Source organism: Flavobacterium sp. AK-301 (assembly GCF_058310215.1).
In genome coordinates, this window is sequence record NZ_JBZEES010000015.1 from 1 (window position 1) to 57671 (window position 57671).

General features: G+C 33.7%; 42 protein-coding genes and 1 riboswitch. Of the genes, 11 read left to right on the forward strand and 31 right to left on the reverse strand.

Features of this window, described 5'->3' with window-relative positions:
- Positions 1 to 259: 259 nt before the first annotated feature.
- The 7 genes from AC4FQX_RS14100 to AC4FQX_RS14130 all read right to left on the reverse strand — a co-directional run bounded on the left by AC4FQX_RS14100 (position 260) and on the right by AC4FQX_RS14130 (position 10493).
- A complete protein-coding gene (locus tag AC4FQX_RS14100; protein ID WP_491168359.1) occupies positions 260 to 1201 on the reverse strand; it encodes an NAD(P)H-dependent flavin oxidoreductase in 942 nt (313 codons plus the stop codon).
- Positions 1202 to 1569: 368 nt separating this feature from the next.
- Positions 1570 to 4218 carry an RCC1 domain-containing protein gene (locus AC4FQX_RS14105; protein WP_491168360.1) on the reverse strand — a complete coding sequence of 883 codons (2649 nt, stop codon included), beginning with the start codon at positions 4216 to 4218 and terminating at the stop codon, positions 1570 to 1572.
- Positions 4219 to 4248: 30 nt separating this feature from the next.
- Positions 4249 to 6195 (reverse strand): hypothetical protein, encoded by a 1947-nt coding sequence (locus tag AC4FQX_RS14110; RefSeq protein ID WP_491168361.1) that lies wholly within the window; start codon positions 6193 to 6195, stop codon positions 4249 to 4251.
- Positions 6196 to 6226: 31 nt separating this feature from the next.
- Positions 6227 to 6862: a phage tail-like protein gene (locus AC4FQX_RS14115; protein WP_491168362.1), complete on the reverse strand. Its 636-nt coding sequence runs from the start codon at positions 6860 to 6862 to the stop codon at positions 6227 to 6229.
- Positions 6863 to 7457: 595 nt separating this feature from the next.
- A complete protein-coding gene (locus AC4FQX_RS14120; protein ID WP_491168363.1) occupies positions 7458 to 7913 on the reverse strand; it encodes a helix-turn-helix transcriptional regulator in 456 nt (151 codons plus the stop codon).
- A 273-nt stretch (positions 7914 to 8186) separates the two neighbouring features.
- Positions 8187 to 8945, reverse strand: coding sequence for a hypothetical protein (locus AC4FQX_RS14125; protein ID WP_491168364.1), 759 nt, complete (start codon positions 8943 to 8945; stop codon positions 8187 to 8189).
- Positions 8946 to 9011: 66 nt separating this feature from the next.
- Positions 9012 to 10493: a tetratricopeptide repeat protein gene (locus AC4FQX_RS14130; protein ID WP_491168365.1), complete on the reverse strand. Its 1482-nt coding sequence runs from the start codon at positions 10491 to 10493 to the stop codon at positions 9012 to 9014.
- Positions 10494 to 10943: 450 nt separating this feature from the next.
- On the opposite strand from AC4FQX_RS14130, the gene AC4FQX_RS14135 reads away from it, so the two are divergent.
- The 3 genes from AC4FQX_RS14135 (at position 10944) to AC4FQX_RS14145 (ending at position 14765) form a co-directional block, all read left to right on the forward strand.
- Positions 10944 to 11813, forward strand: a complete 870-nt coding sequence (locus tag AC4FQX_RS14135; RefSeq protein WP_491168366.1) for an EamA family transporter — start codon at positions 10944 to 10946, stop codon at positions 11811 to 11813.
- A gap of 146 nt (positions 11814 to 11959) precedes the next feature.
- A riboswitch (SAM riboswitch) is annotated at positions 11960 to 12072 on the forward strand.
- Positions 12073 to 12216: 144 nt separating this feature from the next.
- Complete coding sequence (locus tag AC4FQX_RS14140; protein WP_491168367.1) at positions 12217 to 13395, forward strand: trans-sulfuration enzyme family protein; 1179 nt, start codon at positions 12217 to 12219, stop codon at positions 13393 to 13395.
- Positions 13396 to 13568: 173 nt separating this feature from the next.
- On the forward strand, positions 13569 to 14765 hold the full coding sequence (locus AC4FQX_RS14145; protein WP_491168368.1) for a homoserine dehydrogenase: 1197 nt from the start codon (positions 13569 to 13571) through the stop codon (positions 14763 to 14765).
- A gap of 258 nt (positions 14766 to 15023) precedes the next feature.
- Here AC4FQX_RS14145 and mnmA read toward each other — a convergent pair whose 3' ends face one another.
- The 8 genes from mnmA to guaA form a co-directional block, all read right to left on the reverse strand.
- On the reverse strand, positions 15024 to 16211 hold the full coding sequence (gene mnmA / locus AC4FQX_RS14150; RefSeq protein WP_491168369.1) for a tRNA 2-thiouridine(34) synthase MnmA: 1188 nt from the start codon (positions 16209 to 16211) through the stop codon (positions 15024 to 15026).
- Between the two features lie 88 nt (positions 16212 to 16299).
- Entirely contained in the window at positions 16300 to 17010 is a 711-nt protein-coding gene (locus tag AC4FQX_RS14155; RefSeq protein ID WP_491168370.1) for a toxin-antitoxin system YwqK family antitoxin, read from the reverse strand.
- 115 nt (positions 17011 to 17125) lie between these two features.
- Entirely contained in the window at positions 17126 to 19006 is a 1881-nt protein-coding gene (gene yidC / locus AC4FQX_RS14160) for a membrane protein insertase YidC (RefSeq protein WP_491168371.1), read from the reverse strand.
- 32 nt (positions 19007 to 19038) lie between these two features.
- Positions 19039 to 20661, reverse strand: coding sequence for a CTP synthase (gene pyrG / locus AC4FQX_RS14165; protein WP_491168372.1), 1623 nt, complete (start codon positions 20659 to 20661; stop codon positions 19039 to 19041).
- A gap of 417 nt (positions 20662 to 21078) precedes the next feature.
- Positions 21079 to 21306 (reverse strand): DUF3820 family protein, encoded by a 228-nt coding sequence (locus tag AC4FQX_RS14170; protein WP_491168373.1) that lies wholly within the window; start codon positions 21304 to 21306, stop codon positions 21079 to 21081.
- Positions 21307 to 21331: 25 nt separating this feature from the next.
- Entirely contained in the window at positions 21332 to 21733 is a 402-nt protein-coding gene (locus tag AC4FQX_RS14175; RefSeq protein ID WP_491168374.1) for an OsmC family protein, read from the reverse strand.
- Entirely contained in the window at positions 21733 to 23694 is a 1962-nt protein-coding gene (locus AC4FQX_RS14180; RefSeq protein WP_491168375.1) for a PBP1 and LysM peptidoglycan-binding domain-containing protein, read from the reverse strand. Before AC4FQX_RS14180 ends, AC4FQX_RS14175 begins: the two co-directional genes overlap by 1 nt.
- A gap of 73 nt (positions 23695 to 23767) precedes the next feature.
- Positions 23768 to 25297: a glutamine-hydrolyzing GMP synthase gene (gene guaA / locus AC4FQX_RS14185; RefSeq protein WP_491168376.1), complete on the reverse strand. Its 1530-nt coding sequence runs from the start codon at positions 25295 to 25297 to the stop codon at positions 23768 to 23770.
- 408 nt (positions 25298 to 25705) lie between these two features.
- Between guaA and AC4FQX_RS14190 the strand changes: the two genes are divergently transcribed.
- The 4 genes from AC4FQX_RS14190 (at position 25706) to AC4FQX_RS14205 (ending at position 29774) form a co-directional block, all read left to right on the forward strand.
- A complete protein-coding gene (locus tag AC4FQX_RS14190) occupies positions 25706 to 26986 on the forward strand; it encodes a voltage-gated chloride channel family protein (protein ID WP_491168377.1) in 1281 nt (426 codons plus the stop codon).
- 101 nt (positions 26987 to 27087) lie between these two features.
- Positions 27088 to 28095, forward strand: a complete 1008-nt coding sequence (locus tag AC4FQX_RS14195; RefSeq protein ID WP_491168378.1) for a DHH family phosphoesterase — start codon at positions 27088 to 27090, stop codon at positions 28093 to 28095.
- Complete coding sequence (gene gldI, locus AC4FQX_RS14200; RefSeq protein WP_491168379.1) at positions 28095 to 28664, forward strand: gliding motility-associated peptidyl-prolyl isomerase GldI; 570 nt, start codon at positions 28095 to 28097, stop codon at positions 28662 to 28664. The genes AC4FQX_RS14195 and gldI overlap by 1 nt, the downstream gene beginning before the upstream one ends.
- 27 nt (positions 28665 to 28691) lie before the next feature.
- The gene (locus tag AC4FQX_RS14205) at positions 28692 to 29774 is read left to right on the forward strand and encodes a peptidylprolyl isomerase (RefSeq protein WP_491168380.1); all 1083 of its coding nucleotides are present in this window, start codon (positions 28692 to 28694) and stop codon (positions 29772 to 29774) included.
- Between the two features lie 91 nt (positions 29775 to 29865).
- Here AC4FQX_RS14205 and AC4FQX_RS14210 read toward each other — a convergent pair whose 3' ends face one another.
- From AC4FQX_RS14210 to AC4FQX_RS14240, 7 genes are all read right to left on the reverse strand, one after another.
- A complete protein-coding gene (locus AC4FQX_RS14210; RefSeq protein WP_491168381.1) occupies positions 29866 to 30306 on the reverse strand; it encodes a hypothetical protein in 441 nt (146 codons plus the stop codon).
- A gap of 21 nt (positions 30307 to 30327) precedes the next feature.
- Positions 30328 to 30873, reverse strand: a complete 546-nt coding sequence (locus AC4FQX_RS14215) for an HPP family protein (RefSeq protein ID WP_491168382.1) — start codon at positions 30871 to 30873, stop codon at positions 30328 to 30330.
- Between the two features lie 91 nt (positions 30874 to 30964).
- Entirely contained in the window at positions 30965 to 32956 is a 1992-nt protein-coding gene (locus tag AC4FQX_RS14220) for a S9 family peptidase (RefSeq protein ID WP_491168383.1), read from the reverse strand.
- Positions 32957 to 33237: 281 nt separating this feature from the next.
- The gene (locus AC4FQX_RS14225; protein ID WP_491168384.1) at positions 33238 to 34416 is read right to left on the reverse strand and encodes an AIR synthase related protein; all 1179 of its coding nucleotides are present in this window, start codon (positions 34414 to 34416) and stop codon (positions 33238 to 33240) included.
- Between the two features lie 276 nt (positions 34417 to 34692).
- Positions 34693 to 36879: a glutamine synthetase III family protein gene (locus AC4FQX_RS14230; RefSeq protein ID WP_491168385.1), complete on the reverse strand. Its 2187-nt coding sequence runs from the start codon at positions 36877 to 36879 to the stop codon at positions 34693 to 34695.
- A 369-nt stretch (positions 36880 to 37248) separates the two neighbouring features.
- Entirely contained in the window at positions 37249 to 37800 is a 552-nt protein-coding gene (locus AC4FQX_RS14235; protein WP_491168386.1) for a hypothetical protein, read from the reverse strand.
- Between the two features lie 314 nt (positions 37801 to 38114).
- On the reverse strand, positions 38115 to 39890 hold the full coding sequence (locus AC4FQX_RS14240) for a T9SS type A sorting domain-containing protein (protein WP_491168387.1): 1776 nt from the start codon (positions 39888 to 39890) through the stop codon (positions 38115 to 38117).
- A gap of 234 nt (positions 39891 to 40124) precedes the next feature.
- On the opposite strand from AC4FQX_RS14240, the gene AC4FQX_RS14245 reads away from it, so the two are divergent.
- Both AC4FQX_RS14245 and AC4FQX_RS14250 read left to right on the forward strand, forming a co-directional pair.
- Positions 40125 to 40847, forward strand: a complete 723-nt coding sequence (locus tag AC4FQX_RS14245; RefSeq protein ID WP_491168388.1) for a DUF4377 domain-containing protein — start codon at positions 40125 to 40127, stop codon at positions 40845 to 40847.
- 227 nt (positions 40848 to 41074) lie between these two features.
- Complete coding sequence (locus tag AC4FQX_RS14250; protein WP_491168389.1) at positions 41075 to 41821, forward strand: DUF4377 domain-containing protein; 747 nt, start codon at positions 41075 to 41077, stop codon at positions 41819 to 41821.
- A 160-nt stretch (positions 41822 to 41981) separates the two neighbouring features.
- Here the strand turns inward: AC4FQX_RS14250 and AC4FQX_RS14255 are convergent, their stop codons facing one another.
- Positions 41982 to 45413 (reverse strand): methylmalonyl-CoA mutase family protein, encoded by a 3432-nt coding sequence (locus AC4FQX_RS14255; RefSeq protein ID WP_491168390.1) that lies wholly within the window; start codon positions 45411 to 45413, stop codon positions 41982 to 41984.
- A 471-nt stretch (positions 45414 to 45884) separates the two neighbouring features.
- A complete protein-coding gene (locus AC4FQX_RS14260) occupies positions 45885 to 47363 on the reverse strand; it encodes a catalase (RefSeq protein ID WP_491168391.1) in 1479 nt (492 codons plus the stop codon).
- A 209-nt stretch (positions 47364 to 47572) separates the two neighbouring features.
- Here AC4FQX_RS14260 and AC4FQX_RS14265 point away from each other — a divergent pair, with 209 nt between their 5' ends.
- Positions 47573 to 48415, forward strand: coding sequence for a DUF4197 domain-containing protein (locus AC4FQX_RS14265; protein WP_491168392.1), 843 nt, complete (start codon positions 47573 to 47575; stop codon positions 48413 to 48415).
- Between the two features lie 191 nt (positions 48416 to 48606).
- Here the strand turns inward: AC4FQX_RS14265 and AC4FQX_RS14270 are convergent, their stop codons facing one another.
- Positions 48607 to 49413 carry an ABC transporter substrate-binding protein gene (locus AC4FQX_RS14270; protein ID WP_491168393.1) on the reverse strand — a complete coding sequence of 269 codons (807 nt, stop codon included), beginning with the start codon at positions 49411 to 49413 and terminating at the stop codon, positions 48607 to 48609.
- Positions 49414 to 49754: 341 nt separating this feature from the next.
- Here AC4FQX_RS14270 and AC4FQX_RS14275 point away from each other — a divergent pair, with 341 nt between their 5' ends.
- On the forward strand, positions 49755 to 50387 hold the full coding sequence (locus AC4FQX_RS14275) for an NAD(P)H-dependent oxidoreductase (protein WP_491168394.1): 633 nt from the start codon (positions 49755 to 49757) through the stop codon (positions 50385 to 50387).
- A 157-nt stretch (positions 50388 to 50544) separates the two neighbouring features.
- On the opposite strand, the gene pyrF is transcribed toward AC4FQX_RS14275, so the two are convergent.
- From pyrF to AC4FQX_RS14305, 6 genes are all read right to left on the reverse strand, one after another.
- A complete protein-coding gene (gene pyrF / locus AC4FQX_RS14280; protein ID WP_491168395.1) occupies positions 50545 to 51354 on the reverse strand; it encodes an orotidine-5'-phosphate decarboxylase in 810 nt (269 codons plus the stop codon).
- A 339-nt stretch (positions 51355 to 51693) separates the two neighbouring features.
- The gene (gene prfA / locus AC4FQX_RS14285; protein WP_491168396.1) at positions 51694 to 52770 is read right to left on the reverse strand and encodes a peptide chain release factor 1; all 1077 of its coding nucleotides are present in this window, start codon (positions 52768 to 52770) and stop codon (positions 51694 to 51696) included.
- Between the two features lie 253 nt (positions 52771 to 53023).
- The gene (locus AC4FQX_RS14290) at positions 53024 to 53623 is read right to left on the reverse strand and encodes a YceI family protein (protein WP_491168397.1); all 600 of its coding nucleotides are present in this window, start codon (positions 53621 to 53623) and stop codon (positions 53024 to 53026) included.
- Positions 53624 to 53787: 164 nt separating this feature from the next.
- Positions 53788 to 54657 (reverse strand): glycine betaine ABC transporter substrate-binding protein, encoded by an 870-nt coding sequence (locus AC4FQX_RS14295; protein ID WP_491168398.1) that lies wholly within the window; start codon positions 54655 to 54657, stop codon positions 53788 to 53790.
- Between the two features lie 2 nt (positions 54658 to 54659).
- Positions 54660 to 55532: an ABC transporter permease gene (locus tag AC4FQX_RS14300; protein ID WP_491168399.1), complete on the reverse strand. Its 873-nt coding sequence runs from the start codon at positions 55530 to 55532 to the stop codon at positions 54660 to 54662.
- A gap of 84 nt (positions 55533 to 55616) precedes the next feature.
- Positions 55617 to 56837, reverse strand: coding sequence for a quaternary amine ABC transporter ATP-binding protein (locus tag AC4FQX_RS14305; protein WP_491168400.1), 1221 nt, complete (start codon positions 56835 to 56837; stop codon positions 55617 to 55619).
- Positions 56838 to 57671: the final 834 nt, after the last annotated feature.

Genomic DNA, 57671 nt, shown 5'->3' on the forward strand with positions numbered 1-57671 from the left:
GTTGGTTGTTGGTTGTTGGTTGTTGGTTGTTGGTTGTTGGTTGTTGGTTGTTGGTTGTTGGTTGTTGGTTGTTGGTTTAGGATACTGGATATTTACAGATTTTGTTTAAGGTTTAAAGTTAGCGAAGGGGAGTATTCAGTTGTCAGTATCCGTTTACAGTATTCAAAAAACCTTTGCGAACCTTGCGTAAGTCTTTGCGCCCATTGCGGTTAAACCCTACAGCTACTAATAACATTTTACATCTCACAAAAACTATCAACTATAAAAGGCTTTGTGTTTCTACAGTAGCCTTTTCAAATTCCGTAATAATCTCTTTTATAATTTCTTCAACCGGTTGTATTGTTTTTATCAATCCGGATATCTGCCCTATTTCCAGTTCACCTTCGGTCAGATCACCTTCAAACATACCTCGTTTTGATCTTCCTCTACCCAATAATCGTTTTAAATCTTCGGGAGTAGGATCTTTTGTATACAGATCCTGTATATCCTGAAAGAATTTATTTTTAATTAAACGTACCGGAGCCAGTTCCTTTAAAGTTAAATGCGTCCCTCCTTCCGGAGTATCAACGATGAGTTGTTTAAAATTATCATGTGCTGATGATTCTGTTGAAGCTGCAAAACGAGAACCCATTTGTACTCCGTCTGCTCCTAATACCATGGTTGCAAGCATTCCTCTTCCGGTAGCAATTCCACCTGCAGCAATCAGAGGGATCTGAAGCTGTTCTTTTACCATTGGAATCAGCGTTAAAGTAGTTGACTCTTCTCTTCCGTTATGTCCCCCTGCCTCAAAACCTTCTGCTACAACAGCATCAACACCTGCTTCCTGTGCTTTTAAAGCGAACTTTACACTGCTGACTACATGTACCACTGTGATTCCTTTTTCTTTTAGAAATGAAGTCCATGTTTTAGGATTTCCGGCAGATGTAAAAACAATCTTCACTCCTTCTTCAACAATAATAGTAATGATTTCTTCTATATTGGGATATAACATTGGAACATTTACTCCAAATGGTTTATCTGTCGCTTTTTTACATTTCTGAATATGTTCCCGTAATACATCCGGATACATCGAACCGGCTCCTATCAACCCCAGTCCTCCTGCATTACTTACAGCACTTGCCAGTTTATAACCGCTATTCCAGATCATTCCTCCCTGAATAATCGGATATTTAATATTAAAAAGTTTTGTAATTCTATTCATTAGTATATGAAATTCTTAGATTGGTTATTGGATTTTCCGATGGTTAGAACATCTGATATAAAAAAACAATCTCAATAAAGTTAATAAAACCAAATCTACAAAATAATTTTGTTTAGAGACTTGATTATTTGATTTTCAAACAACCCAAATTTTCAGATAAACTGAACTATTGTTCATTTTATACTATCAGTCAGAGACAAATTAATTTCACTACAAGATTAAAAATTTTAAGAAACTCCTGGATAATCAATATTGCCGCTTGTTATAAAAACAGACTGATAAACAAAAACAGGCTGCCTAAAATCACTTTTAAACAACCTGTTTTACTAAAAAAACGTATTTACTTTTTATTGTTTTTTCAATCCAACTTAATCCTTTTTTTGTATAAGGGTAGGAATGATATTCATCGGATTAACCGTAACACGCATTTTTTTGCGACCACCGATTACAATATTACAAAAATCGACTACAGGAGTATTTTCAAAATCGTATCTATTTATTGTACCTTCTCCCGGTATTCCCATACTTCCCGAAGTCATATGTCCTACATATCCGAATTTCCCCAATCGTTTATCAATAATAGGAGTAACATGCCCTCCCATTTCAACTGCAATAATATTATGAAATCCCGGTATTATTCCATCTGGTACCCTTGGTAAAAGTACAATACCTCCGGAAGCTCCTAAACGTGCACTACTATTTTCTCCCCAAAAATAAGGCACACCATCCTCATCAATCGCTCCGGCTGCACCATCAGAATCATCATGGAGAGTGGCTGTAATGAACTTAATGTTTTCCAGATAGCCGGTACCTGATCCTACTCCTGATACTGGGCTTTTTACTGTCTGCCAAGTAGTCGAAGATAGTATCGAATTAATACCTAAAAGCCCAAAATTTCCTTCTCCTAAAGAATACACTCTTTTATTCTCTCCTAAAACAAAATAAGTAGCGCTTTCTTTGTTGTTAGTCAGAGCCGTCATTTTAACCTTGCTTATTGCTGAAGGAAGTGTCATTTGAGTTGGAACAGATAAAATTTGAGATGCTGAACCATCTCCTAAATAAACATTAGTCCCCCAGGTATATAATCCTCCTGAATTAGTTACTGCCAATGCCTGACCAGAACTGTTGATTTTAATAGAAACTACCTGCCTAATTGCTGCTTTATGCCATGCATTATCTATAACAGTACTTCCATCTCCATAAATAGCAGGATAAACAGTACTATAATCTCCAGCTACAATATACACCTCTCCTAATTTGGTTAACAACACTAGATTACCATAACTCGCACTCATATTCTTTATATTTTCAGGAGCAATACCAGCTGGCAGCTGAATCTTTGAAAACCCAGTACTAGTAGTCCATCCTGTAGGAATAGACATGTTTTTCCAAGGTCCCCAGGTATACAATCCTTCTGTTGACAGTATAAAATACTGACTTGGATCACCTCCACCAGTTTCCCCTCCTAATGTTGCCAATCTGATTTTTCCTTCATAAGTAAATCCATTTTCCGGAATCATAGGAGTAGGCGTTTCCAGATCACCTGAGTCAGTAGGATTAGTTGCCTGTCCGAATATGGAAAAACCGTCTTTAGTCGTTACTATAGTAGAATGGAAAATAGATTGTGCTAAATTGGTATCGCTGCTGAGATTTTCTAAATCAGAACAATGTGAATCTTCCTCCAAAAGAATTCCTTCTCCTGTACAGACATTTTTAGTAATATCCAGCCAATACATATTATTTGGAAGAGTATATCCCTGTGCTGAAACAACCATTCCATACTGATTTACTGTAACCGGACTGTTTCCTAATATTCCATCTTTATCATCATCTAAGAAACCAACCTCCAAAACATCATTACAACTATCGCCATCTGCATTCAAATCCTTATGATTCGGGATTCCGTCTCCATCTAAATCTTCTCCTTCACATGCTGCTTTCGGATATAAAGACGGCATATAATGCCCCACTACTCCGGTAATTTCTCTAAGAGTTCGGATATAAGAAGTAGTTCCTGCTGTACCCAACAAACGATAATAGCGGTACATCCCCTGATTTTTAGTAACCAAAATAGGAACTGGATTAGAAGTTCCCAACTGTTTATTCTCTGTTAAATCCGTCCAGCTCAGACCATCACTTGATCCCTGCAAAATCCCTTTGGATCCGGTGCTGAAAATAGAGCTACTAAAAGTTAATACAAAAGAAGAATATTCAATATTCAAAGCCAACCTGGTGCTTAACCTGAAAATCTCTTTGCCTTGTAAAGGAGTCGAATCAGGAATAGTAATTCCTCCTGCATCAGTTACTCCATCTACCAGTTCTGTCAACATTCCGCCAGTATAAGGTAAAGTAGTACTAACCTCAAGCACTTCTCTTTTATCTCCGGTTTCAAAAACATTTTTAAGAGTAAAACATCCAGGTGATTCAATATGATCATAAATACCATCATTATCATCATCTACATCAAATAGATCCCAGACACCATCTCCATCGGCATCTTCTGTAATCTTAATCTCTTTCAGTTTATAATATAACAACGGACCAGCATAGCTATGATCCTGAACTGCTCCATGTGAATCTACCGTAACCGGACTATTTCCTAAAACACCATCCGCATCAGGATCAGAATAACCAGCTTCCAGTACATCAAAAACACCATCACCATCCGCATCTAAATCCTGATGATTTGGGATTCCGTCTCCATCTATATCCTCTCCTTCACATTTTACTTTTGGATAGAAAGAAGGTATATAATTACCAACCGTTCCGGTAATTTCTCTAAGAGTTTGGATACTACCAATAGTAGTTCCTGCTGTACCCCACAAACGATAATATCGGTACATTCCTTGATTTTTAGTAACCAAAATAGGAACCGGATTAGAAGTTCCCAGCTGCTTATCCTCCGTTAAATCCGTCCAGTTCAAACCATCGTTTGATCCCTGAAAAATCCCTTTGGATCCTGTTCTGAAAATAGAGCTACTAAAAGTTAATACAATAGAAGAATATTCAATACCCATCGCTAATTTTGTGGTCAGTCTAAAAATTTCCTAATTTTGTAAAGAAGTGTTAACTGGAATCATAATTCCATATGTAAAGGTTACCACCCCATCTACTAACTGTTCCAAAGTTCCGTTAGTATAGGGTAAAGTAGTACTAACTCCTAATTGTTCTCTTCGATCTCCAGTTTCATACACTTTTTTCTCAAACTCAAAACAAGCTGGTGATTCGATATGATCATAAATACCGTCATTATCATCATCAATATCGAATACATCCCAGACACCATCACCATCCGTATCTTTTGTTGCATCAATTGCTACGATTTTATAATATTCATAGGGTACATTATAACTATGACCGAGAACTGCCCCATATCGATCTACTGTAACAGGTTTACTCCCTACTATTCCATCCCCATCAGGATCTGAAAACCCGGCTTCCAATACATCAGATGCACCATCCCCATCAGCATCTGAATCCTGATGATTCAGTTGACCATCACCATCTAAATCTTCGTCTTCACATTTTTCTTTCAGATAGAAAGACGGTATATAATTCCCAACCGTTCCGGTAATTTCTATAAGAATTCGGTTACCGGCAATAGTAGATCCTGCTGTACCCAACAAACGATAATAGCGGTACATCCCCTGATTTTTAGTAACCAAAATAGGAACCGGATTAGAAGTTCCCAATTGCTTATTCTCTGTTAAATCCGTCCAGCTCAGACCATCACTTGATCCCTGCAAAATCCCTTTGGATCCGGTGCTGAAAATAGAGCTACTAAAAGTTAATACAATAGAAGAATATTCAATACCAATCGCTAATTTTGTGGTCAGTCTAAAAATTTCCTGATTTTGTAAAGAAGTGCTAGCTGGAATCGTAACGCCCCCTACATTGATTATTCCATCTACTAACTCTCGTGGAGTTCCACCACGATAGGGTAAAGTAGTACTAACCTCCAATTGTGCAGTTTGATCTCCGGTTTCATAGACTTTTTTATCCAATTCAAAACAACCCGGTGATTCAATATGGTCATAAATACCATCATTATCATCATCAATATCGAATACATCCTGAACACCATCTCCATCAGTATCTTTAGTAGCATCAATGGTTGCAATTTTATAATATTCATAGGGTACATTATAGCTATGACCAAGAACCGCTCCATTTGAATCAACCATAATACCTGCCATCCCGTTAGTATTACCTGAAAATCCAGCTTCAAGTACATCAAAAGCACCATCACCATCCGCATCTAAATCCTGATGATTCAGTTGACCATCACCATCCAAATCCTCCCCTTCACATTTTGCTTTTGGATAGAAAGAAGGTATATAATTCTCAACTGTTCCAGTAATTTCTATAAGATCCCGACTATATACTACCGTCTTACCTACCGTACCCAATAAGCGATAATAGCGATACATTCCCTGATTTTTAGTAACCAAAATAGGAACCGGATTAGAAGTTCCCAGCTGTTTATCCTCCGTTAAATCCGTCCAGCTCAGACCATCATTTGATCCCTGCAAAATCCCTTTAGGCCCAGTATTAAAAATAAAACTACTAAGGGTTAATGTAATAGAAGAATACGCTATCCCAGAAGCCAGCTTCGTTGTTAGTCTGAAAATCTCAAGATTCTCTATAGGGATCGAAGCAGGAATTTTAATTCCTCCTGCATTAGTTACTCCATCTACCAGTTCTGCCAACCTTCCACCAGTATAGGGTAAAGTAGTACTAACATCAAACAACTCTGTTCGATCTCCACTTTCATAAATTGCTTTATTCAGGTAAAAACAACCCGGTGATTCAATATGGTCATAAATACCATCATTATCATCATCAATATCTAAAGCATCAATAATTCCGTCACAATCAAAATCATTTGGACAGCCCGTTTGCTGCCCATAGATAACAGAGGTAAAATTCAATAAAGAAAGGAAAAGAAAAAAAGAAAAGATTTTTCTTCCTCTATACTTTTTAGTATGTATCATAAAAAAATTAATCTGATTCATTGTTTCTGTATTATTTAACAACAAGAATAATATTCATAAAATCACTACTGTCACTATTACTCTGGGCATCTACCTTTACTTTGTAAGTTAAAACACCTTCCGTACTTACTTTTACATCTTCAAAAACAACTTTACTATAGGCCGTTACATAATAATATAAATCTTCTGCTGAACCAAAAAAAGGAATTTGTGCAGGTGCACCTTCACTCGCTACTACCGGCATAGAAAATTGTTTTTTATACAACTCAAACAAATTATATGAACCTGATGAAGAACTAATATCTAATGCTATTGAGGGCATATAAAAGAATTTTACTATATTTCCGCTAATACAGATCCAGTCCGGTGCCTCCGGGGTACCAATATTTTGACTTAAACATTGCTTGTCTTTATTATAAACCAATAAACCGTTAGCCGGATTTTTAATAGACGACGTGCTATTATTATTTGTCAAACCGGAAACTCTGGGAATCAATACTCCGGTAGTATCACTTTTTACTTCTAAAGAGGAACTGGAATCCGGAGTTAAAGTTCCTATACCGGAACCTCTATGATATTTTTTATCTGTAGTTTGTGCAGATAACGAAAAGGAAATAAAAAGGAACATCAATATAGTTAGTTGAAATAAGAAATTGGTATTTTTCATTATGGTATTATTTATTATTTATTATTTTCAGTGCTATCTTCTCCATACAATCATGTATAAGAACTTTTTTTAAAGCTTATCAAAAATTCACAATGATCTGTTAGAACCCGGAGCGCATAGTTCTTTTTTTATTGATAATCATGCCCTCTATCTATTCCTTATTTTCCGAATAGTCTTCTGTTTAAATACAAACGTGCAAATAAACAACAATAAAAAAAAAACTAAAAAAAAAGAGGTAGTCATTAGTAGTCATTACACGTTAAACGTTGAAAATAAACAATTTAAACACCTTTATTTACTATCCAACAAAAACAACTTTCTTATAATAAATAAAAGATTTATTTTTAAGCTTAATACCATCTAACCTTCATCTGTCTTGAAATAACGACACACAAAAATTCATGTTTTTTTGTTTGGGCATAAACTAAAACACATCTACAGAACTAAATAAAAACTTATAAAATAAAAAATAGTAGTAAACATACGCTTACTACTATTTTAAAAATTATACTTTTATCGGTATTAATCTTGTATCTTTTTTTTTCAGAATCAGATCAGTTTTGTTTATTATTAAAAATATTTCAATCCCCTGTTACTAAATATTCATAATCCACATGGTAAAATCTTCATTTGAAAATAAAAGATTAAGCTTCTTTTTTACCCTGTATTTTCTGCTTTCAATAGATTCTACTGTAGTATTTAAATTTTGTGCAATTTCTTTTGTTATAAACCCAAGTTTTATCATTGCACAAAGTATCAGCTCATTAGGAATAAGCATTACCCCTCCTGATTTTTCAGATATTTTTCCTACAAAATCAGGATATAATTCCTGAAATTTAATAAAAAAGGAAGCATCTCTGTTTTTTGCCAGTCGGAATACTTCTTCAAATGTAACAGCGTTGGATGTTATTAATTGCTGTAATTCTTTTTCCTTATTTTTCAGTAATTCGGTGTTATTTTTTCTTTTTAATCGTTCTGATTTTAATCTTTTATAAAATAAAAATAATATAACTGCAATTATTATATTGATTCCTATTAAATAAAATTTCACCTTCTGCAATCTGAAAGTATCATTTTTGTAACGCTTCTCTTTTTCTTTAATAACATATTCTACAGACTCATTTACTGTTTTTTTATTTAATATAGCAAGACTGTCTGTTAACTGAATATAAGAATTAATTGATTCCTTAGCTCCCTCATCATTACCCGTAGTTTTATATACTTTTGATAATCCGAAATAACAATCTTTTAAAAGAAATCCCCATTGAAGTTTTTTTGCCTTAGCAATCGCTTCATTATAATAAATAATAGATTGATTGTATTCTTATTTTATATAATACAACTCTCCTAAAAATTTAAGTGTTTTAGTCTGTCCATATTTATAATCTATTTTATCAGCAAAAAACAGACTCTTTTTCAAATAATACTCTGCAGAACCATTCTTTTTTAATGAAATAAAGTCAACACCCAATTCTAAAGCAGCAGCAGATAATCCTTCATTTTTCAAAAAGGTCTCTTTTTTCATCTGCAAAAATTCATCATAACTTTTCTTACTATAATATAATAACGAATCATTTAGTATATCATGTTGGGCAACAAAAATACTCACTATTACCCTATAAATAAACCCTCTCTTCCTGTGCTGTTCATCCTGATCTTTAATCATATCAGTAATAGCGAATCCTTTATTCAGTTCTTTTCTGGCAACAGTATAAAGACCCATATGAGTAAAACACATTGCTTTTAATCTAGAAATATCAGATAATAATATAGCATCCTGAATGGTATTTGCTTCTGTTTCTGCTTTGGAAATATAAATTAAAGCTTCTTTAAATTGATATAGATTATAATATCCTTTACCAATATAGATATAAGCAGATGCAAGTCCTTTAGTATATTTTATTTTTTTTGAAGCAGACACAATTTCCAGACTTAACGGAATTGCTTTATCCGGAACATTTCCCATATAACTGTAAACAATATTCAATAAACTATCTATCTGTTTCTCATTATAAACTTGAGCAGAAACAGTAGTATTAAAAAACAGAAAATATAATACTGAAAATAATAAACAGTCTTTCATAAAACATATACTTAAACATAACAAAAATAGTCATAAAATAATTTATGACTATTTTAATAAATAAAATTAAATATTCATTATCCAGACGGTGAAATCTTCATTTGAAAACAACATATTGAATTTCTTTTTTAATCTGTATCTCCTACTCTCTACAGCTTCTACTGTTGTGTTTAAATTTTGTGCAATCTCTTTTGTAGTAAAGCCCATTTTTATCATGGCACACATTATCAGTTCAGAAGAAATTAATATTGAATTTACTGTCTTAGAAGAAATTTTTTCAATAAAATCAGGATATAATTCCTGAAACCGGATAAAAAAAGAAGTATCCTTATTCCTTGCCAGATCTGCTACTTCTTTAGCAGTAACAACATTCAGATCAACCAACCGTTTTAATTCTCTATGCTGTTTTTTTAGTAGTATTCCTTTCTTTTTCCGAATTATTCTTTCTGATTTTAACTTCTTATAGAAAAAAAATAAAAGAAAAAAAATAACTACATTTATACCAATAAGAAATATCTTTTCTTTCAGTAATTTTTTTGTGATATCACTAAACAAATCTTCTTTATTCTTAAGGAAAGAATCAATTGATTCATTTAGTAATTCTTTATCTTTTTTTAATAAAATATTTTCCAATGTGATATAATTATTAAGACTTTCTTTCTCTAAGACTATATCATTCAGTCTCTTATATGACTTTGAAAGCTCCATATAAATACATCTCAAGAGATAAATATGTTTAATTTTCTCTGCTTCAGTAATCGCCTTTCTGTAATAAATAACAGATTGATCATACTGTTTTTTTGTATGATATAATATTCCTAAATTATAATAGGCGGCTCCTTTTGCATAGGTATAATCTATCTGAGTTGCTAATTCCAGACTTTTATTAAAATAGTATTCCGCAGAATCATTTTCTTTGAGTTTCATATAATTAATCCCCAAACCTAAAAGACTATGGAATAATCCCATATTTTTAATCCGTGTTTCTTTTCTTATTTGCAAAAACTCATTATAACTTTCTTTTTTGTAAAATGTTATTAAACTCTGCGGCTGATCTGTCCGTTCAGCCAAATTTGCCAAAGCAGTATAAACAAGCCCTTTTCTTCTTCTTTTTTTATCAGCATCTGCGATTTTATCAGCAATCATTAATCCTTTTTCCAGTTCTGTTTTAGCTGTAGTATATAACCCCAAATTCATATAACAAAGCCCTTTTAATCGAATAATATCAACTAAAAGCTCATCTTCTTTAATAGTTTCTATTATTTCTTCCGCCTTAAAAGCATAAAACAATGTTTTTTTAAGCTGATCAGTATCATAACATTCTTCAGTTATATAAGTATAGGCTAAAGCAACCCCTTTTGAATATCCTATTTCTTGAGAATAGGTAATAATCTGGAAACTTAGAGGAATTGTCTGATCAGAAGATGTTCCCCGAAATTCATGAACTAAAAATAATAAACTATCAATTTGTTTTTCGTCATAAAATTGACCAAAAGCAACAATCGTATTAAAAAAATAAAATATGGGAAAAATAAAATAATTTTTCATAAAAAATAATTCTAAAATTTTATATTTTTACAATAAACCCTAATTACAAAACACTATATTTTTATGGGACAGTACGGTTATTTAGTATTTCAAATTAAGACAATCGCAAAGAAATAAATTTAGAAAAATACAACCAAAAAATGAAGTTGTCATTAGTTGTCATTTAGTTATTTTAAAAAACAACACACTATATATCAAATTATTATAATTTTATTTTTCACACACTACTCAATTCTACTCACAGTTTCATCAACTCTGGTTTATTAATCTAAAAAAGAGTAACCAGATTGAATATTCTGATATTTAATGATTAAATTTTTTATTTTATAATGTCATTCAGAAACGAATTAATTCCTTTACAAAATCACAGATTTTATAAAACATAAAGCATTTAAATATTCAAAAAAACAGTCTAAATTTGCTCAGACTATTTTCATTAAATAAAAATCAATGTTATATATCATTCTAAGTATATTCTGCAGCGTTACAGTGGCAGTATTATTAAAACTAGCAAAACGCCACAATATAAGTATCACTCAGATCGTCACCTGGAATTATTTTTTTGCTCTTCTCCTTTGTTTTTTTACCTTTAAACCCGATTTGAGTACTGTAAATCAACAAGCACCATGGTCTGTTTATCTCTCATTAGGAATTTTACTACCTACAATCTTCCTGTTTCTTGCTGCTTCCGTAAAACATATCGGAATTGTAAAAACAGATATTGCGCAACGACTATCCTTATTTATCCCCATAATAGCTTCTTATTTTATCTTTAAAGAAGACTTTAATACCCTGAAAATAGGTGGAATCCTCATTGGATTTATAGCTATATTTTTTACACTGTCAAAAAAGAATAGTCTTAATACAGCCCAAAATAATAATTGGTTCTATCCCATTATAGTTCTTTTGGGATTTGGAATTATTGATATACTGTTTAAACAAATTGCATTACATAAAAACATAGTTTATACCACCTCCCTGTTCACTGTTTTTGGTTGTGCTTTTATTGTAGCAATTGCTATTGTCTGCTATCAGCTGATAAAAGGTATTACAAAGCTCGAAATTCGAAACTTCTTATTCGGAAGTATTTTAGGTCTTTTCAATTTTGGAAATATCCTATTTTATCTCAAAGCACATAAAGCCCTTTCAGAAAATCCGTCAACCGTATTCGCTGCTATGAATATGGGAGTAATTGTAGTAGGCAGTTGCATTGGCATTTTATTTTTTAAAGAAAAAATGTCCCAGATTAATTATATCGGAATCGTACTTGCTTTACTTTCAATTTTCTTTATTACATTATCTCAAATCTACTCTTTTTAAAAGAAAACAAACTTTTTTAAATAAAAAAATATAATTATAATACACTGATTATAATCATGTTAAAAATTAGTTTTAATTTTTTTTGAAATTAATTTGGAAATTAATTTTTTTCTATTGTACATTTGTACCAGTTCTTTAAAAGATTATTCTTATCCAGAAAGACCGAGGGAATTGACCCGATGACGTCTTGGCAACCTGTTCGATTTATTCGTATAAGGTGCCACATTCAACCTTTGCATTTTGCAGGGACAGATAAGCTTAGAAAACAGCAGTTTATTACCTCAACATAATAATATGCTCTTCTGACTTATCGGGAGAGCATTTTTTATTTCCGCTCTTCTGATATCTGGTTTTGAATTTTTTTTGAGAAAAAATTATTTAAAAACTAAAAATTTATTTAAAGATGAAAGAGCAAACACAAATCCTAAACAGTATTCCCGTAGATGAATTAACCGGTTCAATCTCAGTGCCAATTTACCAAACTTCTACATTCGTTCAGGAAGCCCCCGGAGTTCACAAAGGTTTTGATTACGCCCGCAGTAATAATCCAACACGAAAAGTACTGGAAGATATTATTGCCAAACTGGAAAAAGGAACTAACGGTTATGCCTTTGCCAGCGGACTTGCCGCAATTGATGCCGTTGTAAAATTATTAAAAGCAGGAGATGAAGTCATTGCCGTAGACGATATTTACGGAGGTGCTTTCAGACTATTCACCCACGTTTATGAAAAATTCGGTATCAAAGTAACCTATGTAGATGCTACAGACGCTACTAATGTAGCCAAAGCAGTAACTCCAAATACAAAACTAATCTGGATCGAATCCCCAACTAACCCGACCTTAAAAATATCAGACATCAGAGCAATCGCTAAAATTGCAAAAGAAAGCAACAGCCTTCTATGCGTTGATAATACCTTTGCTTCCCCTATTGCTCAAAGACCTATTGAATTGGGAGCTGACATTGTAGTACACAGTGCTACTAAATACATTTCAGGGCACAGTGATCTGATTGCAGGATTAGTAGTTACAGCAACACAGGAACTTGGAGATAAAATTAAATTTATTCAGAATGCATCCGGTGCAATCCTCGGACCTTTTGACAGCTGGTTAGTAATTCGTGGTATCGAAACACTTACATTACGTATCAGACAACATGCAGACAATGCGCTAAAAATAGCTCAATTCCTAACCACTGAAAAACTGATCAAAAACGTTTACTATCCCGGTTTACCTACGCACCAAAATCATGAAATTGCAAAATCACAACAAAAATATTTTGGCGGAGTAGTTACTTTCGATCTTATAATTGATGATAAAGAACTGGCTACACAAATCGTATCTAACACTAAATTATTCAAACTCGCAGAAAGCCTTGGTGGTGTAAAAAGTTTATGTTGCCTTCCATGCGAAATGACTCATAAATCCATTCCAGCAGAAAAACGCTATCAGTCCGGTGTAACAGACAGTTTAATCCGTTTATCCGTAGGACTCGAAGATGCTGACGATCTGATAGACGATTTAAAACAAGCTATTGCAACAGCAGTAAAACAACAAGCAAAACAAGAAGTAAGCTCTAACTAATATCATTCAGCTTTTGAAATCAACGGAAAAATAAAGTGTATATTCTTAAAAAAAGAATCAAAAGCCAAGAAGAAAGAAAATAAAACAGAGTGCTACACTTAAAAATAAAATAGTTCTCAGATTCTTTCAGAGCAGAATATACTCTGAAAGAATCAAAATAATAAAATCAGGAAATGTCAAGAAAAAAATTAAACATAGGATTATTCGGGTTTGGATGCGTTGGTTTCGGACTATATGAAGTACTACAGAAAACGCCGGGATTAAAAGCAAATATTAAAAATATCTGCGTAAAGGATCACAACAAGAAAAGAGAGATTGGAGCAGAAAATTTCACTTTTGATAAAAATGATATTTTCAATGATCCCGAGATCAATGTCGTAGTCGAGCTGATCGACGATGCAGACGCTGCTTTTGAAATTGTTTCTACAGCACTGAAAAGCGGAAAAGCAGTCGTTTCTGCCAATAAAAAAATGGTTGCAGAACATTTTACAGAACTACTCGAATTACAACGCAAATATAATGTTCCATTATTATATGAAGCCGCCTGCTGCGCCAGTATGCCAATCATTAGAAATCTGGAAGAATACTATGATAATGACCTTCTCGAATCAATCGAAGGAATCGTAAATGGTTCTACTAATTATATTCTAACAAAAACCTTTACCGATAATATATCTTATGACGAAGCCTTAAAACAGGCGCAGGATAACGGTTATGCAGAAAGTAACCCTATTCTGGATACCGGAGGATTTGATGCAAAATACAAACTACTTATTTTACTTGCACATTCCTTTGGTTATATTGCGCAACCCGAAGATCTTTTTAATATCGGTATCAACAACATCGGTGGACTAGAGTTAAAATATGCCCGTGAAAAAGGATTAAAAATTAAACTGATCGCTCAGGCTTTTAAAACACAGGAAGGTAAAATAGCCGCTTTCGTACTTCCTAAATTTATAGATAGTGAAAACAGACTCTTTAATGTCGATGATGTGTTTAACGGAGTACTTACTAAAACCAGTTTTGCCGACACTCAATTCTTTGTAGGGAAAGGTGCAGGGGCTCATCCAACAGCTTCCGCAGTATTGTCAGATATATCCGCTTTAACCTATGACTATCAGTATGAATATAAAAAAATAAAACAACAGGAAAATTTAATTCTGTCTGATGATGTAAATCTGAAAGTATTTCTGAGACACCAGAATGAAGACGCTACTGCTTTAAAAAAATATTTTAAAAAAGTAGATGAGTCTTATCTAAACCACGAAGCAGGATATATTACCGGAACTATTTCTTTGGAGAATTTAAAAGAAATACAATCCAATGAGAATTTGAAAAAATCATTTATCCTTCTGGATATTTTAAACTGATATAAAATACGGTTTCGTACCTTTTTATAACCAACCCTAAATATTTAAGTTTCATTTGTTTGTTGAAAAAAGCTGTTCTTCTTTTAGAGCAGCTTTTTTATTTTTTATACACTAGCGCAAGGTTCTAGCTTATGCCCACAAAGAAAATAAACAACGCAATAAATCTAATTCTTTTCAGATTTCTGATATATCTATAATGAAAAAGACCATTCTATAATAAGAACAGTCTTTATAATATGGTAATAAAAATATTTTACTTTATGAAATCACACCGGAACCAAGTAACTCTTCTCCCAGATACCAGGCAACAAACTGCCCTTCGGTAATAGCAGACTGCGGTTCTTTAAAGGAAACATACATTCCGTTTTTAAACTGATGTAAGGTAGCCTGTTGCAATTCCTGACGATAACGAATTCGTGCCATTACGTCCATAGTTTCCCCATTAGCCAAAGCTAAATCTTCTCTGATCCAGTGGATCTCTGATCGGTCTACAAACAATGCTTTTTTAAACAATCCCGGATGCTGACTCCCCTGACCGGTATAGATCGTATTCGTCACTACATCCGTAGCGATAATAAACAAAGGTTCTACCGTTCCTCCTACCCCAAGCCCTTTACGCTGACCATTGGTAAAATAATGTGCTCCCTGATGTTTTCCTACAATTTTACCAACTGCAGGAGTATAAGGAACATTTTGAGATTCAAAGATCAGTTTTTGTTCTTCACTTTCAAATTGTGGAGTCTCCGTATTATAAATCGGATCCTTCGCATTTACTTCAATAATAGCACCTTCCTTTGGCTGTAGTTTTTGTTGTAGAAATTCCGGCAATCTTACCTTTCCGATAAAACACAATCCCTGAGAATCTTTTTTATCAGCAGTAACCAAATCCATTTTAGCCGCAATCTCACGTACTTCCGGTTTCATTAATTCACCAATAGGAAATAACGATTTCGCCAGTTGTTCCTGTGACAGCTGACATAAAAAATAGGACTGATCTTTATTACCATCTGCACCGGAAAGAAGCTGATAAATCTCTTTACCATCCTTCTCAATAGTACCTTTACGGCAATAGTGACCCGTTGCCACATAATCCGCCCCAAGACTTAATGCGATCTTCATAAACACATCAAACTTGATTTCACGATTACACAGCACATCCGGATTAGGCGTACGTCCCTTTTCATATTCATTGAACATATAATCTACAATACGTTCTTTATATTGTTCGCTCAGATCAACCGTCTGAAACGGAATACCTAATTTCTCAGCAACCAGCAAAGCATCATTACTATCCTCTAACCAGGGACACTCATTAGAAATAGTAACCGTATCATCGTGCCAGTTCTTCATAAAAAGACCAATCACCTCATAGCCCTGCTCCTGAAGCAAATAAGCTGCAACACTTGAATCCACACCACCTGAAAGACCTACAACAACACGTTTCATTCTATTATAATTGAAAGATTAAAATTAAGAAAATCAAAACATTGCAATTCCAATGTTTGAAATTTTATGCAAAAATACTACTAATTATTTAGTTCGTCTTTGCTTTTACAGATTTCTTAACTTGATCCATATTTTCTTCCTTTACCAACTTTCCTTTTTCAAAAGATTTCCAGATACCACTTTTCTTTCCATTCTTAAATTTCCCTCTCATCAGTACTACTCCTCTGGAATTAGAATACACCGCCTCTCCTTCATATTTTCCATCTTTAAAATTAGACTTCTCCAAAACAGTTCCTTTTTCAGTATATTTTTTATATACCCCATTCTTTACTCCCTTATCATAATTCGTTTCCTCAGCAAGTTTACCGTTAGGATAAAATACCGTTCTGACACCTTGTAACTTTCCGTCTACATAATTTTCCAGCGTCATAATCTTTGGTGATTCCTTATGATAATATTTCCATTCACCATCATATTCTTTACTGCTTACAAGCACTTTACCTTCACTCACCTTATTCTTTTTATGATCATAGAAAATAATATATACGCTGTTCTTATCATAATTGAATTCTCTCGTTGCCATTAAAGTCTTTTTAGCAACATTATCATAATAATTAAAAACACCTATCTCTTTACCATGATCAAAAGTGCCCTCATAGCGTATATTTTTCGTGTCCTCATAAACACCCGTCCATAATCCGTGTCGATTTCCGTCCACATCTTTCTGATTCGTTTCCTGAGCATATAATCCTCCCGAAAGCACAGATATTGCAGCAATAAGATAAATCCTGATTTTCATATTCTGTAAACTAATTTATTTGATTATCATTATAACTTCTAAGGTATAGAAATTATTTCATCTGACTTCATTTCAAAATAAAAAAGCATCCGTTGTGGCGGATGCTTTTTTATTTTTATTTTTTAATATTTTTCTGTTGCTCTGCCTGCTCCATCATTTCCTGCATCTTACGTTGGAAACGATTTTGTTTTTTAGGTTTTGCTTTATTCTCCTGAATTTTAGCATGTAACCTCGCATCATTAACAATATAGTTTTTAATAACAAACATGATTCCGATTGTAATAGTATTAGATATAAAGTAATACAAACTCAATCCCGAAGCATAGTTATTAAAGAAAATCAACATCATAACAGGTGAAACATAGATCATGATTTTCATGATTTTACCCATATCCGGCATACCTTCCTGTTGTGGCTGTGCCATCGTCTGATCTCCCGTAGTCATTTTCATATAAAAGAAAATCGCTAAAGAAGCTAATATTGGAAACAAACTCACATGATTTCCATAAAATGGAATATAGAATGGTAAATTGATTACCGCGTCATAAGATGATAAATCATCTGCCCACAGGAATCCTTTTTGTCTTAATTCTACCGCAGACGGGAAGAACTGAAATAAGGCATAAAAGACGGGAATCTGCATCAGAGCCGGTAAACACCCTGCCATAGGACTCACACCTGCTTTATTATACAGTTTCATCGTTTCCTGTTGTCTCTTCATCGGATCTTTGAACTTCTCATTAATCTCATTTACTTCCGGACGAATAATTTTCATTTTCGCCTGAGATAAATACGATTTATACGTTACCGGAGACATTACCAATCTTACCAAAATAGTAAAAATAATAATTGCAATACCATGAGGAATAAATCCACTTAAGAAACTATATACAGGAATGAATATAAAACGATTGATCCATCCGAAAATACCCCATCCTAATGGAACAATTTCATCCAGATTTTTTTTATATTCTTTTAATATTTTATAATCCGTTGGTCCATAATACCAGTTCATTGTATAGTTCAGCTCACCACCTTTTAAAACTAAAGGTACAATAGCAGAAAAATTCTTAGTGAAAACAGTATCTATTTCCTGATCGTGTACTAAATTTTTAGAAACCAGTTTAGCAGAAGTAAAAGGAGTATCTGTTAACAGAATAGAACTAAAAAAGTGTTGCTTGAATGCTACATAAGTTACATCTGTAGGATTCTCTTCCTTATTGTCTCCCTGACCTACATGGCTTGTTTTTCCGTTTTTGTACTCATAATTTACTTCCGTATAACGGTTTTCATACGATACACTTTTCTCATTTCGGTACGATTTCAGATCCCAAACCATATTTAATGGTTTTGAAGCATTTAAAACCGTATTCAGACCTTGTGAACGAATAGAGAAATCTAACATATACTCGTTAGGTTTCATTACATATCTATATTCCAAAAATTGATTTTCAGAAGCTTTTAATCGTAAAGTCAATACCTGATTTTCACCTTCTTTAGTAAGAACAGGCTGAAAAGTAAGGTCTTTTGTATTTAAAGTACGGTTATCCTGAATCTGTAATTCAATATTCAGCTGTGCATTATTATCTTTAATGATCTTCACTAATTCACCAGATCCTTTATAAAACTGCTCAAACTTTTTTACTGTAGCTTCAACAATATACCCCCCTTTATTAGCAATTTTTAATGACAATAAATCATTTTCTATTGTAGTATAGCTTTCTTTCGAAGCAGGAAGTGTTGCAGAATATGCGAAGTTACCTAAAGCTCCTTTTAAATTTGCTAATTGTTCGGCATTAGCAGTGGAATCTGCTGTAGTAACAGGAGCCTGTAACGGTTCTGGGTCTATATTTCCACTGGTAACAACTTGTTCTTGTTTTGCTTTAGTATCTTTCTCTTGCGGTTTCGATTGATTATTGTACAGTATCCAGATCAGGATTCCAAAGATCAAAACAAAACCAATAATTGAATTGATGTCTAACTTTTTTTCTTCCATTGTTCTACTTTAAAATAGCTTACGCTACAAATTTATTTTGCTGATTCTTTTTTTGCTTTTACCGTTGCGGCAACAAAACTCACAAACAGAGGATGTGGATTCGCAACTGTACTTTTATATTCCGGATGATACTGAACACCAATAAAAAACGGATGGTTTTCAATTTCAATTATTTCTACCAATCCGGTATCCGGATTAACCCCTGATGCTTTTAATCCTGCTTTTTCTAAAACATCAAGATATTCCCCATTAAACTCATAACGATGACGGTGTCGTTCCAATATAGAAGAAACACCATATATTTTTGAAGCCAACGTATTCTTTTTTATATCACATTTCCATGCTCCCAGACGCATTGTACCTCCTTTATCAGTAATTGCTTTCTGCTCCTCCATAATATTAATTACCGGATGAGCTGTTCCAGCATTCATTTCCGTTGAATTAGCATCCTTCCAGCCTAATACATTTCTGGAAAATTCAATAACAGCCATCTGCATTCCTAAACAAATCCCAAAGAAAGGAATATTTTTTTCACGTACATATTTTACTGCCTCTATTTTTCCTTCAATTCCTCGTTCTCCAAATCCAGGAGCAACAAGAACACCATCTAATCCTTTTAATTTTTCAGCGACATTATTAGCATCTAAGTATTCTGAATGTACACTTACTACATTTACTTTTGTTTCATTAGCAGCTCCTGCATGAATAAAAGCTTCCAAAATAGATTTATAAGAATCCTGTAATTCTACATATTTCCCTATCAGACCAATATTTACAGTGTGTTTCGGGTTTTTTAATCGATGTAAAAAGGCATTCCACTGTTTCAGATCCGGCACGTTTTTTTCCGGTAGAGCCAGTTTTTTCAGAGCCACTCTGTCCAAACCTTCTTCTAACATTAAATTAGGAACATCATATATTGTAGAAGCATCAATTGACTGAATTACCGCTTCTCTTTTCACATTGCAAAATAACGCTAATTTTTGTCTTAATTCATCAGAAAGTTCATGTTCCGTTCTGCAAACCAAAATATCCGCCTTAATTCCACTTTCCATTAACGTTTTAACAGAGTGTTGTGTTGGTTTTGTTTTTAATTCTCCCGCAGCAGCTAAATACGGTACTAAAGTCAGATGAATAACAATTCCGTTAGTGTCTCCTAATTCCCATACTAACTGACGAACAGATTCAATATAAGGTAATGATTCAATATCACCTACCGTACCTCCTATTTCTGTAATTACAATATCATAATCACCAGTCTTACCTAAAAGCTGCATCCGATTCTTAATCTCATTTGTAATATGAGGAACTACCTGAACCGTTTTACCCAAAAACTCTCCCCTTCTTTCTTTTTCAATAACAGAAAGATATACTCTTCCTGTAGTAACATTATTATCCTGAGAGGTTGGTACATTTAAAAATCTTTCATAATGTCCTAAATCCAAATCAGTCTCTGCTCCATCATCTGTTACAAAACATTCTCCATGTTCATAAGGGTTCAATGTCCCCGGATCCACATTAATATACGGATCAAATTTCTGAATAGTTGTTCTGTACCCTCTTGCCTGTAACAATTTAGCTAAAGAAGCTGCAATAATCCCTTTTCCTAAAGAAGAAGTCACACCTCCAGTAACAAAAATATATTTTGTCTGATTCATTATGTTGTTGTTTGTTATTGTAGTTAATTCAAAAACCTGGCAAAAATACGATTATAATTTGAAAACTAATCTATTTGATGCTCTGATAATACTTTATAGTTGATAGTTTCTAATTGATAGTTGATAATTTTTGTAAATATGATCTGTAAAATGAGAAATGCCAATACGATTTCCCCTCCTCTGGAGGGGGTTGCCCGCAAAGCGGACGGGGTAGACTTTTAGTTGATAGTTCGTAGTTGATAATTGATAGTTTTGTGAAATGTGAAAAGTAAAATAACAATACGAATTCCTCTCCTCTGGAGGGGTGCCTGCAGGGCGGGGTGGATTTTAGCGGAACCTAACTGAATACCACGACTAAAAACTGAATACTAAAAACAGCTCCCTTTCGACTTTAGGACATTCGACTTTCCAACTTAATTAAATCGGATATTTTTTTCTGATATTTCGTATCAGATCTTCCAGCCCATTCAATTTCAGTTCATATACTAACTGTAGCTGTTCCCCCAACTGTCCTTTCGGAAACCCCTTATTATGATACCATACCACATAGTATTCCGGCAGATCGATCAGATACCGACCTTCATATTTACCAAAAGGCATCTTAGCATGCGCCAATTTTATTAATTGTTCCTTATTGTTATTCATAAAAAAACCCTGATTTTCAGGGTGTTTATTTCCAGTTAAAAGTAATCTCTTTTTCAATATCGGGATGAAGACTTAAAAACACAGGACAGGTATTTGCTACCCGTTCTAATATTAGTTTCGTTCTTTCATCTGCCTTAACATTCATATGAAATACAACTATAATTTTTGAAATCATACGAGGATCTGCCTTCATTATTTTAGTCACCTCAGCAGTAGAACCATCTAAATTAACTTCCATATCTCTGGCTTTAATCCCCATAATAGTCATCATACAGGAAGCTAAAGCATTAGCAACCATATCCGTAGGAGAAAACGCTTCTCCTTTTCCATTATTATCAACAGGCGCATCTGATATAATCTCAGAACCAGACTGCAAATGTATCGACGAGGTTCTTAACGAACCTAAATAAGTTACTTTAGAAGTCATTAATTTGCATATTTAATTGTTAAATCATTATTGTAATATAAGATATAAATCCCTCTATTAATATAACCACCTGAAGATTTTTTGTGATATTCAAATCGACCTCCCACCTGCTCTGTTGCTACATCATCAACAGTATCTACAAAACTTTTCTTTTGAGACAGGCGTACCAAAACATCAAAAGTTACATCAAAACCTCTTGTAGCATACTGATTTGGATAGACATTATTTTTTTTCTTATAAGCATTAGCAAAAGAATTAATCTCCGGCAGATCAACATCCCTGGACATAGACGGATAATGTAAATTCAGTTTCATTAATCTGCTTGATGAAATCTCATCATGTTCAAAACTATTATTTTTTTCCAGTGTAACCAGTTTAATTTCATAATCCGATAATTCTTTCAGTAATATATTAGTTGTATTTAAAATAAGACCTGCTCTTTCCGTTTCAAGAATAATATAATTCTTCTTTTCTTTTGACAACATATCTTTAAGATTAGAAGGAGTTATAAAACCGTTTGCATCAATCGGAACAAATCTTACAGAAGGATAATTATCAGAAATAAATTTCTTTACACTTCCTTTTTTAGGATCTACTACAGCAATTACATTTCCATCCTTAGCCTTCAGATAATTAAGCATTGCTAATTTCAGATCATCCGGAGTTGGCACAGACTGATACAAATTGCTATATAAAATACTATTACCGGATTCTTTTGACATTGGTGAGACAACAGGAATATCATATTTTCTCAATAAACTAGCTGTTGTCTCTACATTAGACTGATAAAAAGGTCCTATAACAGCATCTACATTAGAAAAATCATTTGAACTGATAATCTTAGCAACATCTGAAGTCTTTTTTGACTCTTCAGAATCAAATATTCTGATATTCATATTCATTCCCAGTGTTCTAGCAGAATCGATTGCCATTAAAGCACCTGAATAAAAATCCAGCGTCATATTCTGCATTTTGCTTTCTATATTCATATCTGACTTTGATGTATTAAAAGGTAACAATAACACCAATTCTTTCTTCTCCTTAGTATGAAGTTTTGTCGTCAAGTCTTTATACTCTTTAGGAACTGACAACTCCTCGGAAACCTGTTCTTTTACAGAGCCTTCAGTTGGAATTCTCAATACCATGCCTTCTTTCAGTCCGTTTTTTAGTTCCGGATTTAAAGCAAACAGTTCACTTTCACTGATATTAAATTGTTTTGTTAATCCATAAAGTGTTTCTTTCTGTTTTACTTCATAACTGGTAAACTCAGCATTTTTTTCTACTTTTTCAGTCTTTCCTGCTTTTGGAGTCTCTATTGTTTCTGTTTTTTCAAGAACTGTATAATCTGTTCTATTCATTTCCTTTACAGGAATCTTTAATCTGAACCCTAAAGGAAGTCCCTCTATTATTTCCGGATTTTGTTTTTCCAGTTCCTGAATCGTAATTCCGTATTTTTTAGCAATGCCATACTTCGTCTCTTGTGACAACACTTCATGCATAACAAATTGCTCTTTCTTCCCTTTCGAATCGGTTTTTATGCTTTCTTTATTTGGAATTAAAAGAGTTTGCCCTGTTTTTAATCCGTCTTTCAATATACCTGAATTTGCTTTTTCAAGACTTTCAACAGAAATAGTATACTTTTTAGCAATTCCGAATAAAGTCTCTTTTGGTGCTACTTCATGAGTAGTTAAAATCGTATTGTTTTCTCTATCTTTTTTAGTTTTTATTCTTCCTCCATCACCTGACAGGCTTGGAATCAGAATAATCGCATTTTCCTTAAGTCCATTCTGAGCATCCGGATTCAATTTGTAAATATCGAAAGGAGTAACTTTATATTTTTTTGCGATCTGAATAACCGTTTCACCTTTTTCAACTTTGTGTTTTATGTGTTTCTCCTGTTTTGCAAAAGCACTACAGGAAACAATGAATACCGACACAAATACTACAAATAAATGCTTCATTATTGTTTGTTTTTAAAGTTATTAAGTCGCTGTTCCTTATGAAACAGCGACTTAACTATTATATTTAATTAATCTATTCCCATTCTATAGTTGCAGGTGGTTTTGAACTTATATCATAGACCACTCTGTTCACCCCTTTTACTTTATTGATAATATCATTGGACACCTTCATTAAGAAATCATATGGTAAATGTACCCAGTCTGCTGTCATACCATCAGTAGATTCCACTGCTCTCAACGCAACCACTTTTTCATAAGTACGTTCATCGCCCATAACTCCTACACTGTTAACCGGTAAAAGAATCGCTCCTGCCTGCCATACTTTATCATATAATCCCCATGATCTCAGTCCGTCTATAAAGACGGCATCTACTTCCTGCAAAATACGTACTTTTTCTGGTGTTATATCTCCAAGAATTCGGATCGAAAGACCTGGTCCCGGAAAAGGATGCCTTCCTAATAACGTAGAATCTATCCCTAATGTTGCTCCTACTCGTCTTACCTCATCTTTAAATAACATTCGAAGCGGTTCAACTATTTTCAGTTTCATATAATCCGGTAAACCACCCACATTATGATGTGATTTTATAGTTGCTGAAGGTCCTTTTACAGAAACAGATTCTATGACATCCGGATAAATAGTTCCTTGTGCCAGCCATTTCACATCCTCTATTAAATGAGCCTCATCATCAAAAACCTCGATAAACACTCTTCCGATTGTTTTTCTCTTTAATTCAGGGTCTTCAATCCCTGCCAGTTCATTCAAAAAACGTGCCGAAGAATCTACCCCTTTTACGTTCAGTCCCATTCCTTTATACTGTTCCAGTACATTCTCAAATTCGTTCTTACGAAGTAAACCATTATTAACAAAAATACAATATAAATTCTTTCCAATCGCTTTATGTAATAAAACTGCCGCTACTGTAGAATCTACTCCTCCGGAAAGTCCCAGAACTACTTTATCTTCTTTTACTTTTTCTTTTAATTCTGCTACAATTTCTTCTACAAAAGAATTAGAAGTCCATGTTTGCGGTACCTCAGCTATTTTGACTAAAAAGTTTTCTAAGATCAGCTTTCCATCTGTAGAATGATATACCTCCGGATGAAACTGAATAGCATAAGTTTCTTCCCCTTCGATCTTATAAGCCGCATTTTCTACATCTGTAGTACTTGCCAATTTTACGCCATTAGCAGGAAGTTTTTTTATTGTATCACTGTGGCTCATCCAAACCTGACTGTTTGGAGAAACTCCTTGAAAAAACACTTCATTTTCTTTTATAAAGTTCAGATTTGCTCTTCCATATTCTCTCGTATTCGAAGGAGCTACCTCACCACCACTAAAATGAGCTAAATACTGAGCTCCATAACAAACAGCCAGTAAAGGTAATTTTCCTCTAATTTGCGATAAATCAGGATGTGGCGCATCGTCTGCACGAACAGAGAATGGACTACCAGAAAGAATTACTGCTTTATAACTTGATAAATCATCCGGAAAATGATTATAAGGAAATATTTCGCAAAAGATATTTAATTCGCGAACTCTTCGTGCAATAAGCTGTGTATATTGCGATCCGAAATCTAAAATAAGTACGTTGTGTTGCATGCGCAAAAATAGCTATTAATTTTAGAATCTAAAATTGAATAGCTGAATTTTTTATAGTTGATCGGTTTTAGTTGTTAGTTGTTAGTTGTTAGTTGTTAGTTGTTAGTTGTTAGTTTGGAACTTGATTGTTATATCATATATTGTTTTCTTGTAAGATGTTTTTTGTAAGATGTAAAATAATGATACAGCTTCCCCTCCTCTGGAGGGGTGCCCGTAGGGCGAGGTGGATTTTAATTGATAATCTTTGAATACTAAAACTGTAAACTGAATACTGTAAACTTATTCGCACTCTGCTAACTTTAAACAAACCCACACACAAACTTTCAGACTCCTAAACAACTCTGATCCTCAAACCTCTGTACCTATAAAAAACCTTTGTATCTTTGTAACCGACCAAGCATAAAAACAATGAAATTAAATCGTTTTAATTTTTTTCTTTCAGATATTACTCAAAAAAGTGTTTTTAATTATCTATTTAAGTGGATCATAATCTGTTCAACAGTAGGTATTTTAGTCGGCTCTGCCTCTGCTTTTTTCCTGACTGCCCTAAACGCAGTAACACAATACAGAGAAACTCATTTATGGATCATTGCCCTCCTCCCTATTGGCGGCCTGATAATCGGTCTGATCTATTATTATTACGGAAAATCAGTTATAAAAGGAAACAATCTTCTTATTGAGGAATATTATAACCCAGGGAAAATCATTCCTTTCAAGATGGCTCCTCTTGTACTGATTGGAACCCTGATTACCCATCTTTTCGGAGGTTCTGCCGGTCGTGAAGGAACCGCTGTACAAATGGGAGGTGCTATAGCAGATCAGTTCACCCGACTTTTTCATCTGAATAAAGCAGACAGAAACATAATTCTGATTATCGGGATCAGTTCCGGTTTTGCTTCCATATTCGGCACACCATTTACAGGTGCTGTATTTGCTGTTGAAGTACTCATCCTGACCCAAATCAATTACAAAAGTATCTACCCCTCTCTATTAGCCGCTTTTATATCGAATTATGTCGTTCATCTGTGGAATGTAGAGCACACTCATTATTTCATCCCGGAAATTCCTGTTATTAGTTTTCCTAATCTGTTCTGGATCATTTGTCTCGGTATCCTGTCTGGTCTGACCTCTATGTTATTTACCAAAACAACACATCTATGGATCAGACTATTTTCAACACAGATCAAATATCCTCCTCTTCGTCCGTTTATCGGAGGAATTATCATTGCTTTAACTGTATGGCTTATGGGAACTACTAAATTCATCGGTTTAGGTATACCTGAAATTGTAAACGCGTTTCAGTACCCTAATGCAGGTTATGATTTTCTAATTAAGCTTCTTTTTACAGGGTTTACTTTAGGCGCAGGATTTAAAGGAGGCGAAGTAACTCCGTTGTTTTTTATTGGTGCAACACTCGGCAGCGCCTTATCGTTTTTTATTCCATTACCGGTTGCATTACTCGCAGGAATGGGATTCACAGCCGTTTTTTCTGGTGCGACTAATACTCCTCTTGCCTGTTCCATAATGGGACTGGAATTATTTGGTACAGAATGTGGTTTATATATTACAATTGCATGCTTTACTGCTTATTTATGTTCCGGAAGTTCAGGGATTTATCATGCACAAAATATGGAGAATAGTCGAAAAAATCAATTATTTAGAAAACTAAACCGATTTAGAGACTTTTAGACTACCCAATCTGAATTAAAATATCAAAAAAATCAAAAGATTTTAAAAATTAAAAAAGCGGTTATTCTTCATTACGTTATAAAATTGTAAATTCGCCGTCTATGAAAGTAAAAGATATTACAGCGATAAATTTATTATTAGCTGAACCAAAAAAAGTAGCAATTATCCCACACAGAAGCCCTGATGGTGATGCAATGGGCTCTACATTAGGACTATACCACTTTTTATTACAATTAAACCATCAGCCAATTGTAATAGCTCCTAACGAATTTCCAGAGTTTTTAGCCTGGCTTCCGGGAACAGAAACAGTTTTAATTTATGAAAAAGACAAAGAAAAAACCACCAAAATATTACAAGAAGCAGAATTAATATTCACACTGGATTTCAATGCGTTGCATCGCGTAGGTGAAATGGAAAACGTACTAAACAAACTGAAAGCTCCATTTATAATGATCGATCATCATCAGAAACCGGATGATTATGCCCTACATGTTTATTCTGACACTACTTTTGGTTCCACCTGTGAAATGCTTTACAATTTTATTTCATTTTTAGGATTTAAAGATCTAATTAATACTACTGTTGCTACCTGTATCTATACCGGTATCGTTACAGATTCCGGATCTTTCCGATTCCCTTCCACAACCAGTACAACCCACAGAATTGTAGCAGATTTGATAGACAAAGGAGTTAAAAACAGTGATGTACATAATGCTTTGTTCGACAATAACTCGTACAGCAGACTTCAACTTTTAGGAAGAGCATTACAAAATCTAAAATTAGTACCGGAATACCAGACCTCTTATATTACTTTAAGTCAGAAGGAATTAGATGACTTTAATTATACAAAAGGAGATACAGAAGGGATCGTAAATTATGGTTTAAGTATAAAAGGTATTATTTTTACTGCTATCTTTATCGAACATAAAGAAGAAGGAATTATTAAGATCTCTTTCCGTTCACAGGGCGATTTCGATGTAAACCAATTTGCCAGAGATCATTTCAATGGCGGTGGTCATATCAATGCTGCCGGAGGAAAATCTAATGTATCATTAGAAGAAACCATTAATCAGTTTTTAAATATTGTATCTAAAATGAACTTAAAATAATGGCAAATATAAAATTCATAAAACTATTTTTCGGAATTATATTTCTGTGTTTTTTAGTAACTGGCTGTAAGCAACAAGAAGCCAGAAAACCTATTTCGAGAGCATCCGGTTCTTTTTTAAAAGAGTCAATTAACAGAAACAAAGAACTGATTGCTAAAGAGGAAAAACAGATTGATTCCATTATTAAAAGTCATCCCGAAATTCAGTATACCCCCTCTACAAAAGGCTATTGGTATTATTATGAAACGAAAGCAGACAGCTTAAATACTAAAACGCCTATTCGCGGTGATGTTGTTTTTTTTGATTATGAAATAAAAGATCTTTCCGGAAATATAATTTACACTGCAACCGAATTAAAACCACAGGTCTATTATATTGATAAAGAAAATATTATAATGGGACTAAGAGACGGAATTAAACTAATGAAAAAAGGAGAAAAAATAAATTTCTTATTCCCTTCTCATATGGCTTATGGTTATCGTGGTGACAACAAAAAGATCACGTCTAACACACCTTTGATCTATACCGTAACCCTTAATGATATTAAAACAGAAACTAAAGTAAAATAATATTTTTATCAACCAATTAAATAAATAATGAAACGAATGACAAGTATATTCTTAAGTGTAGTAGCGCTATTCTTTTCCTGTAATGCACAAAATAGTGAAACAGGAGATGGTTTATTTGCTAAAATAGAAACAAATAAAGGCACCATTTTGGTTCAGCTGGATTTCAAAGAAGCTCCCGTTACCGTAGCAAACTTTATTACATTAGCTGAAGGTAAAAACGCTTTTGTAAAAGAAGATCTTAAAGGAAAACCTTTCTTTGACGGATTAAAATTTCACCGTGTAATAAAAGACTTCATGATTCAGGGAGGTGATCCGGATGGTGACGGTACCGGAGGAACAGGCTATAAATTTAAAGATGAAATCAACAAACTGACTCATGATAAAGCAGGTACTCTATCTATGGCAAATTCAGGACCAAATACCAACAGCAGCCAGTTCTTTATAACACATAAAGCAACCCCATGGTTAGACGGCAGACATACTGTTTTTGGATATGTAACAGAAGGATTAGATGTTGTAAATAAAATCGAAAAAGATGATGTGATTAAAAAAATCACTATTCTCAAAAAAGGAAAAGATGCTGTGAAATTTGATGCTATAAAAGTATTCAAAAACTATTTTGAAACAGAACTAGAAACACAGAAAAAACTGGCTCAGTCTCTTGAAAAGATCAAAGCTGAAAAAATAAAAACTTTTGAAGAACTTAAAAAAACGGGAACTAAAACCGAAACAGGGCTTATCTTCAATATTACTGAAAAAGGAACCGGTAAAAAACCAACTGCAGGAGCAACCGTATCTGTAAATTATGCAGGTTATCTGGATAATGGTATTTTATTTGATACCAGTAAAGAAGATATTGCTGCTACATACGGAATGTTAGATCCTCAAAGAGCCCAGATGTTAGGATACCGTCCAATTCCTTTGGAATATGGTGTTCCCGGAAATACAATTTCCGGTTTTTCTGAAGGCGTAGGCAAACTATCTATAGGCGATAAAGCTACTTTATTCATTCCTTCTTATTTAGCGTATGGAGAAAGAGGAGCTGGTGGTGTAATTCCTCCAAATGCAAATATTATATTTGAAATTGAATTACTGGAAGCTCCAAAATAATTCTTTACTATTCTCATATTAAAAAGGGTTGATTCGATTAGAATCAACCCTTTTTTTCTGTTATCTGATTAACCCAATAATCAGGCTCTGACTATTTACTTTTAAATTTCCAGTCAAATTCATCTTTATCATTAATCACTGCTCCCTGCTCAAACTTTACAATCTCTTCAAACTCGGTCTGTAGAATTGCCCAGTTCTTTTCATTAAAGAAATTTTCAAACGTATCAAATTCTTCTCTTTCCCAGCTAGATAAGCCCTTTTGTTTTAATTCATTTACCACCTCATCTACTTTTCTTCCAATAAGTTTTTTATCAAATAATTCCAGTGAAGGGTTTGAGGAAACAAAATATCCGAATCTGAAGTCTTCATCTTTATAAAAAGTCAGTCTTAGTTTTAATGCATTATAAAGAAAAATCGTATTACCGTCTTCATCGAAATACTCTCTGTCCGGTTTTCCCAAAATGCCGGTTACATCTTTTCCTTTCATACCAAAAACCAATTGGTCTATTCCATTTTTAAGATTTATTTTCATCTGTTGTATTATATAAAATTATTATTTTTTGTAAGGATAATTCCTGTCCCTTGGAATATTATTAACTACCAGCGCAATCAGAAACAAAACCAGCACTCCGGACATTACCGGAGAAAGAACATACCAGAACCCCAGATTCCTTATACTATCAGAACTTATATTTGCAATTAAAGCAGTTGCTCCTCCAGGAGGATGCATTGTTTTTGTGATCTGCATTGCTACGATCGACAAAGAAACGGCTAATGCAGATGCTAACCAAAGATTATCGGGAACTAATTTACAAATTACGACTCCGATTATTGCAGATATAAAATGTCCACCAATTAAATTACGAGGCTGAGCAAGAGGACTGTTCGTCGCTCCAAAAACTAGTACTGCAGATGCTCCGAAAGATCCTATCAGATAAATATTATCTGCTTTTGCGAACTGTGTTCCCTGAATCAGTCCGATTGCTCCAATACCTAAAAAACCACCGATAAACGTCCATAAATGGTCTATTGGCTCTAATATAGTCTGTTTGTACACTACATATTTTGCAATTCTGTATGATTTTTTTATTTTTTTCACCTCGGCTGTTCTTTTTTTTAAAAACTAATACAAAGCTAATTATAAACCGACATAAAAAAATCCGCTAAAAGCGGATTTTATATTATTTTTATCAATTGGTCTTTAAATGCTGACTGAAGAACCCCATCATCGTTTTATACAAACCAATCTGGTTCTCTTCATGACCAAAACCATGACCTTCATTATATTTTACCATATAAGGTACTTCAATACCTCTGTCTCGTAAACCAACTACAATCTGATCAGATTCATCAATATTGACGCGAGGGTCATTAGCTCCCTGAACAATCAGTAACGGTTTTGTTATTTTATCAATATTTAATGCCGGAGAAACTTCCGTCATTATTTTTTTCTCTTCGGCATTATTCGGATTATACCATTGTTCATGAATCTGCTCAATAAAAGGTTTCCAGTAAGGAGGAATCGTATTTATGAATGTAAATAAATTCGAAACGCCAACATAATCCACACCGCATTTATATAAATCCGGTGTTTTTACCAGACTACCCAAAGTTGCCAGTCCTCCGTAACTTCCTCCGTAGATCGCTACATTCTCTTTATCTACTAGTCCCATATCTACAACATACTGTACTCCGTCTTCCAGATCATCGAGCATTTTTCTTCCTATTTGTTTTGCTCCTGCCAGATAGAATTCTTTTCCATATCCACCTGAACCTCTGTAATTTACCTGTAACGTAGCGTAACCTCTACTAGCAAACAATTGTGTTTCCGGGTTAAATCTCCAGGTATCTCTCGGTCCGTAAGGTCCTCCGTGCGGATTCACGATCAAAGGTACTTTTTTACCTTTTGCAGTATTCGGAATGGTTAGATAACCATATATTGTTAATCCGTCTCTACTTTTAAACTGAATAGGTCTCATCTCCGCCATATCTTCTTCTTTCAGATTTGGCATCAGATCCATTACTTTTGTTAAAGTATTTTTTTCGGCATCATAAATATAATAAGCTCCATATAATTTATCACTGTAAGCATAGATCAGGAATTTATCTTCATTATCAGTAACATCAGCTACTGAATAAGATGTGTTTTCAAGAGTCTGTTTCAGTGTTTTATCCATTTTTTTATACAGTTCACTGATTGGAACAAGAATATTTTTATCTCCGGTATAACTATAGTAATCTATCTGATAATTTCTCTTTCTGGATAAACCCAGCTGAGCAATATCATAAGTATCGTTTTTATAAAGTACTTCCAGAACTTTACGTGTTTTCAGATCATATCGTTGAATCTGATCTTTATCTGATTTTAAATTACTGACAACATAAGCCTCATTTGGATTCTTAGAATTATAGTTGAAATTCACAATACTAAAATTGGTTTTCCAGTTACTTATCTCTACTAATTCAAAAGGACTGTCTTTTGAGGTTCTGTACATTAAATGATTTTCATTTCCGTTAATCTGTTTGGTTATTGCCCGGAGATTTCCATCCTTATCAAAATCATAACCCATTACAGGAGACTCTTTATCTGTATTTTCATATAATTTTACCAGATCTCCCGTAACAATATTAAGCTTATACGGCTCAAATACTTCGGGATTATCTTTATTCATCTGAATAATTACAAAATCTTTCTGATCTTTCAATTCTTCCAGCAGACTAACCCGAACATTATCAAAAGGTGTCAATGCTTTTTCATTTGTTCCATCAATATTAACTGCAAAAATCTGATAATTTTCATTACCACCTTTGTCTTTCATATAAATCAGACGATCATTATTAGCCCACCAGTAACTTCTTACCAATTCTTCTTTTTCTTCTATTACTTTTTTTATTTCATTCGTAACAACATTTTTTACGAATATGTGTCGTTTACCATTCACATCTTTCTCTCTATAAGAAATATATTTTCCATCCGGAGAAAAACTAAAACCACTTACTTTCGGTTTTTGAAAATAACTTTCTACTGAATACTTAAATTTCCCCTTCTCAGCTCCTGCTATTTTAGCTAAAGTTTCCGATGATGAAGGCAATTTGGTATTTCCGGGTAATTTTTTTGTTTCCTGTGCTTCTACAAAAATACTCGTCAGGACAACAACAAGGGCTACACTCATTTTATTCATAGAAATAAATTATTAAAAGTTAAACAATCCAAAAAACATTCTATAACAATAAGACTGTAATCATATCAAAATGTTACATAAAAATTAATTTTATTTTACCAACACTAACAAATAATCTATAAAACCACTAATTCTACCAATATTATAATTTTTAAAAGCTATACAAACTTGTCAATTATCAACCAGCCGCCCCTCTTCGGAGGGGAAACCATATCATCATCTCACATTTTACATTTTATAAAAAAAAGACATAAAAAAATCCGCTAAAAGCGGATTCAGTTTTAATATTCAAAAGTGCCATATTCACTCTTTATAGTTAACTTCTTTGTATCGGAAGCGGTTACCCTTCCTATAATCTGTGCTTCAATATCAAATGATTTTGAAATTTCGATAATATCTTTAGCTACGGCTTCGGGCACATAAAGTTCCATACGATGTCCACAGTTAAAAACCTGATACATTTCTTTCCAGTCCGTTCCGGATTGTTCCTGAATTAATTTAAATAAAGGTGGTACAGGAAATAAATTATCCTTGATCACATGTACATCTTCTACAAAGTGAAGCACCTTGGTCTGTGCTCCTCCACTACAGTGTACCATACCATGAATAGTTTCTGAATTATATTTATCCAGTATTTTTTTTATAACCGGTGCGTAGGTTCTCGTAGGTGATAATACCAGTTTACCGGCATTGATCGGGCTATCTGCTACCGCATCTGTCAGATTCACTTTTCCGGAATAGATCAGTTCCTCAGGAACAGCAGCATCATATGTTTCCGGATATTTTTTCGTCAATGACTTTGCAAAAACATCATGCCGTGCCGAAGTAAGTCCGTTACTTCCCATTCCGCCATTATATTCTTTTTCATATTTTGCCTGACCAAAGGAAGCCAGTCCCACAATAACATCGCCTGCCTGAATATTGGCATTATCAATCACATCACTTCTTTTCATTCTGGCGGTTACTGTTGAATCGACTATAATCGTACGAACCAAGTCTCCAACATCTGCAGTTTCTCCACCGGTAGAATGAATTGTTACTCCAAAAGTTTTTAATTCTTTTATCAGTTCTTCTGTTCCGTTAATAATAGCAGAAATCACTTCGGAAGGGATCCTGTTTTTATTTCTGCCAATCGTGGAAGACAATAAAATATTATCCGTTGCCCCCACACAAAGCAGATCATCAATATTCATAATCAGAGCATCCTGTGCAATTCCTTTCCAGACAGATATATCTCCGGTCTCTTTCCAGTATGCATAGGCTAATGATGATTTTGTACCAGCACCATCTGCATGCATAATGATACAATATTCCTCATCCTGCGTTAAATAATCCGGAATGATCTTACAGAAAGCCTGTGGAAACAAGCCTTTATCTATGTTTTTAATAGCGTTATGAACATCTTCTTTTGATGCCGAAACTCCTCTTAAACTATAACGTTTACTAGTATCAGAACTCATTTATTTTTAGGTGTGTGTTGTTGTGTTGCAAATGTAAACATAAAAAAAAAGCATACCAAGTTTTAAGTTGATATGCTTGTTTAAATTGGATTATTCGATGTATATCTGCTGTGCAAAGTTTTCAACTTTATACGGCATTAAAAGATCTCCTGACCTTTATAAAATAACATGATTCGAGAACTTGTAACATCAGTCTGAGACTGAAAGAGCGAACAGACGAAGTAATCTAATCCTCTAACTATCGAGAAATCCAATCATAGAAAAATTAATCAAAAACTATTTTGTGAATAACAATTCTCTGTATTTTGTTAAGGTCCAGCTTTCATTATCTACTAATAATTCTAATTTATCACAATGGTAACGAATCACTTCAAAGAAAGGAATCACTTTATGACAATACGCTTTTGCTTTTTCAGCAGAATCTTCTATATCATTTGCTTTCTTTCTCTCTTCAGTCATATCCTCTACTTTAGAATTGATCACGGAAATATGATTTGAAATTTCTTTGATCAAAACGATCTGTTCTTTACCAATAGTTTCAAATTCTTTCCCAAAAATTTCTTTTAATCCCTTTACATTTTCAATTAATGTATTCTGATAACGAATAGCAGTCGGAATTACATGATTTCTAGCGATATCCCCTAAAACTCTTCCTTCAATCTGGATTTTTTTAGTATAATCTTCCAATTCGACCTCATAACGTGCCTCTACTTCAACATGGTTCATTACGCCCATTTCTTCAAAAAGAGCAATTGCCTTTTTAGAAACCTTCGCATGTAAAGCTTCCGGAGTAGTTTTAAAGTTATTCAACCCTCTTTTCTTCGCTTCTTTTTCCCATGCTTCGCTATATCCGTCTCCTTCGAATAAAATGTTTTTAGACTGTTTGATATACTCTCTTAAAACATTAAAGATCGCATCATCTTTTTTCATTCCTTTTTCTTCAATCAGACGATCTACTTCTTCTTTGAAATCTTTTAACTGCTTAGCAACAATCGTATTTAAAGTAGTCATTGAATTCGCACAGTTTGCTGTGGAACCTACTGCTCTAAACTCAAATTTATTTCCTGTAAAGGCAAAAGGTGATGTCCTGTTTCGGTCGGTATTATCTAAAAGAACGTCCGGAATTTTACCGATTACGTTCAATTTCAAATCTGTTTTTTCTTCAGGTGATAGTTTGCCATCGGAAACATTTTCCAGATTTTGTAATATTCTGCTTAACTGTTGTCCTATAAATACAGATATAATTGCCGGTGGTGCTTCATTGGCTCCTAAACGGTGATCATTACTTGCTGTTGCAATAGCAGCACGAAGCAAATCATCATAATCATGTACTGCTTTTATCGTATTGATAAAGAAAGTAAGAAACTGTAAATTACTCATTGGCGTTCTTCCGGGACTTAATAAATTAACTCCTGTATCGGTTGCCAGTGACCAGTTATTGTGCTTTCCTGATCCGTTTACTCCTTTGAAAGGTTTTTCATGGAACAATACTTTAAAATGATGGCGTTCTGCTACTTTCTGCATTACATCCATCAGTAAAGAGTTATGGTCTACTGCTAAATTAGTCTCTTCAAAAATAGGCGCTAGCTCAAACTGATTTGGGGCTACTTCATTATGACGTGTTTTTACAGGAATCCCCAACATCATACATTTGGTTTCCAGATCTCTCATGTAATTTAATACACGAGTCGGAATAGAACCAAAATAATGATCTTCTAATTGTTGTCCTTTTGCTGAAGTATGTCCTAAAAGAGTTCTTCCGGTAAACATAATATCAGGTCTTGATTTTGCCAGAGCACTGTCAATAAGAAAATATTCCTGTTCCCATCCTAAGGTTGCGGTTACTTTTTTTACATTTTTATCAAAATATTTTGCAACGGCTCCTGCAGCAACATCAACTGCATTTAAAGCTTTTAATAATGGCGTTTTATAATCTAATGCTTCTCCTGTATAAGATATAAAAACGGTAGGAATACAAAGTGTTGACTGATAAATAAATGCCGGAGAAGTAGGATCCCATGCGGTATATCCTCTTGCTTCAAATGTGTTTCTAATCCCACCGTTCGGAAAACTGGACGCATCGGGCTCTTGTTGTACTAATTGTCCTCCTCCGAATTTTTCAACGGCTTCTCCTTCAAACTGTGTTTCAAAAAAAGCATCATGTTTCTCGGCTGTTGTTCCTGTTAAAGGCTGAAACCAGTGTGTATAATGAGTCGCTCCTTTTGATAAAGCCCATTCTTTCATCCCCATAGCGATATAATCCGCTAATCTGCGATCGATCTTCAAACCTTGTTGCACAGCATCTTTTACCGCCTGATGTGCTTCAGGAGTTAAAAACTGACGCATTGCTTTATCATTAAAAACATTGGCTCCAAAAATAACGGAACGTCTTTCTGATTCATCGATTTTTACAGGTTCTCTGCCTGCTGTTTCTCTTAGTGCCTGAAAACGTAATGTTGACATAAAAATCATTTATTTAATTAGTACCCCCTATTAATCTGATACAAATATACAATTTTTGTGTTTTTACAGCCACATACCCTTATTTTTTTTAGGGGTATGCATAAAAAAATAACATATTACTATTTTTATGTAGAATGTTTTTTGTAAAAAGTAAAATGTGAACTGTTTTTTGAGAAAAGTGAAATGAAAGCTCCACCCCACCCTACGCCCCCCACCCTCCAAAGGAGGGAAAACTGTATCTTCCTATTCTATTTACAAAAAATGACAGATCACTTTACTCTCGATAATACAGCTAAAACCGGATTGAAAACAAAAGGAGGAAGCTAAATAGCTTCCTCCTTTATATAATTTAGATATATTATTATAACTCTATTTCTTTACTTCAATAGTCTTAATGTTATTCTGATTAATATTTAATAGATTAACTACAGTAGTATAATCTGAAGTGTCCATATTATTAACAAAAGCTCCAGGCACTACCACAACCCGGAAATATTGATTATCAATATATTTCAACCCTAATGGTGAAGCTAAATCAAAAGTACCCGAAGCACGTATTTCAACTTCCGAAGTAGTAAAATCATAATCATAATCTAATTCCTGCTGAATATTATTTGAATCTACTAAATAAATTGTTCTTGGAATTAATTGCCAAACAGGCAATGCGCTATTATCCAGATTATTAAATTTTCTGTAAACCAACACTACATCAGAATCAAAAACTTTAAAAGGGAAATTTGCAGAAACAAAAAACACATTTGTTGAATTATCATATTGCAAATTCACATTATCAATTCTCAAAACAGTACTAATACTACCATCAAACCCAGGAGGTCCCATTGGTCCATCCGGACCTTCACAACTTCCACAAACGAAAGCTAAACAAGTTAATATTGCAAGTGTATATAGTATCTTTTTCATATTTTTCTTTTAATTATTTATTCCTGAAACTTTTATAAAATCAACCGGATCAGAAAACTGGTAAGTTGATACTGCTATTTCATCAAGATACCATCTTGCAAAAGTAAACAAAAAGAAAACACAAAGCAAACCAAAAATTAACAAAACCTAAACATTTAATTATTAAAAACCACAACTTGCTTAAAAATAAGTATTTTACATATAATGAAGAGTTGTTTTCAGAATGTGATAAAGTCATAAACAACTCTTTTTTATTAACAGTTATAACGTTTCTTTTAGATTTTAGAATTTAACAAATAGAAGAAAAACACTTTTTATTGTCGGATTATTTTTCGAACAATCTTCTCTGTCCCTTCATCTATAACCATATTATATATTCCTTTTGGCAGATCTGAAATATCAATGGATAAAGTGTTTAATTCTGATCCTCCCAGTTTTTTATAGGATACTTCATTTCCGTTCATATCAAAAAGGGATACCTGAGAATGCTTTATAGTAGTATCTGTCTGAATCGTTACCACAGAAGTACTTGGATTAGGATAAATTCTAAAAGGGTCTTCTCGTATAGTTAGTAACCTGTGACGACCACTTGAATAAGGAAAAGTTATAGTAATTACATCACTTAGATGATGTACATTATAACTATATATTGTTTTTGATACAATTGCTCTTCTAAAATATTTCACATTACTGTTCCCACGACCTCCAGCTAGAGAACTAGGAGTGAAATCTTTTGTCTCTCCCCATGAAATATTTTCCCAACGAAATTCGCCATTATTATTAATCAAACCTTCTTGCCATTGATAAGACTGACCTAAACTCAAATTTACTAAAGACCCTATTATAGGAGTAAGAGGGTTATTTGTTCCAATAATTTGATCACAACAAATAGTATTTACTATTTTACTTTGATCTGTTATAACATGAACTGTTATAATATTACTTGCAGCTCTTCTTTGATTCTGATTTGAAGCATTTGGATTCTCAATAACAACTCTCCTATATTCAGTAGTTTTCATAACAGGATCTATAGTAATATAATCTACCTGCGTTGCCCCAGGTATATCTATCCATTTATAACTATCAAAAATATAAGTATTCGATAAAGAATATTTTAAATCATAATAATAAAACGAAGTCTTTGGAAAAGATGCATCTCTTTTTTGCCATTGATAATTATTTGTTGGAGAAGAGTTATTTTTTCTTCCTCCAATAACTTTTTGATTTATCAATGCTTGTTTACCTAATATTTTTTTTGCTCTTTGTCCTTTTATCACGTACTGGTTTGCTCCAATTATATAATTACTACCTCCTCCAATATAATTATCTGTAATAAATTTATTATCAGAAAAGGGAATTACATTAAGAATATATGGATTTGAATAAATTATATAATCAAACAATTTAACTTTCAAACGTACTGTTAAACTTGAATTTAATTTTTGACTAGTTGAAAAAGGAAACCTTCCATTATCTCCAGATATAATTTCCCATTCACAAGCAAAATCAAAATCATAATCTTTTGGATCTGGAAAGTTTGGCAATATAGGAATCCCTCCATAAGGAACTATCTCTACTTGTTCTTTTGGTGGAACAACTCCGACTCCACCTCCATCTCCACTACCTGGTATACCAGAGTTTGTTTTAATTATCGACCAGTTAGCACTTCTATAAACTGCTCCTGAATAGGTTTTATATTCAACATATAAATACCCCCCTGATTTATCAAACTGAGAAGAAAGTAAAGAAAAATTAAATCCTCTGAAACCCCATGTTCCTCCATTAAAAAGAAGGCTTCCTCCGTCTCCTCCTTCAGGTACAACAGCCGAAAAATCTTTATTTCTCTGATAATAGACTTTTATAGTCCCCGGATAGCTATTACTCTGTGCAACAGGAAGTACTACTTCTACATTTAAAGACATAAGAGCAATAACCGATAATGAAGTTGTTCCAAAATCAATTGAAGCCCCATTATTAACTGTTTGATTATTTATTGTTACTCCTGTAATTGTAACCTTTTGACCAAACATAAGATGACTGCTTATTAAAAAGGCAAAAAACAACATCAATAAAGTAATTTTATTTCTCATAATTTATAATAATTTGAACGAATATACTTATATTATAAACAATTTACTATAAAAATTATATTATTTTAAACTTTATTCTGTATTTTCATTAACGAACTGAACCCTATTTTGTCTCTATTTTAATAATAACGTGTATTATCTAACGATTTATCACTAAACCCAAATTCACTATAAAATCCACTGTTTACTGTAATCTCTTTTGTAATTTTGTAATAAATTTAAAAAAATACAGCTATGAAAAAATCAATTGGAATACTGCTTTTTGCGGCATTTTTAAATGTTCAGTGTAATTCGGTTAAAAGTATACCGGCTACTCCACTTACTCCGGCTCAGACTACTGCTGAGGAAGGTTTTTCTAAACAATACGGTATGTTTGTTGCCAGTAAAACAGCAGACTGCGACGGTGTTGCTAAACAAAAATGCTTACTGACCAAACCTTCTTGGGGAACGAAATGGGAACTTCTCTATACTAATATTGAAGGATTTAACTATGAGCCGGGTTATGAATATCATCTGGAAGTAAAGGAAACGGAAATAAAAAACCCTCCTGCTGATGGTTCTTCTGTAAAATATACTCTGGTAAAGGTAATCTCTAAGGAAAAGAAAGACAGTGATGCTCGTATGGAATATGAAAAACCTGTTTTTGAAAGTACTTGGGATATCGTAACACTAAACGGAACGGAAGCCAAAGGACATATCTTATTTAAAAAAGATGGTACTGTAAATGCTAATGCAGGTTGTAATACTATAATGGGTATTAAATTCAATACTGATACTGCTAAACAAACCATCGCTTTTGATGCGGATAAAGCTGCTTCTACTATGATGGCGTGTATGAATAGCAGGGATCAGGAGTTTAGAAACGCATTGTCTAAGATAACTCGTTATGAGGTGGTTTCTGAAAATGAAATGCTTTTAAAAATCAATAATACGGTTTTACTGAAACTGAAAAGATAACTTTTTAGAAGAAAGAAACAAGAAAAAACAGAGGTTCATAGTTTTAAATAACTTTGGATCTCTTTTTTGTGTACGAAATTCGCACATTAAGACTTTCGACATTAGACTTTTAACCTATTCAAGAATATCGTAAATATCTTTACTCTTGATTCTTTCTTCTTGTCTCTAAAATATCTTAAATTGAAATAATTCATTACTTTTGTTAAAATAATTAAAAACTCACAACTATGAAGAAATCAATTTTTTTGGCGCTTTCTATAGCGTTTTTAAGTATTCAGTGTAATACAAAAAAAGAGGAAACTCCTGCGGAAACTACTACTGAACCGCAAACAGAAGTTACAACGGAGACCTCTAATGAACCTACTTTTACTTCTCAGTATGGTATTATTATTGCCAGCAAACAAGTAGATTGCCAGGGTGTTGCGAAACAAAAATGCTTTTTAACAAAATCCGTAGGGGGTACTAAATGGGATTTACTCTACAGTCCAATTGAAGGGTTTAACTTTGAGGAAGGGAATGAATATCATCTGGAAATCAAAAAAACAGAAATCAAAAATCCTCCTGCTGATGCTCCTGCTTCTAAGTATGAATTAGTAAGTATTATTTCTAAGGAAAAGAAAGACAGCGATATCAGAATGGAATATGAAAAACCTACTTTCGATAGTACATGGGATATTGTAACGCTTAACGGAAAAACCTTAAAGAAAGGTTTTATCGCTTTTAAAAATGATGGATCTGCGAATGCAAATGCAGGATGTAATAACATGATGGGTATCAAATTTAAAGCAGACACTGCTAAAAAAACAATCAAATTTGATACATCAAAAGTCGCTTCTACTATGATGGCTTGCCCGGATGATTATGACAATGAATTCCAGAAGGCTTTAACTAAAGCAACGCACTTTGAAGAGGTTTCTAAAAACAAATTATTACTTAAAGAAAATAATACTACCCTATTAGAATTAAGCAGATAATCTGTTTTTGTTCTAATATATATTCTAAGAGGTGCAATGTTTGCACCTCTTTTTTTATACAGAAATATAATAAATTATATTTCTGTTCTTAATATTGGTTATAAATCCTAAATATTAATCATCACAAATTCCAATAATATAACTGCGATAAATCACATTTCTACATATTTCTACGGTATTGACCTCCTACTTCAAACAGGGAACCAGTAATTTCTCCTAATGAACATACTTTCGCAGCTTCCATTAATTTATCAAAAATATTTTCGTTGTTGATAGCGACATCCTGAATGATTGCTAACTGTTCTTTTACTTTTTCGGCATTTACTTTATGTAAATTTTCCAATGTTCTGATTTGAAATTGTTTTTCTTCTTCGGTAGCACGGATTACCTCAGCAGGAATAACGGTTGGGGAACCTTTGGAACTCAGGAATGTATTTACTCCAATAATCGGAAAATCTCCATTGTGTTTCAAGGTCTCATAATACAAACTTTCTTCTTGAATTTTAGAACGCTGATACATGGTTTCCATTGCTCCTAGCACGCCTCCTCGTTCGGTAATTCTGTCAAATTCCTGTAAAACGGCTTCTTCTACCAAATCGGTCAGTTCTTCTATAATAAAGGAACCCTGGATAGGATTTTCATTCTTTGCCAGTCCGAGTTCTTTATTGATAATCAACTGTATTGCCATAGCACGACGTACAGATTCTTCTGTAGGTGTGGTAATCGCTTCATCATATGCATTAGTATGTAAAGAATTACAGTTGTCATAAATAGCATAAAGTGCCTGTAATGTGGTACGGATATCATTAAAATCGATTTCCTGTGCATGCAGGGAACGTCCTGAGGTCTGAATATGGTATTTCAGCATTTGTGCACGTTCATTAGCTCCATATTTATTTTTTAATGCTTTTGCCCATATTTTACGGGCTACACGTCCTATTACGGCATATTCGGGATCAATTCCATTTGAGAAAAAGAAAGAAAGATTTGGACCAAAATCGTTAATATCCATTCCTCTGCTCAAATAATATTCTACATAGGTAAATCCATTTGCTAGGGTAAAGGCTAATTGTGTAATCGGATTGGCTCCTGCTTCGGCAATATGATATCCTGAAATGGAAACGGAATAAAAATTACGAATATTATTGGCAATAAAATATTCCTGAACATCTCCCATTAAGCGTAAAGCAAATTCGGTAGAAAAAATACAGGTATTCTGCGCCTGATCTTCTTTTAAAATATCTGCCTGAACGGTTCCACGCACCTGAGAAAGAGTTCTTACTTTGATCTGCTGATAAATGTCAGCAGGTAAAACCTGATCTCCGGTCACTCCTAGAAGCAGTAATCCAAGACCATCATTTCCTTCAGGTAAATCACCATTATAACGAGGTCTTTCTATTCCTTTTTTCTTATAGATCGCTTCGATCTTTTTATTAACCTCCGCTTCGAGCCCGTTCTCTTTAATATAGAGCTCACACTGCTGATCAATAGCCGCATTCATAAAGAAACCTAATAACATAGGTGCAGGACCGTTAATCGTCATACTTACAGAAGTCATAGGGTGTGCGAGATCAAAACCGGAATATAATTTCTTGGCATCGTCTAAACAGCAAATCGATACTCCTGCATTTCCGATCTTACCATAAATATCAGGACGTAGATGCGGATCATTACCATACAGCGTTACACTGTCAAAAGCAGTAGACAAACGCTTTGCCGGCAATCCCTGACTTACATAATGAAAACGTTTATTGGTTCTTTCAGGCCCTCCTTCTCCGGCAAACATTCTTGACGGGTCTTCTCCTTCTCTTTTGAAAGGATATAATCCGGAAGCAAACGGAAATTCTCCGGGTACATTTTCCTGCAAACACCAATGTAAAATATCACCCCATGCCTGATACTTCGGTAAAGCTACTTTCGGTATCTGTGAATGGGATAATGATTCAGTATGAGTAGCTATTTTTATTTCTTTATCACGGACCTTGAAAGTATAAACCGGATTTTTATATTTATTTACTTTATCACCCCAACTCTGAATAATCTCCCAGTTATAAGGATCCAGATTCATTTTGACACGATCAAATTCTTTTTTCAGCAGATCAATAAAGATCGTATTCTCTTTATTCTGAGCAGCAGTAATCTGATCTTCATTTAGTCCGAATTTAGTCAGTTCTATTTTTGAACCGATTACAGATTCTAATGTTTTATAAACACCATATAGTTTCTGAGCAACCTGTTCCTGTGCTTTTGCTGTTTCGTCATACTTTCTATTATTCTCAGCGATCTCGGAAAGATAGCGCGTTCTGTGAGGTGGAATAACAAATATTTTCTCACTCATTTCGCGAGTGATCTCAAAAGTGGAAACCAGATCAGCTTCTGTTTTTTCATGCAGTTTATCCATAATCGCTTTATACAGCGTATTCATTCCGGGATCATTAAACTGTGAGGCTATTGTTCCAAAAACCGGCAGATCTTCGGACTTACTATTCCATAGATTATGATTGCGCTGAAACTGTTTTTTTACATCGCGCAAAGCATCCAGCGAGCCTCTTTTATCAAATTTATTAATCGCTACCAGATCAGCAAAATCAAGCATATCAATCTTTTCCAGTTGGGTAGCAGCTCCAAATTCGGGTGTCATTACATATAAAGAAACATCGGAATGATCCATAATTTCTGTATCTGACTGTCCAATCCCTGATGTTTCCAGAATAATAAGATCATATTTTGCTGCTTTCAGAACCTGAATGGCTTCTGCTACATATTTTGACAATGCTAAGTTGGACTGGCGGGTTGCCAAAGAACGCATATAGACTCTCGGATTATTAATGGAATTCATACGAATTCGGTCTCCAAGAAGAGCGCCCCCTGTTTTACGTTTTGACGGATCTACGGAAACAATACCAATTGTTTTTTTTGGAAAATCAATTAAAAAACGACGTACGAGTTCGTCTACTAATGAAGATTTTCCTGCCCCTCCTGTTCCGGTAATACCCAGAACCGGTATTTTGGAATCTTTATTCTTCTGATGGATTATATCAAATGTTGCTTTTGCTATTTCTGGAAAATTTTCGGCTGCTGAAATCACTCTTGCAATGGCTCTTGGATTCTTATCTTCTAAATGTTCTGCTTCTCCATTCAGTTTATCACCGATAGGAAAATCGGAATGTTCTACCAGATCATTAATCATTCCCTGTAACCCTAATTCTCTTCCGTCATCGGGGGCATAGATTCTCGTAATTCCATACTCCTGCAGTTCTTTTATTTCTTCAGGAAGAATTACACCACCACCACCACCGAAGATCTTGATATGCCCTGCTCCTTTTTCCTGCAACAAATCATACATATATTTAAAATACTCATTATGCCCGCCTTGATAAGAAGTCATTGCAATCGCATTAGCATCTTCCTGAATTGCGGTATTGACCACTTCTTCTACGCTTCTGTCATGTCCCAGATGAATTACCTCAACGCCTGTCGCCTGAATAATTCTGCGCATAATATTAATTGCAGCATCATGACCATCAAAAAGGGCTGCTGCGGTAACAATTCTTACTTTATTTTTAGGATTATATGATTTTATCTGTTCCATTTTTATAATAACGTCAATTTTAAGCATGCAAGCTACGAAATTCTTAAAAACTTACAAAGCGTCTTTTCATAGTTGATAGTTTTTAATTGATAATTGTATAGTTTGTGAAAAGTGATCTGTAAAATGTTATTTGTGAAAAGTAAGATAAGAGAACCAATTAATTTCTGATTTAACCATAATGGATATATATCGTATATGTTTTCCAACCTTGGACTTTCCGACTTTAGAATATATCATAAACTACTTCTTTCAGTTCATTATTATGAATAAACTGTACTCTTGTCAGGAATGGTTTTGCTTCTACAAAAGTTGGAAACCAGTGCCTTCCTTTGGTAACAAAAATAAAGAAGTTTGGAACTGAGAACTGCTACTGAATACTTCTTTGTTACTTGGCTAACTTTAAACCTGAAATAAAACCCGATAAGGAGAAACTACTTATCGGGTTGTACATTTATTTACTTTTTTAGATTATTATCTTAACTGACTTGGATCGATCTGAACTCCTAAGCCCTGAGCGATGCCCATACCTAGTTTCGCATCGGCTCTGAACCAGTGACATAACTGACGATTAATGATCTCCATTCGTCTTGGGCCTTCTATTCCGCTCATTGCACCAACAATATTGTTAATTGAATTCTGCTGATTCTGAGAGTCCATTAATCGGAACAAATCTCCCGGTTGTGAATAATGGTCTTCATCCTTTCCGTTTCTGTCATACCAGTCTGCTACATTGGAATCTAACTGCCAGGCAGGTTCTTTATAGGACTGATCTAATGTAATATCATCAAAACTGTTCGGAAAATAATTCGGTTCTTTTCCTCCGTTTCCACTTACAGTCATATAACCATCACGTTGGTAATTATTTACAGCAAAAGGACAACGGTTTACGGGAATCTGTTCAAAATTAGTTCCTAATCTGTAACGTTGTGCATCGGGATAGGACAATAAACGTCCTTGTAACATTTTATCTGGTGAAAAACCTACCCCGTCTACTATATGTGATGGTGAGAAGGCTGCCTGCTCTACATCCCGGAAATAATTGTCAACATTCTGATTTAATTCTAGTATTCCTACATCAATTAACGGATAATCTTTATGAGGCCATACTTTTGTCAAATCAAACGGATTGATATGATAGGTTTTCGCCTCTGCCTCTGTCATGATCTGAATCTTTAAATTCCATTTCGGAAAATCTCCTTTTTCTATTGCTTCAAATAAATCTCTCTGGGCATAATCCATGTCTTTAGCACGCATCGCATCTGCTTCCGGTCCTGTCAGATTTTTAATTCCCTGAGCCGTTTTAAAATGGAATTTAACCCAGAATCGCTCATTGTTATTGTTTATAAAGGAATAGGTATGACTTCCAAACCCATCCATATGTCTATACCCATAAGGCGTTCCTCTGTCGGACATTAAAATCATTACCTGATGAAGTGATTCGGGATTTAAAGACCAGAAATCCCACATCATTGTTGCTGATTTTAAATTAGTCTGAGGCATTCTTTTCTGAGTATGAATAAAATCACTGAATTTTTTAGCATCTTTAATGAAAAATACGGGAGTATTATTACCCACTAAATCCCAGTTACCATCTTCTGTATAAAATTTCATTGCAAATCCACGCGGATCTCTCTCTGAATCTGCTGATCCTTTTTCTCCTCCTACGGTTGAGAATCTCAAAAACATTTTTGTTTCTTTTCCTATCTGAGAAAAGATTTTTGCTTTTGTATATTTCGTAATATCATGTGTTACTGTAAAAGTTCCGTGAGCACCAGATCCTTTTGCATGAACCACTCTCTCCGGAATACGTTCTCTGTTAAAGTGTGCCATCTTCTCATGTAAAATGACATCCTGAAGCAAAACAGGTCCACGTTCTCCTACTGTCATTGAGTTTTCATCTTCTACATAAGGTCTTCCTGAAGCGGTAGTCAGTTTGTTGTGATTTTTCATCTTTATTATATTTAATTAATAAATAAATTCAACTCTTTTTATAATACTCTAAATCATCTTACTTAATAGAGCTTTAAATTTAATCAAATATATCCAAACCAAAATCATTAAAACTATAAATCAAATCGATTGTATTTATTTTTCAATAAACAAAAGCTATAAAAGTAGATTGGTACGAAGTTTGCTTACTTTTGTAAAAAATAAAAATCATGAAAAAAATAATATTGTTAGCGCTGTTAATACCCTTTTTTAGCCACGCACAATTATCAAAACTTTTTAAGAAAAAAGCAACCACTACAACTGAAAGCACGACTCCAACTGAGAAGAATACTACAGTTAAAGATGTGCTGGGAAACTTAACCGGAACTAAGGAAACTACTCCTAAAACAGAAAGCTCTTCTTCTAAAAATATTTTAGAAAAATTAGTCGGTACGGCAACAAACAGTACTGATATTGCATCCGGATTAAAGGAAGCTCTTAATAAAGGAATAACAGAACAGGTTACAAAATTAACGGGTGTGGACGGTTTTTATAAAAATGAACTGGTAAAAATTTTATTACCCGAAGAATTACAAAAAGTTGATAAAACGCTAAGATCACTGGGAATGGGCAGTCTTGCTGATGAAGGAATCAAAGTACTAAACCGTGCCGCAGAAGAAGCGGTAAAAGAAGCTACTCCCATTTTTGTGGATGCAGTTAAAAATATGACATTCACAGATGCAAAAGATATTCTTTTAGGAGAAGACAATGCTGCTACTTCTTATTTGCAAAAAGCAACTACTTCTCAATTGTATACCAAATTTAATCCGGTTGTAAAATCTTCTTTAAGTAAAGTAGGTGCTGATACTGTATGGTCTACTATTATTTCAAAATACAATACTCTTCCTTTAGTTACAAAAGTGAATCCTGATCTGAATGATTATGTGACTAATAAAACAATGGATGGTGTTTTTAAAATGATATCTGTTGAAGAGAAAGATATCAGAACTAATGTGGGAGCAAGAAGCACTGGATTATTACAAAAGGTATTTGCTTTACAGGATAAAAAGTAATCTTTTTTCTTAATTAAAACTTTGGCAATCAATAACATATAAATAACAGACTCTTAACACCGGATACTTTATTTTTTTCGGAAATTTGTACTATAAATAGAATATGTTTTTCATATTTGGTTAGGGTTAGTTATGAAGAAATAGCCGGTACGATATAAAGTATCGGCTTTTTTGATTTTAATATATGATATCTACGATTCTAAATCCAGTCGTAAGTGCAGGTTTTTAAAGTAATCAAAAGCTTTTACTATATGACTTCCATACCAAGAAAACATTTCTCCATCTACAAAAACAGTTTTGGCATGATGTGTAAATCTTCCGATTTCGAAAGCATCTTCATCTTTGAAAGGAAATGGTTCTGAGGAAAGGAAAACAATATCAGGGTCTCCTTCTAATCGTATTTTTTTCAGCTCTATTTCAGGATATCGTTCTCTGTTATCATAGATATTCTTAAACTTATTCAGCTTCAGTAATTCATTTATAAAGTTATCGGACCCGGCAACCATATACGGATTTTTCCATATAAAATAAGCGGCAGTTCGAACAGGTCTGTCTTTAATGAACTGTTCAAAATCTTTATGAATATAATTAATTTTTTGAATTAAACTCTGAGCTTCAGTACGTCTTGCTAATAGTATTCCAAGCTGTCGGATCATATCCAGATTATCTTCAAGAGTAATAATATTACTAACCCATACAGGTGCTATTTCTTCTAAAGCTTCTACTATTTCGAGTGTATTCTCTTCTTTATTGGCAATAATCAGATCAGGCTCTAGTAATCGAATCTTTTCAATATGTACTTTTTTTGTTCCTCCTACTATCTTTTTTGTTGATTTGAAATGATACGGATGTACACAGAACTTTGTTATTCCTACAATACTATCCTCAAGCCCGAGATCATATAACAATTCTGTTTGTGAAGGGACTAAAGAGATTATTCTTTTTGGGGTACTCTCTAAGGTTATGGTACGACCTAACTGGTCTTTAAATATTTCCATTTTTCTTTTATAACGAACTTTTGGCTAAAATAAGTAAATTCGATTACTTGATTGTTAGATTGTTGGATTACTTCGTCTGTTCGCTCTTTCAGGCTCGGGTATTAGATGGTTCAAAAAAAGAAATATATATTGCTTTTTTACTTTCTAAAGTCTATAACTTCGATTGATTTATATAATATGTTACTTTATAATACCTAGCAGGTTAAAAAAAAACATTAAGAGAAACGTCTATAGTCTATAAAACCTGTGCCTTTGCAGAACAGATTATTTAGTATAATAATAACAATATATTATAGACATTCTTATTAGATTTGCAGCACTAAACATAATAAAAGAATACCATGAAAATTTTAGATTACTTACAATGGCGTTATGCTGCTAAAAAAATGAACGGTCAAGTTGTTCCTCAGGAAAAAGTGGATTACATCCTTGAAGCGATACGCCTTACGGCTTCTTCTTCGGGAACGCAACCTTATGAAATACTGGTGATATCTAATCGTGAACTACTGGAAAAAATAAAACCAATCGCTCTTAATCAGCCTCAGATAACAGATGCTTCTCATCTGATTGTGTTTGCTGCCTGGGATAATTATTCTGAGGAGAGAATCAATACGGTATTTACAAGAATGAATACGGAACGTAATGTTCCTGATAGTGCTACGGATGCTTACAGAACAGGATTAATCCAAGCCCGCACTGCATTAACAGCGGAAGAAAATTATCATCATGCTGCTAAACAGGCTTATATTGCTTTAGGAACAGGTTTACTAGCTGCTGCTGAACAACAGGTAGATGCTACTCCTATGGAAGGTTTTAATAATGCGGAATTGGATGTATTACTGAACTTAAAGGAAAAAGGATTACGCAGTGTTGTTATGATGCCTCTAGGATACAGAGATACTGAAAATGACTGGCTAATTAATCTGAAAAAGGTACGTACTCCAAAAGAATTATTTATTACGGAAATTAAATAATTTGAAGATTTTAAAAATGTGCTAATTTGAAAATTAAATACTGTAATATAATTTAAGATAATTAATTTTTGTTTAAAAGTCGAATGATCCAAATAATCAAAAAATCGAATTTATCTCAAATTAGCACATTTTCAAATCTTCAAATTTAATTTTTCAATTATAAGAACAACTGCATTTCCTGCTGCATTTTCAAGGCCTCTTCTTGTGCTTTTTCTGCAAAATCTTCTCCATTGGAAGCATAAATAATACTTCTGGATGAATTAATCAGTAATCCCACAGTACTGTTCATTCCATATTTACATACTTCTTTCAGGTTTCCTCCTTGTGCTCCTACTCCAGGAACTAACAGGAAACTATCAGGAACTATTTTTCTTATCTCTGTAAAATATTCTGCTTTTGTAGCACCTACAACATACATCAAATTATGACTGTTTTTCCACGTTCTGGAAACTTCCAGAACAGTTTTATACAACTCTTTACCTTCTATTTTTCTGGTCTGAAAATCAAAAGCCCCTTCATTAGAGGTTAAAGCTAAAAGAATTGCAAACTTATCTTTAAATGCTAAGAAAGGTTCTACGGAATCTTTTCCCATATAAGGAGCAATAGTAACAGAATCAAATTCCATATCTTCAAAGAATGCTTTGGCATACATTGAGGAAGTATTTCCGATATCTCCTCTTTTGGCATCTGCAATAGTAAAAACTTCAGGATACTTTTCATTCAGATAAAAAATCGTTTTATGTAAAGATATCCATCCTTTAACGCCATAGGCTTCATAGAAAGCAATATTAGGTTTATAGGCTACTGCCAAATGATGCGTTGCATCAATTATTGCTTTATTAAATTCAAAAACAGGATCATCTGTTTCTAATAAATGCGATGGAATCTTATTGACATCAACATCTAAACCAACACATAGAAAGGATTTTTTCTGCTGAATCTGGCTGTATAACTCTTGTACCGTCATAATTTTATCGGATTTTTAGATGATTCGATTATTAGATTACTTCGTCTGTTCGCTCTTTCAGGCTCGAGTATTCGAAAAAACATGAGTGTTCTTACTTCGTTATACCTAATATCCTGTTTATTATACCTACAAGGCCAAAAAAGACCTTGCAGGAAAATCATATTTTTTAGATAATTCGATTTTTTGATGACTCGATTATTGAATGATTTGAAATACCTGAGCAATCTAAAATAATAATCTGTTTTAATATTATATTTTTAAAAAAAAATGCCTCACTTTGCTTTTATTTTACAAGGTGTGGCATTTTCTATTTTTCAGAGCTGATTATTCTTCATCGTTTTAGAATACTTCGCTGGCTTCTTTTAATTTTTCTGTATTGTTGACCAATTGTAATTCGTCAACAATTTTCTGAATGTCTCCATTCATAATATTTCCTAAATCGTATAAAGTCAGACCAATTCTATGATCAGTCACACGACCCTGAGCATAATTATAAGTACGGATCTTAGCAGAACGGTCACCACTACTTACCTGAGAGGTACGCTTAGAGGCATCTGCTTCTTGTTTTTTTGCTAATTCCATTTCGTATAAACGAGAACGTAAAACAGTTAATGCTTTATCTTTATTTTTATGCTGTGATTTCTGATCCTGACATTGTGCTACTAATCCTGTTGGTATGTGTGTTAAACGTACTGCTGATTTAGTAGTATTCACGGATTGTCCTCCGGGTCCTGATGAACAGAAAAAATCAACACGAACATCATTCATATCAATTTGTACATCAAATTCTTCTGCTTCGGGTAAAACCATTACGGTAGCTGCTGATGTATGAACACGTCCTTGTGTTTCTGTTTGAGGAACACGTTGTACACGATGTACTCCAGCTTCAAATTTTAATGTTCCGTAAACATCTTCTCCTGTAACTTCAAAGATTACCTCTTTGAATCCTCCGGATGTTCCTTCATTCATATCTACAACACTGGTTCTCCAACCTCTGCCTTCGCAATATTTTGTATACATTCTGAACAAATCTCCTGCAAAGATACTGGCTTCATCTCCACCTGTTCCTGCACGGATTTCTACCATAACATTCTTAGCATCTTCCGGGTCTTTAGGGATCAGCATAAACTTGATCTCTTCTTCTAATTCGGGTAATCTGTCTTTGGCTTCTTCTAGTTGCATTTTTGCCATCTCTGTCATTTCAGCATCACTTCCGTCAGAGATAATCTCATTCGCCTCTTCAATATTACCCATAAGAGTAACATACTCATTACGCTTCTCTACCAGACCTTTAAGATCCTTGTACTCCTTATTTAATTGCACATAACGTTTCTGATCCGAAATAACATCTGGCTGGATAATTAAATCTGAAATCTCATCGAAACGTTGTTTTACTATCTGAAGTTTATCTAACATCTTTCTTGTTCCTTTATTTGGGTTGCAAAATTACAAAAAAATAGTTTAATGTGAGAAATGAAATGTTTTTTAAGGCAATTTGAAGATGTGCTAATTTGAAAAAAAGAAGAAAGAGTAAAGAATCAAGAAGAAAGAGAGCTCTGAAAACTGTACTATACTCATGACTGATTATTTAGATTATTCGACTAAAAAGTCATTTTACAGAAACAGAGGGCTTTACCCTCTGTCCTTAGTCTTTATATTTTCTTTCTGTTTATTCTTTTGTGATCTCTACATTAATATCAACATCAGACCATGTTTTACCGGCATGAAGATCTTTACAGATTTCATGAATAGTCTGAAATGCTTTATCAGCTTTAAAATCGGATACAATATCAATACTTCCTTTGATTTTTACACTGTCCTCAGTGGCTTCGTATGTAAACTCTTTTTCCTTTGTAACATCATTCATCGTGATAAATACAGGTACTTTACCATCTTTGAAAGTTCCAAAATGTCCGGAAATATCTCCATTCATCTGAGCAAAGAAAGATACTTTTAACTTTTCATCTCTTCCTTCGTCTTTTGAATTTACTGATGCGGTAACAATAGAGAATTTGGCTCCGTCTAATGCATTTAGTAAAGTATCTGATTCTTTTAGCACTAATAGATCAGAAGTAGCAAATGTTCCTGAAACACCTATTTTTTCAGGTGTTTTAAAAGCGGTCCATGTTACTGTATGATTATAAACTGGTTTTTCTGCTATAACCGGTGTGGCTTCTTCTGTTACTGTCTCTTCTTTTTTGTTGTCCTTAGAACCACATGAAAAAGTAAATGCTCCTGCTAAAACTAATACTAAAAATTTTGTTTTCATAATTAATAAATTTATCTGTTAAGTTATTCTTTCACTATTATTAATGAAGGGTTATTTAACAAAATTAAAGACCTTAATCGGATTTATAATGAATCTATTATTAAAGTTTCCTTAAATTAAACAGAATCTTACCTGAATTACAACTTCTATTCCAAGAACAGGAACTATTTTTTCTTTCTGGTATCTAATATTTTTGGTACAACCCAGGTTTCTAAAGTGTCTTTATACTTTTTATAAAATTTCCCGGCTCCCACCATCGGGTCTTTACCTTCTGATACCATTATCATTAACTCGTTCAGTTTCTTTTCATTCAGAGAAAAATTCTTAAAAAATACACCTAGTTCTGGTTTCTCTTTTGAAAATCCTTTACGTGAAATAATTTCAATACTGTCTTTTGGATATACTCTTTTTGGATCTTCCAGCATTTTCAGGTCATAATTTGACCACATAAAATGAGGTTTCCATCCTGTTATTACAATCCATTCTTTATGTGTTACTGCTTTTTTTAAGGCAGTTATCATAGAGGTTTCAGATGAACCAATCTGTTTTATATCCAAATCATATTCTGTGATTGCTTTTTCGGTATTGGCATAAATCCCTGCACCGGAAGCAATACCGTATATCTTCTGACCAATTTTATCTTTATTTGCATTAAGCTCTTCTATTGAATTAATATCTACATAAGCAGGCACTGCCAACCCTGTAACGCCATCATCAAAAGCTGTTCCTATTCTATCTAGTTTAGAACCATATTTCTTCCAATACTTTTGATGTGTATTAGGTAACCATGCATCCATATAAACATCTGTATCTCCACGGGAAAGCGAGGTGAAAATAGGTCCCGGCTCTAATCGTTTCAAAGAAACGGTATATCCTTTATCTTCTAAAATTACTGCTGCCAGATGTGTAATTGCAATCCCGTCTGCCCAGTTCGGATATAACAGAATTACATCCTGTTTTTTTCTGCGTTCGCATGAGGTTACTGCAACTATTACCATAGTCAGTAATACCAGTAATCGTATACTTTTTTTCATAATTATTTTTTCTTTTTACCTAATGACTGTGTCATTCTATCTAAAATAATAGCCAGAATAACGATACATAATCCCGCTTCAAACCCAAGCGCAACATCAGCCTGCTGAATTCCTGCATATACGCTTTCTCCAAGACCTCCGGCACCAACCATAGAGGCAATAACAACCATTGAAAGTGCCAGCATAATAACCTGATTTACACCAGCAAGAATGGTAGTCATTGCTAAAGGAATCTGTACTTTAAATAGAGTCTGACGATTTGTACAGCCAAAGGCAACAGATGCTTCTACTATTTCTTTGGGAACTTCTGATATTCCAAGTGCTGTCATACGTACCGCGGGAGGTAATGAAAATATAACGGTAGCAATAACTCCGGGAACATTACCTACTGAAAAAAATAATATAGCAGGAATCAAATAAACGAATGCAGGCATAGTCTGCATAAAATCAAGTATCGGACGAATTATCGCATTACCGTTCTTATGTCGTACACACCAGATTCCCAGCGGAATACCTATCAATAAAATAATAACTGTGGATACAATAACCAGCACAAATGTATTTATTGTTTGTTCCCAGAATCCCATCCAGTAAATCAGACCAAAACCCAGCAAACAAAACAAAGGCAGTTCTAACAACTCTCTTGCATTAGTTTTTGTAATACTGATCTTTGTAAAACTTTTGTTTTTTATAAAAAAAGCGGTTAATGCAAATAAGAGTATCACAATAAAAGGAGGAATAACCGTTATCGTTTCCTGTAAAAAATCTACTGTATTTTCTATTATTATTGTGATCTGCTGAAATACAGGCGTTCCTACATCGGACAGCCAGTCAACAAAATGCTCTACATATTTTCCTATATTTAATTTTTCCATTTTATTCGTTTCTTTATTTTTTCAGATACATAAAGCATCTATTATATTTATTTTATACTCTTTACAAACTCTTAATTTATTGTTTTAATTTGCATTTTCAATAATCGTTTGTACTGCTTCATCATCATATCCGGTAACCATTGCAACTACGTCTGAATGGCGAACATAACCTACAGGACGATCTCTGTGATCGACTACTGCTAATGGATATTTCTGATTAATAAATAAGGGGAGCATATCTGAAACCGGCATATCTATGGAAACTTTAGGAATATCAATAATACTGTTTTCATCTATGATTTTCTTTCCTTCTTTCATTTCTTTTCGTAAATCCAGTTCCCGAACATATCCTCTGAAAACTTTTGAACTGTCAACTACTGGCAGAAAACGCCACAGAGAAAGCTCCATCTGGCGAATAGCCCAGGCAGGTCCATCTTTACCCAATTGAACTCTTGCTTTGAAAGGCTCCATTATGGAGGAAGCTGTTATTATTTTAGAACGGTCTACATTTTCAACAAAAGCTCTTACATAATCATTTGCCGGATCAAGAAGTATATCTTCTGACTGTCCTTGTTGTACTACTTCGCCATCTTTCATTATAGCGATATGATTTCCAAGCTTCAATGCTTCGTCCAAATCATGGGTAATAAATATAATCGTCTTTTTCAGTTTATCCTGTACATCTAATAATTCGTCCTGCATTTGTGCTCTGATTAGAGGATCCAGAGCGCTAAAAGCCTCATCCATTAATAAAATCTGAGAATCGGTAGCCAGAGCACGGGCAATACCCACACGCTGCTGCATACCACCACTTAGCTGATCGGGATATGAATTTTCATATTCTTTTAATCCAACCATCTCCAAAATATTTCTGGCTTTCTCATTTCTTTCCGGTACCGATAATCCCTGTATCTCTAAACCGAAGGCAACATTATCTAATATGGTACGATGGGGTAATAATCCAAAATGCTGGAAAACCATTCCTACTTTTTTTCTGCGCAGGTTAAGTAATCCGTTTTTATCTATTTTGGTAATATCTTCACCATCTACTATTATAGAACCTTTCATGGGAACGTTCAGCATATTGAAACATCGTAGTAAAGAAGATTTACCACTACCGGATAAGCCTATAATTGTAAATATTTCACCAGCTTCTATATTTAGATTTACATTATTTACTGCAACAGTACATTTCGTTTTTGAAAAAATTTCATGTTTATCTTTTCCTTGCTCCAGCATCTTCAGTGCCTGCTTTTTGTTTGCTCCAAAAATCAGACTTAAATTTTTAACTTCTATTTTACTCATCGGTAATTTATCTTTTTAAAGTAGTATTCTACGTGGTTTGTATTAGAAAATCAATTGTAACTTTTTTAATCTATACTAGGTCTTTCCATGAACTAAAAAAACAATAAACAAACAAAAGAAGTGAATACAAAAAGTAGATTTTATCATAATATATAATGGTTTACTGTCCCGTATATATATTTTAAAAATATATACGAATCATTAAATTCGTTTGGTTAGATTGTAAAAAATAGATCGATAACTTTATCCAGTTTATAACGTTAACTGTGTAATGATTTGTTATGCAAATGTGACCAATCTGAATCCAGATTTAGGAATGCTTAATAGCTGAAGAACACGACCATTTATGGAAAAAAATAAACAAATCTGAATATTTTATTTCAATGTTACTTTAACAAATATAGGAAAAAAGTCTCTTTGAGACAAGGAAATTGTACTTTAATTATCATAAATACTCTTGAAAAACAAGGTTTTACCTCTCTCCAAAACACCTCTTAAAGACCTATGCAGTAGTAGCTAAGCAACCATCTGTTTTATAATTACAAGGCGTAAAAAATTATTTTTTTTATTCTGTTTTTAATACAAAAAAGACTGTTTTTTATTAAAACAAAAGGTAATATAATTGTAAATAGGAGTTCAAAATACCATTAAAATCTTTAGAGAATTTATTTAACAACAAAGAGTTTTAAAATTAAAAACAATTTTTATAATTAACAGTTTTCTTTTGCTAATTTATCTTCTGAATTTGTATTACAAAACATAATCAGTACCTATCAAAAAAAGTTTTCGTCATTTAATAAATTATAAACAAATATAAAAGTAATATGATTCTAA

What these genes read in the sequence shown, in the direction of transcription:
- AC4FQX_RS14105 (WP_491168360.1), bottom strand. Translation starts at nt 4,218, where the DNA reads ATGGGTATTGAATATTCTTCTATTGTATTAACTTTTAGTAGCTCTATT.
- AC4FQX_RS14205 (WP_491168380.1), top strand. Translation starts at nt 28,692, where the DNA reads ATGAAACGAATGACAAGTATATTCTTAAGTGTAGTAGCGCTATTCTTT.
- AC4FQX_RS14270 (WP_491168393.1), bottom strand. Translation starts at nt 49,413, where the DNA reads ATGGAAATATTTAAAGACCAGTTAGGTCGTACCATAACCTTAGAGAGT.
- AC4FQX_RS14255 (WP_491168390.1), bottom strand. Translation starts at nt 45,413, where the DNA reads ATGGAACAGATAAAATCATATAATCCTAAAAATAAAGTAAGAATTGTT.
- AC4FQX_RS14305 (WP_491168400.1), bottom strand. Translation starts at nt 56,837, where the DNA reads ATGAGTAAAATAGAAGTTAAAAATTTAAGTCTGATTTTTGGAGCAAAC.
- pyrG (WP_491168372.1), bottom strand. Translation starts at nt 20,661, where the DNA reads ATGAATCAGACAAAATATATTTTTGTTACTGGAGGTGTGACTTCTTCT.
- AC4FQX_RS14100 (WP_491168359.1), bottom strand. Translation starts at nt 1,201, where the DNA reads ATGAATAGAATTACAAAACTTTTTAATATTAAATATCCGATTATTCAG.
- AC4FQX_RS14245 (WP_491168388.1), top strand. Translation starts at nt 40,125, where the DNA reads ATGAAAAAATCAATTGGAATACTGCTTTTTGCGGCATTTTTAAATGTT.
- AC4FQX_RS14295 (WP_491168398.1), bottom strand. Translation starts at nt 54,657, where the DNA reads ATGAAAAAAAGTATACGATTACTGGTATTACTGACTATGGTAATAGTT.
- gldI (WP_491168379.1), top strand. Translation starts at nt 28,095, where the DNA reads ATGGCAAATATAAAATTCATAAAACTATTTTTCGGAATTATATTTCTG.
- AC4FQX_RS14135 (WP_491168366.1), top strand. Translation starts at nt 10,944, where the DNA reads ATGTTATATATCATTCTAAGTATATTCTGCAGCGTTACAGTGGCAGTA.
- AC4FQX_RS14115 (WP_491168362.1), bottom strand. Translation starts at nt 6,862, where the DNA reads ATGAAAAATACCAATTTCTTATTTCAACTAACTATATTGATGTTCCTT.
- AC4FQX_RS14140 (WP_491168367.1), top strand. Translation starts at nt 12,217, where the DNA reads ATGAAAGAGCAAACACAAATCCTAAACAGTATTCCCGTAGATGAATTA.
- AC4FQX_RS14110 (WP_491168361.1), bottom strand. Translation starts at nt 6,195, where the DNA reads ATGATACATACTAAAAAGTATAGAGGAAGAAAAATCTTTTCTTTTTTT.
- AC4FQX_RS14290 (WP_491168397.1), bottom strand. Translation starts at nt 53,623, where the DNA reads ATGAAAACAAAATTTTTAGTATTAGTTTTAGCAGGAGCATTTACTTTT.
- AC4FQX_RS14190 (WP_491168377.1), top strand. Translation starts at nt 25,706, where the DNA reads ATGAAATTAAATCGTTTTAATTTTTTTCTTTCAGATATTACTCAAAAA.
- AC4FQX_RS14155 (WP_491168370.1), bottom strand. Translation starts at nt 17,010, where the DNA reads ATGAAAATCAGGATTTATCTTATTGCTGCAATATCTGTGCTTTCGGGA.
- AC4FQX_RS14210 (WP_491168381.1), bottom strand. Translation starts at nt 30,306, where the DNA reads ATGAAAATAAATCTTAAAAATGGAATAGACCAATTGGTTTTTGGTATG.
- AC4FQX_RS14230 (WP_491168385.1), bottom strand. Translation starts at nt 36,879, where the DNA reads ATGTCAACATTACGTTTTCAGGCACTAAGAGAAACAGCAGGCAGAGAA.
- AC4FQX_RS14275 (WP_491168394.1), top strand. Translation starts at nt 49,755, where the DNA reads ATGAAAATTTTAGATTACTTACAATGGCGTTATGCTGCTAAAAAAATG.
- AC4FQX_RS14195 (WP_491168378.1), top strand. Translation starts at nt 27,088, where the DNA reads ATGAAAGTAAAAGATATTACAGCGATAAATTTATTATTAGCTGAACCA.
- guaA (WP_491168376.1), bottom strand. Translation starts at nt 25,297, where the DNA reads ATGCAACACAACGTACTTATTTTAGATTTCGGATCGCAATATACACAG.
- AC4FQX_RS14260 (WP_491168391.1), bottom strand. Translation starts at nt 47,363, where the DNA reads ATGAAAAATCACAACAAACTGACTACCGCTTCAGGAAGACCTTATGTA.
- AC4FQX_RS14265 (WP_491168392.1), top strand. Translation starts at nt 47,573, where the DNA reads ATGAAAAAAATAATATTGTTAGCGCTGTTAATACCCTTTTTTAGCCAC.
- AC4FQX_RS14300 (WP_491168399.1), bottom strand. Translation starts at nt 55,532, where the DNA reads ATGGAAAAATTAAATATAGGAAAATATGTAGAGCATTTTGTTGACTGG.
- AC4FQX_RS14250 (WP_491168389.1), top strand. Translation starts at nt 41,075, where the DNA reads ATGAAGAAATCAATTTTTTTGGCGCTTTCTATAGCGTTTTTAAGTATT.
- AC4FQX_RS14225 (WP_491168384.1), bottom strand. Translation starts at nt 34,416, where the DNA reads ATGAGTTCTGATACTAGTAAACGTTATAGTTTAAGAGGAGTTTCGGCA.
- AC4FQX_RS14125 (WP_491168364.1), bottom strand. Translation starts at nt 8,945, where the DNA reads ATGAAAGACTGTTTATTATTTTCAGTATTATATTTTCTGTTTTTTAAT.
- AC4FQX_RS14180 (WP_491168375.1), bottom strand. Translation starts at nt 23,694, where the DNA reads ATGAAGCATTTATTTGTAGTATTTGTGTCGGTATTCATTGTTTCCTGT.
- yidC (WP_491168371.1), bottom strand. Translation starts at nt 19,006, where the DNA reads ATGGAAGAAAAAAAGTTAGACATCAATTCAATTATTGGTTTTGTTTTG.
- AC4FQX_RS14130 (WP_491168365.1), bottom strand. Translation starts at nt 10,493, where the DNA reads ATGAAAAATTATTTTATTTTTCCCATATTTTATTTTTTTAATACGATT.
- AC4FQX_RS14145 (WP_491168368.1), top strand. Translation starts at nt 13,569, where the DNA reads ATGTCAAGAAAAAAATTAAACATAGGATTATTCGGGTTTGGATGCGTT.
- AC4FQX_RS14175 (WP_491168374.1), bottom strand. Translation starts at nt 21,733, where the DNA reads ATGACTTCTAAAGTAACTTATTTAGGTTCGTTAAGAACCTCGTCGATA.
- prfA (WP_491168396.1), bottom strand. Translation starts at nt 52,770, where the DNA reads ATGTTAGATAAACTTCAGATAGTAAAACAACGTTTCGATGAGATTTCA.
- AC4FQX_RS14170 (WP_491168373.1), bottom strand. Translation starts at nt 21,306, where the DNA reads ATGAATAACAATAAGGAACAATTAATAAAATTGGCGCATGCTAAGATG.
- AC4FQX_RS14240 (WP_491168387.1), bottom strand. Translation starts at nt 39,890, where the DNA reads ATGAGAAATAAAATTACTTTATTGATGTTGTTTTTTGCCTTTTTAATA.
- AC4FQX_RS14220 (WP_491168383.1), bottom strand. Translation starts at nt 32,956, where the DNA reads ATGAATAAAATGAGTGTAGCCCTTGTTGTTGTCCTGACGAGTATTTTT.
- mnmA (WP_491168369.1), bottom strand. Translation starts at nt 16,211, where the DNA reads ATGAAACGTGTTGTTGTAGGTCTTTCAGGTGGTGTGGATTCAAGTGTT.
- pyrF (WP_491168395.1), bottom strand. Translation starts at nt 51,354, where the DNA reads ATGACGGTACAAGAGTTATACAGCCAGATTCAGCAGAAAAAATCCTTT.
- AC4FQX_RS14235 (WP_491168386.1), bottom strand. Translation starts at nt 37,800, where the DNA reads ATGAAAAAGATACTATATACACTTGCAATATTAACTTGTTTAGCTTTC.